Source organism: Methylobacterium sp. 22177 (assembly GCF_052045615.1).
Taxonomy (GTDB): Bacteria; Pseudomonadota; Alphaproteobacteria; order Rhizobiales; family Beijerinckiaceae; genus Methylobacterium; species Methylobacterium radiotolerans.
The window spans coordinates 1-47,284 of the sequence record NZ_JBQEPK010000041.1; the positions used below are offsets into that span (position 1 = coordinate 1).

At 72.7% G+C, this 47,284-nt stretch carries 49 protein-coding genes, 1 tRNA gene and 1 pseudogene; 23 read left to right on the forward strand and 28 right to left on the reverse strand.

Annotation, left to right across the window (positions count from 1 at the left end):
- A partial coding sequence (gene ruvB, locus ACTJK8_RS26020) for a Holliday junction branch migration DNA helicase RuvB (RefSeq protein WP_440762755.1) occupies positions 1–986 on the reverse strand: 986 nt, incomplete at its 3' end.
- A gap of 292 nt (positions 987–1,278) precedes the next feature.
- Here ruvB and ACTJK8_RS26025 point away from each other — a divergent pair.
- Positions 1,279–1,509 (forward strand): hypothetical protein, encoded by a 231-nt coding sequence (locus ACTJK8_RS26025; protein ID WP_029360603.1) that lies wholly within the window; start codon positions 1,279–1,281, stop codon positions 1,507–1,509.
- Between the two features lie 146 nt (positions 1,510–1,655).
- Positions 1,656–2,045, forward strand: a complete 390-nt coding sequence (locus tag ACTJK8_RS26030) for a hypothetical protein (RefSeq protein WP_440762756.1) — start codon at positions 1,656–1,658, stop codon at positions 2,043–2,045.
- On the opposite strand, the gene ACTJK8_RS26035 is transcribed toward ACTJK8_RS26030, so the two are convergent.
- A complete protein-coding gene (locus ACTJK8_RS26035) occupies positions 2,017–2,373 on the reverse strand; it encodes a hypothetical protein (protein ID WP_012317758.1) in 357 nt (118 codons plus the stop codon). The genes ACTJK8_RS26030 and ACTJK8_RS26035 overlap by 29 nt on opposite strands.
- A gap of 74 nt (positions 2,374–2,447) precedes the next feature.
- On the opposite strand from ACTJK8_RS26035, the gene ACTJK8_RS26040 reads away from it, so the two are divergent.
- Both ACTJK8_RS26040 and ACTJK8_RS26045 read left to right on the forward strand, forming a co-directional pair.
- Positions 2,448–3,344 (forward strand): GGDEF domain-containing protein, encoded by an 897-nt coding sequence (locus tag ACTJK8_RS26040; RefSeq protein ID WP_012317759.1) that lies wholly within the window; start codon positions 2,448–2,450, stop codon positions 3,342–3,344.
- Between the two features lie 212 nt (positions 3,345–3,556).
- Positions 3,557–4,243, forward strand: a complete 687-nt coding sequence (locus ACTJK8_RS26045) for a LuxR C-terminal-related transcriptional regulator (protein ID WP_012317760.1) — start codon at positions 3,557–3,559, stop codon at positions 4,241–4,243.
- Positions 4,244–4,278: 35 nt separating this feature from the next.
- Here ACTJK8_RS26045 and ACTJK8_RS26050 read toward each other — a convergent pair whose 3' ends face one another.
- Positions 4,279–5,493, reverse strand: a complete 1,215-nt coding sequence (locus ACTJK8_RS26050) for a DNA topoisomerase IB (RefSeq protein WP_024830978.1) — start codon at positions 5,491–5,493, stop codon at positions 4,279–4,281.
- Positions 5,494–5,629: 136 nt separating this feature from the next.
- On the opposite strand from ACTJK8_RS26050, the gene ACTJK8_RS26055 reads away from it, so the two are divergent.
- From ACTJK8_RS26055 to ACTJK8_RS26070, 4 genes are all read left to right on the forward strand, one after another.
- A complete protein-coding gene (locus ACTJK8_RS26055) occupies positions 5,630–6,793 on the forward strand; it encodes a glycosyltransferase (protein WP_440762757.1) in 1,164 nt (387 codons plus the stop codon).
- Positions 6,794–6,795: 2 nt separating this feature from the next.
- Positions 6,796–7,455: a class I SAM-dependent methyltransferase gene (locus ACTJK8_RS26060; protein WP_012317763.1), complete on the forward strand. Its 660-nt coding sequence runs from the start codon at positions 6,796–6,798 to the stop codon at positions 7,453–7,455.
- 184 nt (positions 7,456–7,639) lie between these two features.
- Positions 7,640–8,206, forward strand: a complete 567-nt coding sequence (locus ACTJK8_RS26065) for an NAD(P)H-dependent oxidoreductase (RefSeq protein ID WP_024830975.1) — start codon at positions 7,640–7,642, stop codon at positions 8,204–8,206.
- Positions 8,207–8,273: 67 nt separating this feature from the next.
- Positions 8,274–8,888 (forward strand): cytochrome b, encoded by a 615-nt coding sequence (locus tag ACTJK8_RS26070; protein ID WP_024830974.1) that lies wholly within the window; start codon positions 8,274–8,276, stop codon positions 8,886–8,888.
- 28 nt (positions 8,889–8,916) lie between these two features.
- Here ACTJK8_RS26070 and ACTJK8_RS26075 read toward each other — a convergent pair whose 3' ends face one another.
- Positions 8,917–9,807, reverse strand: a complete 891-nt coding sequence (locus tag ACTJK8_RS26075; protein WP_012317766.1) for an AprI/Inh family metalloprotease inhibitor — start codon at positions 9,805–9,807, stop codon at positions 8,917–8,919.
- A complete protein-coding gene (locus ACTJK8_RS26080) occupies positions 9,804–10,769 on the reverse strand; it encodes a 2-hydroxyacid dehydrogenase (protein ID WP_012317767.1) in 966 nt (321 codons plus the stop codon). Before ACTJK8_RS26080 ends, ACTJK8_RS26075 begins: the two co-directional genes overlap by 4 nt.
- Positions 10,770–11,012: 243 nt before the next feature.
- Between ACTJK8_RS26080 and leuC the strand changes: the two genes are divergently transcribed.
- Positions 11,013–12,425 (forward strand): 3-isopropylmalate dehydratase large subunit, encoded by a 1,413-nt coding sequence (gene leuC, locus ACTJK8_RS26085; protein ID WP_440762758.1) that lies wholly within the window; start codon positions 11,013–11,015, stop codon positions 12,423–12,425.
- Between the two features lie 67 nt (positions 12,426–12,492).
- Positions 12,493–12,577: transfer RNA gene (locus ACTJK8_RS26090), tRNA-Leu, on the forward strand.
- Positions 12,578–13,137: 560 nt separating this feature from the next.
- Here ACTJK8_RS26090 and ACTJK8_RS26095 read toward each other — a convergent pair.
- From ACTJK8_RS26095 to ACTJK8_RS26110, 4 genes are all read right to left on the reverse strand, one after another.
- Complete coding sequence (locus ACTJK8_RS26095) at positions 13,138–13,272, reverse strand: hypothetical protein (RefSeq protein ID WP_012317769.1); 135 nt, start codon at positions 13,270–13,272, stop codon at positions 13,138–13,140.
- Between the two features lie 415 nt (positions 13,273–13,687).
- Entirely contained in the window at positions 13,688–13,903 is a 216-nt protein-coding gene (locus ACTJK8_RS26100; protein WP_012317770.1) for a hypothetical protein, read from the reverse strand.
- A gap of 4 nt (positions 13,904–13,907) precedes the next feature.
- Positions 13,908–14,327, reverse strand: coding sequence for a thiol-disulfide oxidoreductase DCC family protein (locus tag ACTJK8_RS26105; protein WP_116656942.1), 420 nt, complete (start codon positions 14,325–14,327; stop codon positions 13,908–13,910).
- A gap of 4 nt (positions 14,328–14,331) precedes the next feature.
- A complete protein-coding gene (locus ACTJK8_RS26110) occupies positions 14,332–14,784 on the reverse strand; it encodes a hypothetical protein (RefSeq protein WP_024830970.1) in 453 nt (150 codons plus the stop codon).
- A 268-nt stretch (positions 14,785–15,052) separates the two neighbouring features.
- Here ACTJK8_RS26110 and ACTJK8_RS26115 point away from each other — a divergent pair, with 268 nt between their 5' ends.
- Positions 15,053–16,108 carry a zinc ribbon domain-containing protein gene (locus ACTJK8_RS26115; RefSeq protein ID WP_058608166.1) on the forward strand — a complete coding sequence of 352 codons (1,056 nt, stop codon included), beginning with the start codon at positions 15,053–15,055 and terminating at the stop codon, positions 16,106–16,108.
- A gap of 25 nt (positions 16,109–16,133) precedes the next feature.
- On the opposite strand, the gene ACTJK8_RS26120 is transcribed toward ACTJK8_RS26115, so the two are convergent.
- Entirely contained in the window at positions 16,134–17,213 is a 1,080-nt protein-coding gene (locus ACTJK8_RS26120; protein ID WP_053621945.1) for a tartrate dehydrogenase, read from the reverse strand.
- Positions 17,214–17,362: 149 nt separating this feature from the next.
- On the opposite strand from ACTJK8_RS26120, the gene ACTJK8_RS26125 reads away from it, so the two are divergent.
- The 4 genes from ACTJK8_RS26125 to ACTJK8_RS26140 all read left to right on the forward strand — a co-directional run bounded on the left by ACTJK8_RS26125 (position 17,363) and on the right by ACTJK8_RS26140 (position 20,302).
- The gene (locus ACTJK8_RS26125) at positions 17,363–18,097 is read left to right on the forward strand and encodes a response regulator (RefSeq protein ID WP_012317775.1); all 735 of its coding nucleotides are present in this window, start codon (positions 17,363–17,365) and stop codon (positions 18,095–18,097) included.
- Complete coding sequence (locus ACTJK8_RS26130; protein ID WP_053621944.1) at positions 18,097–19,470, forward strand: sensor histidine kinase; 1,374 nt, start codon at positions 18,097–18,099, stop codon at positions 19,468–19,470. Before ACTJK8_RS26125 ends, ACTJK8_RS26130 begins: the two co-directional genes overlap by 1 nt.
- Positions 19,471–19,651: 181 nt before the next feature.
- Entirely contained in the window at positions 19,652–19,915 is a 264-nt protein-coding gene (locus ACTJK8_RS26135; protein ID WP_012317777.1) for a GCG_CRPN prefix-to-repeats domain-containing protein, read from the forward strand.
- Positions 19,916–19,981: 66 nt separating this feature from the next.
- Complete coding sequence (locus ACTJK8_RS26140; RefSeq protein ID WP_024830966.1) at positions 19,982–20,302, forward strand: GCG_CRPN prefix-to-repeats domain-containing protein; 321 nt, start codon at positions 19,982–19,984, stop codon at positions 20,300–20,302.
- A gap of 30 nt (positions 20,303–20,332) precedes the next feature.
- Here the strand turns inward: ACTJK8_RS26140 and ACTJK8_RS26145 are convergent, their stop codons facing one another.
- From ACTJK8_RS26145 to ACTJK8_RS26160, 4 genes are all read right to left on the reverse strand, one after another.
- Entirely contained in the window at positions 20,333–21,319 is a 987-nt protein-coding gene (locus ACTJK8_RS26145) for an inorganic phosphate transporter (RefSeq protein WP_012317779.1), read from the reverse strand.
- A gap of 15 nt (positions 21,320–21,334) precedes the next feature.
- The gene (locus tag ACTJK8_RS26150; protein WP_012317780.1) at positions 21,335–21,976 is read right to left on the reverse strand and encodes a DUF47 domain-containing protein; all 642 of its coding nucleotides are present in this window, start codon (positions 21,974–21,976) and stop codon (positions 21,335–21,337) included.
- Between the two features lie 138 nt (positions 21,977–22,114).
- Positions 22,115–22,372 carry a hypothetical protein gene (locus ACTJK8_RS26155; protein ID WP_012317781.1) on the reverse strand — a complete coding sequence of 86 codons (258 nt, stop codon included), beginning with the start codon at positions 22,370–22,372 and terminating at the stop codon, positions 22,115–22,117.
- A 106-nt stretch (positions 22,373–22,478) separates the two neighbouring features.
- Positions 22,479–22,691: a hypothetical protein gene (locus tag ACTJK8_RS26160; RefSeq protein ID WP_012317782.1), complete on the reverse strand. Its 213-nt coding sequence runs from the start codon at positions 22,689–22,691 to the stop codon at positions 22,479–22,481.
- A gap of 258 nt (positions 22,692–22,949) precedes the next feature.
- Here ACTJK8_RS26160 and ACTJK8_RS26165 point away from each other — a divergent pair, with 258 nt between their 5' ends.
- Together ACTJK8_RS26165 and ACTJK8_RS26170 are read left to right on the forward strand one after the other, a co-directional pair.
- Positions 22,950–23,162, forward strand: coding sequence for a hypothetical protein (locus ACTJK8_RS26165; protein WP_012317783.1), 213 nt, complete (start codon positions 22,950–22,952; stop codon positions 23,160–23,162).
- Between the two features lie 422 nt (positions 23,163–23,584).
- Positions 23,585–23,782, forward strand: coding sequence for a hypothetical protein (locus ACTJK8_RS26170; protein ID WP_012317784.1), 198 nt, complete (start codon positions 23,585–23,587; stop codon positions 23,780–23,782).
- 152 nt (positions 23,783–23,934) lie between these two features.
- Here the strand turns inward: ACTJK8_RS26170 and murI are convergent, their stop codons facing one another.
- Positions 23,935–24,810 (reverse strand): glutamate racemase, encoded by an 876-nt coding sequence (murI, locus tag ACTJK8_RS26175; RefSeq protein ID WP_012317785.1) that lies wholly within the window; start codon positions 24,808–24,810, stop codon positions 23,935–23,937.
- A gap of 298 nt (positions 24,811–25,108) precedes the next feature.
- Between murI and egtB the strand changes: the two genes are divergently transcribed.
- The 3 genes from egtB to ACTJK8_RS26190 are packed head-to-tail and all read left to right on the forward strand — an operon-like array spanning position 25,109 to position 28,462.
- Positions 25,109–26,377, forward strand: coding sequence for an ergothioneine biosynthesis protein EgtB (egtB, locus tag ACTJK8_RS26180; RefSeq protein WP_116656945.1), 1,269 nt, complete (start codon positions 25,109–25,111; stop codon positions 26,375–26,377).
- Between the two features lie 18 nt (positions 26,378–26,395).
- Positions 26,396–27,370, forward strand: coding sequence for an L-histidine N(alpha)-methyltransferase (gene egtD, locus ACTJK8_RS26185; protein WP_012317787.1), 975 nt, complete (start codon positions 26,396–26,398; stop codon positions 27,368–27,370).
- A 27-nt stretch (positions 27,371–27,397) separates the two neighbouring features.
- On the forward strand, positions 27,398–28,462 hold the full coding sequence (locus ACTJK8_RS26190; protein WP_012317788.1) for an adenylate/guanylate cyclase domain-containing protein: 1,065 nt from the start codon (positions 27,398–27,400) through the stop codon (positions 28,460–28,462).
- Between the two features lie 22 nt (positions 28,463–28,484).
- Here ACTJK8_RS26190 and ACTJK8_RS26195 read toward each other — a convergent pair whose 3' ends face one another.
- The 5 genes and pseudogenes from ACTJK8_RS26195 to ACTJK8_RS26215 all read right to left on the reverse strand — a co-directional run bounded on the left by ACTJK8_RS26195 (position 28,485) and on the right by ACTJK8_RS26215 (position 33,687).
- Positions 28,485–29,783 carry a flavin monoamine oxidase family protein gene (locus ACTJK8_RS26195; RefSeq protein WP_024830962.1) on the reverse strand — a complete coding sequence of 433 codons (1,299 nt, stop codon included), beginning with the start codon at positions 29,781–29,783 and terminating at the stop codon, positions 28,485–28,487.
- Positions 29,784–29,844: 61 nt separating this feature from the next.
- Positions 29,845–30,129 (reverse strand): hypothetical protein, encoded by a 285-nt coding sequence (locus ACTJK8_RS26200; protein ID WP_012317790.1) that lies wholly within the window; start codon positions 30,127–30,129, stop codon positions 29,845–29,847.
- Positions 30,130–30,221: 92 nt separating this feature from the next.
- Positions 30,222–32,709 (reverse strand): annotated as a pseudogene (clpA, locus tag ACTJK8_RS26205) (ATP-dependent Clp protease ATP-binding subunit ClpA).
- A gap of 38 nt (positions 32,710–32,747) precedes the next feature.
- Positions 32,748–33,134: an ATP-dependent Clp protease adapter ClpS gene (gene clpS, locus ACTJK8_RS26210; RefSeq protein ID WP_043073192.1), complete on the reverse strand. Its 387-nt coding sequence runs from the start codon at positions 33,132–33,134 to the stop codon at positions 32,748–32,750.
- 205 nt (positions 33,135–33,339) lie between these two features.
- A complete protein-coding gene (locus ACTJK8_RS26215; RefSeq protein WP_012317793.1) occupies positions 33,340–33,687 on the reverse strand; it encodes a phasin family protein in 348 nt (115 codons plus the stop codon).
- Between the two features lie 336 nt (positions 33,688–34,023).
- On the opposite strand from ACTJK8_RS26215, the gene ACTJK8_RS26220 reads away from it, so the two are divergent.
- Positions 34,024–35,493, forward strand: a complete 1,470-nt coding sequence (locus ACTJK8_RS26220; protein ID WP_029361563.1) for a D-alanyl-D-alanine carboxypeptidase — start codon at positions 34,024–34,026, stop codon at positions 35,491–35,493.
- Positions 35,494–35,598: 105 nt separating this feature from the next.
- On the opposite strand, the gene ACTJK8_RS26225 is transcribed toward ACTJK8_RS26220, so the two are convergent.
- From ACTJK8_RS26225 to ACTJK8_RS26235, 3 genes are read right to left on the reverse strand one after another with little or no spacing between them, the layout of a single operon-like run.
- A complete protein-coding gene (locus tag ACTJK8_RS26225; protein ID WP_012317795.1) occupies positions 35,599–36,360 on the reverse strand; it encodes a DnaJ domain-containing protein in 762 nt (253 codons plus the stop codon).
- A gap of 3 nt (positions 36,361–36,363) precedes the next feature.
- Positions 36,364–36,630 carry a hypothetical protein gene (locus ACTJK8_RS26230; RefSeq protein ID WP_012317796.1) on the reverse strand — a complete coding sequence of 89 codons (267 nt, stop codon included), beginning with the start codon at positions 36,628–36,630 and terminating at the stop codon, positions 36,364–36,366.
- The gene (locus tag ACTJK8_RS26235; protein ID WP_012317797.1) at positions 36,627–37,757 is read right to left on the reverse strand and encodes a S1C family serine protease; all 1,131 of its coding nucleotides are present in this window, start codon (positions 37,755–37,757) and stop codon (positions 36,627–36,629) included. The genes ACTJK8_RS26230 and ACTJK8_RS26235 overlap by 4 nt, the downstream gene beginning before the upstream one ends.
- 428 nt (positions 37,758–38,185) lie before the next feature.
- On the opposite strand from ACTJK8_RS26235, the gene ACTJK8_RS26240 reads away from it, so the two are divergent.
- The gene (locus tag ACTJK8_RS26240) at positions 38,186–38,401 is read left to right on the forward strand and encodes a hypothetical protein (RefSeq protein WP_012317798.1); all 216 of its coding nucleotides are present in this window, start codon (positions 38,186–38,188) and stop codon (positions 38,399–38,401) included.
- Between the two features lie 70 nt (positions 38,402–38,471).
- Here the strand turns inward: ACTJK8_RS26240 and ACTJK8_RS26245 are convergent, their stop codons facing one another.
- A complete protein-coding gene (locus ACTJK8_RS26245) occupies positions 38,472–41,909 on the reverse strand; it encodes an SbcC/MukB-like Walker B domain-containing protein (RefSeq protein ID WP_440762759.1) in 3,438 nt (1,145 codons plus the stop codon).
- A gap of 176 nt (positions 41,910–42,085) precedes the next feature.
- Here ACTJK8_RS26245 and ACTJK8_RS26250 point away from each other — a divergent pair, with 176 nt between their 5' ends.
- Entirely contained in the window at positions 42,086–43,762 is a 1,677-nt protein-coding gene (locus ACTJK8_RS26250) for a methyl-accepting chemotaxis protein (RefSeq protein WP_440762760.1), read from the forward strand.
- A 60-nt stretch (positions 43,763–43,822) separates the two neighbouring features.
- Here ACTJK8_RS26250 and ACTJK8_RS26255 read toward each other — a convergent pair whose 3' ends face one another.
- From ACTJK8_RS26255 to ACTJK8_RS26270, 4 genes are all read right to left on the reverse strand, one after another.
- Positions 43,823–44,449, reverse strand: a complete 627-nt coding sequence (locus tag ACTJK8_RS26255) for a DUF4194 domain-containing protein (protein ID WP_012317801.1) — start codon at positions 44,447–44,449, stop codon at positions 43,823–43,825.
- On the reverse strand, positions 44,442–45,812 hold the full coding sequence (locus tag ACTJK8_RS26260; protein ID WP_440762761.1) for a Wadjet anti-phage system protein JetA family protein: 1,371 nt from the start codon (positions 45,810–45,812) through the stop codon (positions 44,442–44,444). The genes ACTJK8_RS26255 and ACTJK8_RS26260 overlap by 8 nt, the downstream gene beginning before the upstream one ends.
- A gap of 48 nt (positions 45,813–45,860) precedes the next feature.
- Entirely contained in the window at positions 45,861–46,277 is a 417-nt protein-coding gene (locus ACTJK8_RS26265; protein WP_012317803.1) for an FKBP-type peptidyl-prolyl cis-trans isomerase, read from the reverse strand.
- A gap of 107 nt (positions 46,278–46,384) precedes the next feature.
- Positions 46,385–47,284: methyl-accepting chemotaxis protein (locus tag ACTJK8_RS26270; protein ID WP_440762762.1), on the reverse strand; the 900-nt coding region annotated here is incomplete at its 5' end.

Consider the following 47,284-nt stretch of genomic DNA (forward strand, 5'->3'; position numbering starts at 1 on the left):
TGCCGGTACGCGTGTCGTGTGAGGACGCGGCCGCGGGGCGTGCGCTGCACGAAGCCGCGCTGGATCAGGTAGGGCTCGATGATGTCCTCGATGGCGTCGCGCGGCTCCGACAAGGCCGCGCCGATGGTCTCGATCCCCACCGGGCCGCCCCCGAACGCGCGCGCGATCAGGCTCAGGTACTTGCGGTCCATCACGTCCAGACCCGCCCCGTCCACGTCCAGGAGCTGCAGCGCCCGGTCGGCGATCGCCCGCGTCACCGTCTCGGCCTCCGCCACGACCGCGAAATCCCGCACCCGCCGCAACAGCCGCCCCGCGATCCGCGGCGTGCCCCGCGCCCGCCGGGCGATCTCGTTGGCGCCCTCCGCCGACATGCCCAAGCCCAGGACCCGCGCGCCGCGCGCCACGATCTGCTCCAGCTCGTCGATCTCGTAGAACTCCAGCCGGATCGGGATCCCGAACCGGTCGCGCAGCGGCGTCGTCAGCAGCCCCGCCCGCGTCGTGGCGCCGACCAGGGTGAACTTCGGCAGCTCGATCTTGACCGAGCGCGCCGCCGGGCCCTCGCCGATGATCAGGTCGAGCTGGTAGTCTTCCATGGCCGGGTAGAGGATCTCCTCGACCGCCGGGTTGAGCCGGTGGATCTCGTCGATGAACAGGACGTCGCGCTCCTCCAGGTTGGTGAGCTGCGCGGCCAGGTCGCCGGCCTTGGCGATCACCGGCCCGGAGGTCGAGCGGAAGTTCACACCCAGCTCGCGCGCCACGATCTGGGCCAGCGTCGTCTTGCCCAGCCCCGGCGGACCGACGAACAGCACGTGGTCGAGCGCCTGACCGGTCTTCTTCGCAGCCTCGATGAACACCTGCATGTTCGCACGCGCCGCACGCTGACCGATGAACTCCGACAGGCTCAGAGGGCGGATCGTCTGATCCACGTCGTCGGTGCGCTTCTCCGGCGTCAGGAGCGCGTTGGTCGGAGGCTTCGGCTTGCTCATGAACCCTGCTTCGTGGACCGTGTCGCGCGGCCCGCGATGGGCGGCCACGCAGGACGGCTGGGCACCGGCGCGTCCGGTTTTGTTCTTCCTTACCCGTGAAAGCCGCGAAGTCTAAGCGCCGTCGCCGGGCGGCATGCCCCGGCGACATGACCCGGCGCTGGCCGGGTACCGTCACCGGCGATGTGAGCGAGCGCACCGGCCGCGCCGTCGGTGCAACCGCGATGCAACCGAACCGTCGGCCCGCGCATTCCTGGACCGAACCTCCAAGCACGGCCGCAGGGCGCATTTCCCCATGAGACTCCGTACGATCGCTGCCGCCGCAGCCGGCACCGTCATGCTCGCCGGGCCGCTCGCGGCCCAGGCCGCCAACGGCCCGGCCGAGACCAAGGTCGCCGAGGCCAATCCGCAGGTTCATCCCGTCTCGGCGGAGCGGGACGACGACGTCACCTGCAGTCGGGCCCGCCGTCGCCTGTGGATCGAGGGCGAGGGCTGGGTGGTCCGGCGGATCACCACCTGCCGCTGACCGGGCCCACCTCTGGGGGCCATCGGCCGGGGATGACGGGGCCTTACGCACTCTGCGCGACTGGAGACGCGGAACGGCCGATGATCCGGTCTGTTGGCCCTGCATCCGGCGCGGACCGCGCGCCGACAACCATCGGAGCCGGCCCCATGGCGAACCGGATGATCCTGACGGTGCTCGCCGTAGCGGCCGCGACGACCGCCTCGGCGCAGACTGTCCGGAGCCCCGATCCCTATGCACCGGTGGCCTACGCGCCCGGCTACGCCGCCGATCCGAGTTTCGCCGGCGAGTTCGTGCGCGGGACCTATATCGGCGCCCCGCTGACGCGGGTGCCGCGCCCGACCCAGATCGTGCCCAGTCCCTGGAGCTACGGCACCTACGGCGTCCCGACGGTGACCGGCATCCCGGCCGCTCCGGCGGCCCAGCCGACCCTGACGGTGATCGACGCCGTCCCCCGCGGCCGCCGCGACGAGCGCGCCGCCGGCGCCGCCCCGGTCGCGGGCGCCCGGGTCATCGCGGTTCAGGTTCCCCGGCGCTGAGCGCCGCGAACCACGCCGCGTAGGGCGTGTTGCGGACGAGGTGCCGGTTGAGGTCCGGGGCACCGTCCGTCCACCAGACCGGCCCGCGCTCGCCGAGCGCGATCTTGGCCGCGTCGACCTCGGCCCTGGCGGAAGCCAGCGCGCCCGCCGCGGCCGCCGCGCCTGCCCGCTCGGCCCGCTTGGCCTCCTTCACACCCCGCCGCGCCGCCATGAGGCGCTTCACCAGCGCCGCGCGGCAGGCGTCCGACAGATCGGGATTGGCGCGGCGCCACAGACGGCCCCGGACAACGATGTAGCGCCGATCCGGAGTGGTAATGGCCAGGCTCATGCCGGGGTTCAGCTCCGTTGGGGGGAGGTTAAGCCTTCCAGCTTACACGGCGGATATCAGTTGCGGGTCACGCCATGCAGATCGTCATCGTCGACTCGAGCCGCGTTGTGCTGCAGATCATCGCGTCCCTCATCGAGCCGCGCGGCCACGCGGTGCACCCCTTCACGGATTCGGAGCGGGCGCTGGAATTCCTGGCGGCGACGCCGGCGGTCCGTGTCCTCATCACCAGCCTGGAGGTGCGGCCGCTCTGCGGACTCGAACTCTGCTGGTCGGCACGGCTGCTCGCGGAATCCCGCGGGCCGCTGCACGTCATCACCATGTCGTCGGCGCGCAACGTCCGCAGCCTCGCCGAGGCCCTCGACAGCGGCGCGGACGACTTCATCGAGAAGCCGCCGAGCGCCGAGGAGCTGAACGCGCGCCTGCGCGCGGCCGAGCGCCTGACCACCATGCAGGAGGAACTGATCCGCCTCGCCGAGACGGATCCGCTGACCGGCTCCTACAACCGGCGCGCCTTCTTCAACCGCGCGCGCGCCGCCGTGGCGCAGGACCCGCGGCCGGACGCCGTCTCGGCCATCCTCCTCGACATCGATCACTTCAAGCGCATCAACGACGAGCACGGGCACGATGTCGGCGACGTGGCGATCAAGGCCGTGGCCGACTTGATCTCCGGCTCCGGGATCGCCGGACGCCTCGGCGGCGAGGAATTCGCCGTCATCCTCCCGGGGCGCGACCTCGGGGAGGCCGTGGCGCATGCCGAGCGCCTGCGCGGCGACGTCCAGGCCCTGCGGATCCGCGGGGCCAAGGGTCCGATCGCGCTGAGCTGCAGCTTCGGCGTCAGCACGTGGCGTGACGGCGACAGCGTCGAGGCCCTGGTCAAGCGGGCGGACGTCGCGCTCTACGCGGCCAAGGGCGGCGGCCGGAACCGGGTGGTCCCGGATCAGGGCGCGGGCGTCCACGCCGTCGCGGGCTGACACGGACCGCCCGTACCAGATCGGCACAGTCGGTCGGGCGGTGTCCCACGGTCGTCCCAGATCGGCGCATTGATCCGCCGAGTATCCGTTCTCGGGCAGCGATTCTGCCAATATAAAGCTTAATATTCGCGAGCTGTTGCTGGAACGGATCTTGGAACTTCGCCTTCGATCCCGGCCGCCTGTATCAAGCCGGGAGAGAGAGGTGCGAGGTCATGAGTACGGCCGTTGGCGTCCTGATCCTGGATGAGCCGGAGGACCTGAGCGCGACGGTTCGCGCCACCCTCGAGCACATGCCCGAATTCCACACCATCGGCGAGGCCGATCTCGACCGCGCCGACGCCGGCAGCAGCGTCGCCCTGGTCTTCCTCGACGAGATCCGGCTGGCCGACGGGATCGCCCGCATCGTCGCCCTGAAGGAGCGTCAACCGGCGCTCCGCACGCTGGTCGCCTTCGGTGCCCTCACGGCGGACGACCTCCGCGCCCTGCTGGCTGCGGGCGCCGACGCCTTCGTGGCGCGCTCCAAGTCGCCGCGCGAACTCGGCGCGGCACTGCTCGCCCTCGCGGAGGGCTCCGACGTCCTGGTCCCGTCGGAGCAGCCGGTGGCGATGCCGCCGGAGGCGGGCGAGAGCCTCGGGCTGACGCCCCGCGAGGCGGAGGTCCTGCGCTTCCTCAGCTCCGGGTTCAGCAACAAGGAGGTCGCGCGGCGGCTGGCGCTCAGCGTGCGCACGGTGGAGACCCACCGGCTCAACCTGCGGCGCAAGACCCAGACCGGCCGGCTGAAGGACCTGGTCTCGCTGGCCCGCCAGCTGGGCCTGGCCCCCGTGGTCGACTCCGGCGACCAGGTCCGGCGCGGCACCGACAGCCGCTCCTCGGGCAACGACAACCAATCCCGGCACTGAGAGGGGGATCGGGCGGTCTCGTGGAGACCGCCCCCCTAGGCGGCCGCGGCCGCCTTCCGGGCTCCGGACGCGCGCTTGGCCGCTGCCGTCCCGCTCTTGGACCGCTCGGGTGCCTTCGCCCCCCGCCCGCGCGCGCCCGCTGGCTTGACCCGTCCCTTGGCCTTGACGGCGTCCTCCGCGGCTGAGAGGCGCGCCTGCAGCAGTCCCAGCACCGCCGCCTCCTCGGGCCGGAGGCTGGAGAGGTCCTCGCTGAGTTCCGATTCGACCGCGTCCTTCACCTGCAGGAGCAGACCGCCCTCCAGATAGCAGTCGAGGATCTGCGGGTGGATGTAGCACTTGCGGCAGATCGTCGGCGTGTTGCCGAGGCGGCCCGCGACGTTCTCGATGGCCGCGCGGATGTTGCGCTTGGCCCCCGCCTCGCTGTCGAAGGTCTCGAACTCCCGCAGCGCCAGCGCCGCCAGCACGGTGCCGGCCCAGGTGCGGAAATCCTTCGCGGTGAAGTCCTCGCCGGTGATCTCGCGCAGGTACGCGTTCACGTCCGAGGAGGTGACGTCGCGCTGGGTGCCGTCCGGATCCAGATACTGGAACAGCTCCTGCCCCGGCAGATCCTGGCAGGCCTTGACGATCCGGGCGACCCGCCGGTCCTTCAGCGACACGTCCCAGGTCTTGCCGCTCTTGCCCTTGAAGCGGAACGACAGGGCCGCCCCCTCGATCCGGACGTGGGGGTCGCGCAGGGTCGTGAGGCCGTAGCTCTTGTTGGTCCGCGCGTAGTCGTCGTTGCCGACGCGGATCAGCGTGGTCTCGAGCAGGTGGACCACGGTGGCCAGCACCTTGTCGCGGGAGAGGCCCGGCCGCTTCATGTCGGCGTCGACGCGTCGGCGGATCCCGGGCAGCGCGTCCGCGAAGGCCATGATTCGCGAGAACTTGTTGGCCTCCCGCGCCTGCCGGAAGTCTGGGTGGTAGCGGTACTGCTTGCGCCCCTTGGCGTCGCGGCCCGTCGCCTGGATGTGGCCGTTGCGGCGGGGACAGATCCAGACATCCGTGTAGGCCGGCGGGATCGCGAGGCTGCGGATGCGGGCCAGCACCGCCTTGTCGCGCACCGGCGCGCCCTTCGCGTCGAGGTAGCGGAAGCCGGTGCCGCTGCGGCGGCGGGTCAGCCCGGGCCGGCCGTCGTCGACGTAGACGAGTCCGGCCTCCTCGGCCGCGGCGCGGAGGTCTCCGCCGCTCTCCGCCGTCTCGACACACGCCATGACCTGCCCCTCCCATCGACGCCGCCCGGCTGCCTCGCCCGGCGAGAAGGCCTTGGACAACCGGCGGCACGCGATCGCCGTTCCGGGCCTGCACATCCGCCGCAGGACGGGCCGCGGCGCCGTGCTAGAGGGGGGGATGCACGCCGATGCCGCCCCCGGGAATCTGCCCGTTCCGATGCGCCGCCTGGTCTTCGTGGTGACCGAGGACTGGTTCTTCGCCTCCCATTTCCTGCCGATGGCCCGCGCCGCCATCGGCATGGGTCTCTCGGTCGCGGTGGTGACGCGGATCCGCGCGCACCGGGCCGCCATCGAGGCGACCGGGGCGCAGGTCGTCCCCCTGGAGGCCGAGCGAGCGAGCCTCAACCCCATGGCCGCGGGCTACGCGGCCGGGCAGCTCGCGGCGATCCTGAAGGCGCTGAAGGCCGACGTCGTCCACTGCATCGCCCTGCGCGGCATCCTGGTCGGCGGCACGGCCGCCGCCATGGCGGGCATCCCGGCCCGCGTCTTCGCCCTGACCGGCCTCGGCCTCGTCGGCGCCCGCAGCGACCGGCTCGGGCGGGCGGCGCGCCTCGCCCTGCGCGCGCTGATCCGGGGACCGCTGGCCTCGTCCCGCACGCGCTTCCTGTTCGAGAACCCCGACGACGCCCTGGCCCTGGGCCTGGACCCGCTCGACCGGTCGGTGACCGTCGTGGGCGGCGCCGGCGTCGATCCGACGATCTTCGTCCCGCATACGCTGCCGCCGATGCCGCCGCTGCGGGTGGCACTCGTCGCCCGGATGCTCTGGTCGAAGGGGATCGACGTCGCCGTCGAGGCGGTCCGCCTCGCCCGGGCCGAGGGCGCGCCGGTGGAGCTGGCGCTGTACGGCGCGCCGGACCCGTCGAACCGGCGGGCGATCGACGCCGCCACCCTGCGCGCCTGGAGCCGCGACGGCATCGTCTGGCACGGGCCGACGACCGACGTGGCGGCGGTCTGGGCCGGCCACCACGTCGCCTGCCTGCCGTCCCGCGGCGGCGAGGGCCTGCCGCGGACGCTGCTGGAGGCCGCCGCCTGCGGCCGGGCGCTGGTCGCGTCCGACGTCCCGGGCTGCCGCAGCCTCGTGCGCGACGGTGTCGAGGGCCTGCTGGTCCCCCCCGACGACGCGCCGGCCCTGGCCGCCGCCCTGGCGCGCCTGAGCGGCGATGCCGGTCTCGTCGCCGGCCTGGGCGCGGCCGCGCGGGCCCGGATCGAGACCGGTGGCTTCACCGAGGACGCGGTGACCGACCGGGTCCGCGCCGTGTGGCGCGACCTGCTGGAGGCCTGACCGTGCGCGCACCGGACGATCCCGCCGGCTTCATCCGCAGCAACACCCGCCTGCTGCCCGTCCCCCACGCGCCCGAGATCCGCCTGCACGTCGCCGATGAGGCGACGGATCTCTGGCAGCGGACCGAGGAGGAATTGCAGGCGATCGGGCTGCCGCCACCGTTCTGGGCATTCGCCTGGGCGGGCGGCCAGGCGCTCGCCCGCTACGTCCTCGACAACCCGGACGTCGCGGACGGGGCGCGCGTGGTGGATTTTGCCTCGGGGTCCGGCCTGGTGGCGATCGCGGCGGCCCGCGCCGGGGCGCGCCACGTCGTCGCCAGCGACCTCGACCCCTTCGCCGTCGCGGCGATCGGGCTGAACGCCGCGGCCAACGGCGTCGGCGACCGCGTCGCCGCAACCTCCGACGATCTCCTCGCCACGGATCCCCAGGCCGATCTCGTCCTGGCGGCCGACGTGTTCTACGAGCGCGACCTGGCCGAGGCCGTGACCGCCTGGCTCGTCGGCCTGCAGGCGCGGGGCGTCACCGTGCTGATCGGCGACCCGGGCCGCACCTACCTGCCACGGGACCGCCTCGACTGCCTCGCGACCTACGCGGTGCCGGTCTCGCGCACGCTGGAGGATTCCGAGATCAAGCGCAGCCATGTCTGGCGGCTCCGGGGATGACGGTTCCGTCGAGACCGTCCCGCCGGACCGCCACCCGCGCGGCCGCGCCGAGGCTTTATCCGGCGCGGGAATGCGTTACCGTCGAATCGACTCGTGTCGCGTGCCGCGCATGCGCCAGAGTGTTGGAAGGCCCGGATCGGGGCGTGCTGCGGCGGAAGGTTTCGTGGTGAGTGTCGAGTCGAGTGTGAAGCCCAGCCGTGCCCGCGTCGTCGCCTTCTCGGGTAGCGCCAAGCGGCCCTCGCGCACCCGCATCCTGGTCGAGGCCCTCGGCGCCGAGCTCGGGCGCCTGCGCGGGATCGACCTCGCCGTCTACGACCTGATCGATGCCGGTCCGGGCCTCGGCGCGACGCAGCGGGACGACCTGTCGGCGCCGGCCGCGCGCCTCATCGAGGCGATCGAGGCGGCGGACGCCCTGATCGTCGGGACGCCCGTCTACCAGGGCGGCTACGCCGGGCTGTTCAAGCACGTCTTCGACTTCGTCGACCCGGCCCGGATGATCGGCATGCCGGTGGCGCTGACCGCGACGGGCGGGGGCCTGCGCCACGCCCTGGTGGTCGAGCACGGGCTCCGGCCGCTGTTCGGCTTCTTCGCGGCCCATGTCGCGCCGACCTCGGTCTATGCCGGCTCCGACGACCTCGTGGACGGCCGCATCGTCGACGAGACCGTGTCGGTCCGGCTGCGCGCCGCGGCCGCGGAACTATCCGCCCTGCTCGACGTGTCGCGGACGGCCGCCTCCGGCCCATCAGCCTGACGGGAGACTCCCCCGACCTGAGGCGGGCCCTAGATCGATGCGGGACCACGCTCATCCGCGAGGGATCATGTCAGGCTCTCCGCTCACGGCCGGCAAGGCGCCGACCGCGCTGCCCGCCACCTACGTCACGGCGTCCGGACTGCCGCGCTACCACCCGGTGTCGCAGGCGCTGCACTGGCTGAACGCCGCCCTGGTCCTGGCGGTGCTGCCGCTCGCCTGGGTCGCGATCAGCCTGCCGCCGACCCCCGCCAAGGGCAGCATGTTCGTGCTGCACAAGTCGGTCGGCCTGACGATCCTGGCGATCGTGGTCCTGCGGATCGTCTGGCGGATGGTCCGGCCCGCGCCGCCGGACCCGCAGGCGCCCCGGCTCCTGACGCTGATCGGGCGCGTCAACCACTACCTGCTGTACGCGATCTTCCTGATCATGCCGATCAGCGGCTACCTGCTGAGCGCGCTGTCGGGACGCGACACGCCGTATTTCTGGCTGTTCACGATTCCGGGACTGCCGAAGGATGACGCGACCCAGAAGGTCTTCGAGTCGATCCACGTCTTCGGCCAGTGGCTCGTCTACGCCCTGGTCCTGCTGCATATCGCCGGCACGGCGTGGCACCTGGTCATCCGGCGCGACGGGCTGCTGGAGCGGATGCTCCCGGTCCAGGACGGGCGCGGCTCGTCTCGCTGACCCGACCGACATCGGGCCGCGCGGGCGGTCAATCGACGCGGCGCAGGACGAAGGTGGTGCCGACCTCGGGATCGCGCCGCCAGCGACCGTCGCCGCTCGGCACGAGGTCGATGCTGTGGCCGCGCTTGGCGGTCAGCGTCATCCGGCCGTTCGTGTAGCGCCAGCGCACCGGGTCGAACACCTCCAGGCCACTGTCGTGGCAGCCGGGAACGATGTGGACGCCGCCGCCGCTCCCATCGAGGTTGATCCGGCAGGTGTCGCGCTGCTGGAAGCGGTCGAGGGCGTAGAGGCCCGGCGCCGGCCCCGCCGAGGCGGTCGCCGCCGGCTGCAGCTCGGCCGGGACCCGGGCCGCCGTTCGGAGCGGGGAGGGGGCCGGGTTTGCCGGATCCGCCGGCGCGATCTCGGGCGCGGCCGCCGCGTCGGCCGGCCGCATCGCGACGATGTCGAGGGGAACGAGACTGTAGCGCTCGCCGCCCTCGGCCTGGGCGACGAGGCTGCGCTGGTCCGGCCGCCTGGCGAATTCGAGGACGGGGCGGACGTTGCGGTCGACGAGGCGGAGGGCGCCGTCGACGAAGAGCCAGCCGGCGACCCCGTTCAGGACCGGCAGGGCCCGCCGGCAACCGGCCGGGAAGCGCAGCCGCTGCCCCGCCTCGCCGCTGTCGAGCACCAGGGTCATGACGCAGCGGCGGTTGGTGCCGTCGCGGGACAGGTCCCAGGTGCCCGGCACCTGTCCGAGCTTCTCGGGCAGGCTCGGCGGCGCGGTCGGAGCCGGAGGCGCCGCGAGCGTCTCCGCGGCCGGGGGCGGGGGCGCGGCCAGGTCGGTCGCGTCGGGCACGTCCTGGGCGGCGGCCGGCCGGACGATCGCGGCGGTCGCGATCAGTGCCGACGCGGTCAGCAGGGCGGCCTGAGCCTGTCTCACGCGGTGGGTCTCCAGGGGGTCTCGGCCACGGGCGTCAGCGGACCCCGCCCCTCGAACCACGAGACGACGTTGTCGACGACGAGCTGGGCCATCGCCGCGCGGGTGTGCTCGGAGGCCGACCCGACATGCGGCAGCAGCACCGTGTTGTCGAGGGCGGCGAGATCCGCGGGCACGTGCGGCTCGTTCTCGAACACGTCGAGGCCGGCGCCGAGGATCGTACCGGCCCGCAGCGCCGCGGTCAGCGCCGCCTCGTCGACGAGGGTGCCGCGGGCGACGTTGATCAGGATGCCCTCGGGACCGAGCGCCTCCAGCACGGCCGCGTTCACGAGGTTGCGCGTGTCGGCGCCGCCGGGCGCCACCACGATCAGGATGTGGACCGCGCGGGCGAGGCCGAGCAGCGTGTCGTGATACGTGTAGGGCACGTCCGCCTGCCGGCTGCGGCCGTGATAGTCGATCTCGACGCCGAAGCTCTCCAGCCGGCGGGCGATCGCCCGCCCGATCCGGCCGAGCCCGAGGATGCCGACCCGCCGCCCGCGCAGGGACGCCGTGAGCGGGAAGGGCGCCTTGGGCCAGTGGCCGTCGCGCAGGTAGCGGTCGGCCTGCGGGATCCGCCGCAGGGTGGCGAGGACGAGGCCGAGGGCGAGGTCGGCGACCTCGTCGGTGAGCACGTCCGGCGTGTTGGTGACGACGATGCCGCGCTGCCGCGCTCCGGCGGCGTCGACGGCATCGTAGCCCACACCGAAATTCGCGATCAGCTCGAGGTTCGGCAGCCGGTCCATCAGCGCCCCGTCCACCGCGCCGCCGACGCAGAGCGCGCGGATCCGCGGGCCGATCTCGGCGAGCAGAGCCTCCGGGTCCGCGGCCTCCGCCAGCCGGTGGACCCCGTACCGTCCGTCGAAGGCTTTCTCCACGAGCGGGTGCATCTTCCGGAGCAACAGGATCTCTGCCGGGGCCTCAGCCATCGTTCACTCCCACGTTCGGCCGTTCGTCGGTGCCGGCCGCCTCCCCCGTCCCGGCATAGAGCCTGTGCGGGGTGGCGCGCCAGCGCGTCGGAGCCGCCGCGGTGACAACCGCGCGGATCAGCCGGGCGGCCAATCGACCGGCACAGGGCTCGCCTCTTTCGAAAACCGCGCGCGATGCCTACTAAGGACCACGCATCATCGCGAGAGTTCTGCACCGACCCCATTCGCCGAAGACGAAGACCGATGACCAGCCCGCGCACCCTCTACGACAAGATTTGGGACGACCACGTCGTCGATGTCCAGCCGGACGGCTCCAGCCTCCTCTACATCGACCGGCACCTCGTTCACGAAGTGACGAGCCCGCAGGCGTTCGAGGGTCTCCGCGTGGCGGGCCGCAAGGTGCGCCATCCGGAGAAGACGCTGGCCGTCGTGGACCACAACGTCCAGACCTCCGACCGGTCGCAGGGCATCGACGATCCCGAGAGCCGCACGCAGCTTGAGGCGCTCGCCGAGAACGTGCGCGACTTCGGCATCGAGTTCTACGACGCCCTCGACCGCCGCCAGGGCATCGTCCACATCATCGGCCCCGAGCAGGGCTTCACACTGCCCGGCCAGACGATCGTGTGCGGCGATTCGCACACCTCGACGCACGGCGCCTTCGGGGCGCTGGCCCACGGCATCGGCACCTCGGAGGTCGAGCACGTGCTCGCCACCCAGACGCTGGTGCAGCGCAAGGCCAGGAACATGCGCGTCTCCGTCGACGGCACGCTGCCGCCCGGCGTGACCGCGAAGGACATCATCCTGGCGATCATCGGCGAGATCGGGACCGCCGGCGGCACCGGCCACGTCATCGAGTACGCCGGCGAGGCGATCCGCGCCCTCTCGATGGAGGGCCGGATGACGATCTGCAACATGTCGATCGAGGGAGGGGCCCGCGCCGGCATGGTCGCCCCCGACGCGACGACCTTCGCCTACGTGAAGGACCGCCCCAAGGCGCCGAAGGGCGCGGCCTTCGACGCGGCCCGCCGCTACTGGGAGAGCCTCGTCACCGACGCGGGCGCGCATTTCGACCGCGAGGTGCGCCTCGACGCGGCCAACCTGCCGCCGATCGTCAGCTGGGGCACGAGCCCCGAGGACGTGATCTCGGTGCAGGGCCGCATCCCGGACCCGTCCGAGATCGCCGACGAGAACAAGCGGCAGTCGAAGGAGAAGGCGCTGGCCTACATGGGCCTGACGCCGGGGACCCGGATCACCGACATCACCCTGGACCGGATCTTCATCGGCTCCTGCACCAACGGCCGCATCGAGGATCTGCGCGAGGTCGCGCGGGTCGTCGGCGACCGGAAGGTGCACGAGGGTGTTTCGGCGATGATCGTGCCGGGCTCCGGCCTCGTGAAGGCGCAGGCGGAGGCCGAAGGTCTCGACAAGATCCTGAAGGCGGCGGGTTTCGACTGGCGCGAGCCGGGCTGCTCGATGTGCCTCGGCATGAACCCGGACAAGCTGCGTCCGGGCGAGCGCTGCGCCTCGACGTCGAACCGCAACTTCGAGGGCCGGCAGGGTCCGCGCGGGCGCACACACCTCGTGTCTCCCGCCATGGCGGCGGCCGCGGCGGTGGCCGGACGCTTCGTCGACGTCCGGGAGTGGCCGCAGGGCTGAAATCCCGATTGACGCCGGCGGCTCCGTTGCCTAAACGGAGCCGTCGCCGGCCGATGGCCGACGGCGAGCCCAGGTGGCGGAATTGGTAGACGCGCTGGTTTCAGGTACCAGTCTCGCGAGAGGTGAAGGTTCGAGTCCTTTCCTGGGCACCAAATGCCTGACAGCAGCCCGCCAAAGCCTTGGCGGGCTTTGTTGTTTCTAGAGGCCGAGAACTCCGGACCGGTCTCCGGGACCCCGCCGCGAGCCGTCGAGGTTCGGTTGACGGCCCGGATACCGGTCGCGCCTCCCTCGTTCGGGGATCGGCGGCGCGCATCCGGGTGTCGGGTCTTCGCCGACGCGGACCTGCCGAGGATCGGGCGCGCGGAGGCAGCGGTCTGCAGAACGAGGCGCTCGATGGCGTGGCCTGCCGGCCCTCACGCGAATCGTGCTGGCGGCCGTCGGACAGGCTGGGGGGCGAGGGGCCTGGCCGATTCGACGGAAGATCCCTGGCCCGGGCCAGCCACCGTGCGCCGCGGTCTCGGAACCGCACCACCGTCCCGCGCGTAGACCGGGCCTCGACATTCCCCAGCGAGACCACCTCGAACCGCCCGGCTCCGGCCGCGGCGGTTTTTTCGCGCCGGGCGTTCCGCTGGCGCGGTGCTCGCGACGGCGCGACATCCCTCCGGGGATCGTCGCTCGGCCCCGCCGGCACCGCCGCGCGGCGCGTCCTCGATCAGGCTGCGGTGACGCGACGGTAGCTCGCGGCGAACGCCTCGGCTTCCTCGTGCGTCAGATCGGTGACCACGAGCCCCGGCGCGTAGACCGTCCAGCGGCCGTCGTTGTCCTCCGACATACGGATCTCGACCACCGCGGACCTCCTCGATCTCGGGTAGAACCTTGCTGTCAGACTGACGATTTCTTGTGCGGGATCAATACCTCTTAAGATACTGGACGGCGCCCGACGCGGACGCGCGGGGCGCCATCCGCGGAAGCGCCCGGTCCACCGGCGCCGGTCCTGTTTCCGGAATCCCCGCGCGGGACCGCCGTTCCGCGGCACGCGGCACGTATCGGTAACCCCGGTCGGTCAATCTATCCTCGAGCCAAGTTGCGTATCGGCTCGGCTCACTCGCTGGTGAGATCAGGCGCTCCCCCGCCCCGTGAGCAGATCGGGGCGGGGCCGAGAGCGCGGGCGGCCTGGCAAGCCTTCTGCCGCGTCCCGATCCTATGTCCGACCTGCCGCCCGCGCCGCGTCGCGACAGGAGTGCGCAGGCCGGGCTGGACCGCTACAGCCAGCGCTCGTCGAGGTCGGTCGCGTTCCGGTCGGCGACGGGCTGCGTCTCGTCACCCTCGGCGAAGACCACCACGTCGTCCGGTCCGACATCGCGGGTCGCGTAGAAATCCCAGCGCCGGTGGATCACGCGCGGGCCGCCGAAGATCCGGTAGGCGTTCCAGTACCGGTCATCACGGAAGCCGACGTAGTGGACGCAGCGGGTGGCCATCGGCTCACCGCAGGCGGGCGATCAGCCGGGCCAAGCGCGGCCGCAGCGGCAGGGACAGCCGGTAGGCCAATTCGGCGAGCGGGAGCACCGGGCGCGCGCCCAGGACGCGCAGGTCGACCACGCGGCCGAGCCAGCGCCAGCCGGGCAGGGTCCGCCAGAGGCGCGCGAACGCGGCCGCACCGGAGATCAGCTGCCCGTCCGCGGTCCGGACGTGGAAGCGCCGCAGGGCCCGATCCCGGTCGAGATCCGGGCCGAGCACCGGCTCGGTCGCTCCGCGGCCGACATCGACGAAGGCGATCTGGCCCGCGCCGGCGCATCGGCGATACTGGTCGATCTCGGCGCGGCACAGCGGGCAGCCGCCGTCGTAGTAGACGCTGAGCGGCCCGTCGGAGCGTTCGTCGGCCGTGGCCGCGCCGGTGCCCACGGTCTCAGTTCGCCGCCGGGCTCAGGACCAGCTTGCCCTTGAAGGGCGCGTCGGCGTTGCGCGTGCTGGTGCAGGCGTACTCTTCCTGCCCGGCCTTCATCGTCCGCAGGCGCAGCGTGCCCTTCCCGTTCTGCTTGACCGTGTAGCCCTTCTCGCTGGCGACATGCACCAGGTCGCCGTCGGCGTGCAGCACGAGGCCGTTCTCGAACTGCCCGGGCGCGGTGATCGTGACCGGCGCGTCGGCGCTGCTCACGATGTTCAGCGCGACGTTGGTGTCGGCCGGAAGCTTGAGCTCGGCCGGGGCGCAGACCGGCTTGCCGTCCTTCAGGCTGATCGTCAGTTCCACGGGCGGCATCGCGTCGGTGGCAGGCTGCGGCAGGGGCTTGCCCTGAGCGAGAGCCGGCCCTGCGGCCAGGAGAACCAGGAGCGTCGCCGATCCGCGCACGAGTGTCAGCATGTGGAGTCAGTCCCGGTTGGAGGGTCGGCGCGGCCCGCGAGCGCACCGCCGGAAAAGGCGGTGCGCTCGGCGACGTTCCCGGGCGCAACGCCGCACCCGTCCGGGTACGGAGGGGTCCGATTGTCGGGATGCCGCCGATCGCGCTCGCGGCCCCGGTGGAGCCGCCCGTCCGCGGTGGCGGCACTCTCCCCTCAGGTTCGGCCCGCGTATCCCGGAACGCGACGCGGGATATAAGGACCCGCTACGGTTTTCGGCGAGGTCGATTCGCGTGCGGTCCGGTTCAAGGCTCTCCGAACGCTGGTTCACGCTGGCGCTCTGGCTCGTCGCGCTCGTCTTCGCGTGGTTCCTGATCGGGCTGGGATCGCTGGTCGTCGGCGATCTGCCGCAGGTGGAGCACCGCTACACCCTCGACCAGTTCCTCGACACCGACCAGGGCACGGCGTCGGCCGAGGCCCTCAAGCAGATCCGCCGGGAGCAGGACGACAACCGACGGAAGGTCGAGCAGGATCAGCTCGCCCTCGAGGCTGCGCAGTCCGCCTCCGAGGGCGCGCGCGAGACCTTCGCCAACTGGCTGAAGACTCGGGACGCCACCCAGCGGGTCGACCAGGATCCCGGGCTCGTCGCGCGCACCCAGCAGCTCGACGCGCTGAAGGCCGCCGAGCGCAGCGTCGAGGAGCGGCTCGCGGCCCTGGCGCGGACGGGGCTCGACCTGTCGGAGCGCGAGGCGGCGCAGCTGCGCGTGGACAGCGATCTGCGGGCGGCGGCGCAGGCGCGGCTCGACGCGGCCGAGCGCGGCCAGGAACTGCGCGTCTTCGGCTATCGCCTCGCCCTGACGCTGCCGCTGCTGGCCCTCGCCGGATGGCTCCTGCTCAAACGCCGCCGCACCCGCAACTGGCCGTTCGTGTGGGGCTTCGCCTTCGCGGCGGCCTTCGCGTTCTTCGTCGAGCTCGTCCCCTACATGCCGAGCTACGGCGGCTACGTGCAGTACGGCGTCGGCGTGATCGTCACGCTGGTCGCGGGTCGCGCGGCGATCAACGCGCTGCACGCCTACCGCGCCCGGCAGGCGGTGGTGGAGGCGCGCCCGGACGCCGAGCGGCGGACCGAGATCGCCACCGACCAGGCCCTGGCGCGCCTCGCCAAGAAGGCGTGCCCCGGCTGCGAGCGGCCGATCGCCCTCGACGACGCGAGCACGAACTTCTGCCCCCATTGCGGCCTCGGCATCTTCGCGCACTGCCCGTCCTGCGCGCAGCGCAAGAGCACCTTCGAGCGCTTCTGCCGCGCCTGCGGCACCCGGAGCCCGGATCTCGCGAGCGCGGTGACCTGAGGCCGCCCGGACACCCGGTTGCGCCTCAGGCGTTGTCGCCCCGGATCGCCGCGATGACCGCGTCGGTGACCTGACGGGTCGTCGCCGTGCCGCCGAGGTCCGGCGTGTGCAACTCTGGATCCGCCGTGACCCGCTCGACCGCGCGCATCAGCCGGTCGGCCGCCGGCTTCTTGCCGAGGTGCTCGAGCATCTGACACGCCGTCCAGAAGGTCGCGATCGGGTTGGCGATGCCCTTGCCGGCGATGTCGAAGGCCGAGCCGTGGATCGGCTCGAACATCGACGGAAAGGTCCGCTCCGGGTTGATGTTGGCGGTCGGTGCGATGCCGAGCGACCCGGCGAGCGCCGCCGCGAGGTCCGACAGGATGTCGGCGTGCAGGTTCGTCGCCACGATCGTGTCGAGGGTCTCGGGCTTCGTCACCATCCGCATCGTCATGGCGTCGACCAGCATCTTGTCCCAGGTCACGTCCGGGAAGTCCTTCGCGACCTCGGCGGCGATCTCGTCCCACATCACCATGGCGTGGCGCTGGGCGTTGGACTTGGTGACGACGGTGAGCAACTTGCGCGGGCGGGTGCGGGCGAGCTCGAAGGCGTAGCGGATGATCCGGTCCACGCCCGAGCGGGTCATCATCGAGACGTCGGTGGCGACCTCGTTGGGATGGCCCTGGTGGACCCGGCCGCCGACGCCCGCATACTCGCCCTCCGAGTTCTCGCGCACGATCACCCAGTCGAGTTCCGGACCCGAGACGTTGCGCAGCGGGCTGGTGATGCCCGGCAGGATCCGGGTCGGGCGGACATTGGCGTATTGGTCGAAGGGCTGGCAGATCGCGAGCCGCAGGCCCCAGAGGGTGATGTGATCGGGCACGTCCGGCGCCCCCACGGCGCCGAAGAAGATCGCGTCGTGGTTCCGGATCTGCTCGCGGCCGTCGGCCGGCATCATCACGCCGTGCTTCTTGTAGTAGTCCGAGCCCCAGTCGAAATGGTCGAACCGGAAGGCGAAGGAGCCGGCCTTCTCGGCCAGCGCGTCGAGCACCTCGATGCCGGCGGCGATGACCTCGACGCCGATGCCGTCCGCGGGAATGGCCGCGATGGTGTAGGTCTTCGTCATGGGTGTCTTCTCGAGCGTCTTCGGGGGCGAGGCGAGTAAGCGAACCCTGACGGTGGCGCGGGCTCGGCGTCCGGATCGGGACGTGTAACGTTTTGTGACACCGCGCAGTTTCGCGTTGCCGTGCCGTCCGCCGCCCCTATGCTCGCCCGATGCACGAGGGCACCACCATCGCCATCGTCGAGGACGATCCCGACATCCGGGCCCTGCTCGCCGGCTACCTGGAGGGCGAGGGGTTCCGCACCGTCGCCCTCGACGGTGGCGCGGCCCTCGACCGCCTGCTCGCGTCGGGCGTCGCGCCGCACCTCGTCGTCCTCGACTGGATGCTGCCCGGCGAGGACGGCCTGTCCATCTGCCGCCGCCTGCGTGAATCGGGCGGGCCACCCATCGTGATGCTGACCGCCAAGGATGAGGACATCGACCGGGTCCTGGGACTGGAGATGGGCGCCGACGACTACGTCTCGAAGCCGTTCAACCCGCGGGTCCTGCTGGCCCGGATCCGCGCGGTCCTGCGACGGGCCCACGGCGCCGGCGTCCAGGCCGCCGAGGCCGCGAGCGAGCGGCTGAGCGTCGCCGACCTCGTGGTCGATCTCGCGGCCCGCACGGTGCTCACCGGTGAGCCCGCCGCCGAGGTCCCGCTGACCAGCGCCGAGTACGACCTGCTCCACTGCTTCGTCACCCGGCCGCAGCGTGTGCTCTCGCGCGACCAGCTCCTCGACTGGACCCGCGGCCGTACCGCCGACGCCTTCGATCGCACCATCGACGTCCAGGTGAGCCGACTGCGGCACAAGCTCGACGCCTCGGGCAGCCAGGCCGCGTCCCTGCTCAAGACCGTGCGCAACGCCGGCTACATCCTCGCCGCCCCGGTCCGCTCCGGAGCCCCGTGATGGGCCGCATCGGGCTCCTCGGGCGCATCATGCTGCTCCTGCTGGGCGCCCTCTCACTCCTCGTCCTCGCCACGGTGGCCCTGGATCACTGGCAGCGCCGGGAGGAGCGGTGGCCCACCGGCTCGCGCTTCCCGCGGGTCGATCAGGCCGCCGGCATCATGACGCTGCTGCGCGACGCGGATCCCGCCCAGCGACCGGCCATCCTGAGGGCGGTGAGCGGCGAGGTGCTGCGGGCGGAGATCGTCGACGCGTCGCCCGAGACGACCGACCTGATCCGCGAGCCCCACCTCGAAGCCCGGCTTCGCCGGATGACGGCGGAGCCGGCCGGCCGCGTCCAGGCCTACACCGACGCCGCCCTGCTGCGCCGCGGCGTCGATCCGGCCAACATCGACCCAGCGGAGCGCACCGGACCGGTCGGGCGCCTCGCGCTGGCGACCTACCGGCTGCCCGACGGCCGGTACGCGGTGATCACCGCGGCCCAGCACCATCGCTCGCTCATGCCGTGGCTGTTCGGCCAGCCGCTGAGCCTCTGGGTGGCGGTGCTGGGCGCCGCGGCGGCGGGACTCGTCCTGGTCGGCACGCGCCACGAACTCGCGCCGCTGCGGCGCCTGACCGACGCGGTCACCCGGTTCGACGGCCGCGCCCCGGAGCGGGTGAGCGCGCCCCGGGGCGCGCCGGAGATCCGGCGCCTCGCCCAGGCGGTGCAGGGCATGCAGGAGCGGATCGCGGGCCTCATGGCCGAGCGCTCGCTGCTGATCGGCGCCATCTCGCACGACCTCAAGACCTACCTGACCCGGCTGCGCCTGCGCGCGGAGGCGGTGGCGGAGCCGACGCTCCGGGACAAGCTGGTGGCGGATCTCGACGCCATGACCGAGCTGATCGACGCGTCGCTGGGATTCGCCCGCGGCACCGCGGTCGAGGCGACGCGGGCGCCTGTGGACCTCGCCGATCTCGTCGCCGTCGAGGTGGCCGAGCACGCCGCGCAGGGCGCCACGATCAGCCTGACCGGCGAGGAGGTGCGGGACGCCACGGTGGCCGGCGACGCGGTCGCCCTGCGCCGGGTCGTCGCCAACCTGATCGGGAACGCCGTCAAGTTCGGGCGCTCCTCGGTGGCGGTGGCGGTGAGCCGGGCCGGGACGGTCTGCCGGATCGTGGTCGAGGATGACGGGCCGGGCATTCCCGAGGCCGAGCGGACGGCGGTGTTCAGCCCGTACTACCGGGTCGAGCGCTCGCGCAGCCGGCAGACCGGCGGGACCGGCCTCGGCCTCGCCATCAGCCGGCAGATCGCCGAGGCCCACGGCGGCACGGTGGTGGCGGAGGCCGGTGCGGAAGGCGGCGCGCGGCTCGTCGTGACCCTGCCGAGCCTGTCCTGAACGCGGGCGGCAACGAGCAGGCAACCGGCCGTTACACATCGTTACAGGACGGCGCGGCCCGGTCACATCCGGGAAGCGCGCGCGGACGAACCTTCGCTCACACGCCGCGGCGGATCCTCCGCCCCGGCGGCGGCGGTCGGCTCAAGGCCGGACTGCCCGATCGAGCGGAAGGAGATCATCGATGTTGAAGGTTCTCGTCCCGGCCGCGCTCCTCGTCGGCCTCGCGGTCCCCGCCTCGGCGCTGCCGCTGGTTCAGGACGCGGTCTCCGACGGGGCCGACGGCGCCCGGATCATCCAGGTCTACGGCGGCTGCGGTCCCTACGGGCATCGCGGCCCCTACGGCGGCTGCCGCACCGGCGGCCAGTGGGGCGGCTACGTTCGCGGCCGCTCGTGCCCGGCGGGCTTCCACATCGGTCCCTATGGGCGCCGTTGCTGGCCGAACTGAGCCGCCCCCCGTTCCTCGCCCGGCCCCGCGGCCGGACTCCCGTCGAGACTTCGCTGGAGTTGAGTCATGATCCGCACCCTCGTCATGCCCGTGGCGCTCGCCGCTGGGGTTCTGATGGCCGGTTCGAGCGCCGAGGCGCGCGACGGCTGCGGTCCCGGCTTTCACCGCAATCCCTACGGCTGGTGCCGCCCGAATCTCGGTTATCGGCCGTTCGTCTACGTCCCGGTCTATCCGCGGGTCGGCTATCGGTGGCACTACGGCTACCGCTACCCTTGGCACCGGCGGTTCGCGTGGGGCGGCTATCGCTGGGGCGGGTTCCGCCATGCCGGCTGGCATGGGGGATGGCACGGCGGCTGGCATCATGGCGGCTGGCGCCATCGCTGGTGAACCGGTGCCGGATCCGGCCGCGCCCGTCCCCTATGGCAGGACGAGCCCCGACGCCGCGTAGGTCAGGGCCGCGACCAGGGCCGCGGCCGGCATCGTGATCACCCAGGCGATCACGATGCCCTGCGCGACGTTCCAGCGGACCGCCGAGACCCGCCGCGCCGCGCCGACGCCGACGATGGCGCCCGTGATCGTGTGGGTGGTCGAGACCGGGATGCCGAAGGCGGTCGCGGCGAACAGCGTCGCGGCGCCGCCGGTCTCGGCGCAGAAGCCCTGCATGGGCGACAGCCGCGTGATCTTCGAGCCCATCGTGTGGACGATGCGCCAGCCGCCCAGAAGGGTGCCGAGGGCCATGGCGGTCTGGCAGGACAGCACCACCCAGAGCGGCACGTGGAAGGCCCCGCTCTCGCCGTGAGCGTAGAGCAGGGCCGCGATGATGCCCATGGTCTTCTGGGCGTCGTTGCCGCCGTGGCCGAGCGAGTAGAGCGAGGCCGAGACGAATTGCAGGCCCCGGAACAGGCGGTCGACGGCGTGCGGCGTCGCGCGGACGAAGATCCACGAGACGGCCAGCATCAGCAGCAGCCCCAGGGCGAAGCCGAGGGCCGGCGAGAGGACGATGGCGGCGCTGGTGGCGATGACGCCGGGCCAGACGATCACGCCGACTCCCGCCTTGGCGATGCCGGCGCCCAGCAGGCCGCCGATCAGGGCGTGGGAGCTGGAGGACGGGATCCCGGCGTACCACGTGACGAGGTTCCACGTGATGGCGCCGCCGAGGGCGCCCATGATGACCCGGTCGTCCACCGTGGCGACGTCGATGATGCCCGAGCCCACCGTGCCGGCGACGTGCAGGCCGAAGACCAGGAAGGCGACGAAGTTGAAGAACGCCGCCCAGAACACGGCGTAGCGGGGCGCCAGCACCCGCGTCGACACGATGGTGGCGATGGAGTTGGCGGCGTCGTGCAGCCCGTTCAGGAAGTCGAAGACCAGGGCGAGGACGATGAGGACGACGAGGAGCGTCACGCGGCGACCTGCGGCTCAGACATGTTCGACGACGATGCTGCTGATCTGGTTCGCCACGTCCTCGAACCGGTCCATGACCTTCTCCAGATGGCCGTACAGTTCGGACCCGACGAGGAAGGCCATGGGGTCCCGCCCCGAGGCCTTGAACAGGGCCTTCAGGCCGTCATTGTGCAGGTCGTCGGCCCGCCCCTCCAGCTCGATGACGCGCTCGGTCAGGCTGTTTAGCGCGGCGGCGTTCTCGCCGAGGGCCCGCAGCTTCGGCAGCGCCTCGGCGGTGACCTGTGCGGCTTCCTGGATGACCGCGCCCATCTCACGCATCGCCGGCTCGAAGGTGCTGACCTCGAAGAGCTGGACCGCCTTGGCGGTCTTGAGCATCTGGTCGATGGCGTCGTCGAGGGAGCCGACCAGGGCCTGGATGTCGCCGCGGTCGAACGGCGTGATGAAGGTCCGGCGGACCGCCAGCAGCGCCTCCCGGGTGATCTCATCCGCCGCGTCCTCGTGGGCCGCGATCGCCGCGTAGGCCGCCGGCACGGCCTGAGTCCCGTCGAGAAGGGAACGCAGCGCGGCCGCGCCATCCTCGAGCGTTCGCGCGTGGCGCTCGAAGAGGTCGAAGAACCGGTCCTCCCGCGGCATCAGGGCGCGAAACCAAGCCAGCATGTCGTGTCCGGATCGAGAGGTCGGCGCGTCGGCCGGGTGCGACAACACCCGGCAGGCACAACGGGCGAAAGCGCCGACCCGATCCGGAAGCCGGCAAACAATCCGTCGGGAGCATCGCCGGCCGGCGGCCGGCCCCGCTCAGCGGGCCGGGCTGGCGGCGGCGTGAAGCCAGCCGAAATCGACCGGGTAGCCGAGCCCGTGCAGCATCTTCACCCGCTTCCACGAGGCCGACCGCGCCGAGGCCGCGTCCTGACCGGCGTCGATCTCGGCGCTCTCCATCTCCTGCAGCTCGCGGGTCAGCGCCTCGCGCAGGCCTGTGGCCTTCATGTTGCCGAGCGCGGCGGTGAACGCCTGCTCGGCGATCCGAACCTGATCACAAATCTGACGCACGCTCATCAGTACCGATCCCTCCAGCCCGGCGTGAACACTGCATTTCCGCAGTCGATCGGAGGCTATCACGCGGGCCGTCGGCGGGAGATGTACGTCTTTGGTGCAGCGCCCGTCACCGCAGGGGGAGCAGGCGGAGGCGCCGCGTTGTCCGCGGCGGGCGCGCCCAGCGCCGCTTGCGCCCGAAGGTCCGGCGGGAATCGGAGAGGCGCGCGTCCACGTCCATCTTGCGACCCAACCGCGGCTGGACGCTGGCGCCGATCGCCACCAGCGCGGCTGACCCGATCAGCGCGACGAGTACCGCGCCCCAGAACACACTCTCGAACATCAGGCACTCCCGGACCGGAGCCCCGCCGCGGACCACTCGGGGACGCGCACGATCGTGGAGGAAGCTAGAACATTCCCGGTAGTGCAATCAACGCTCTGTATCGAGCGGTATTCAACTGTCGACAACTGATTGCGTCACCTCGACCGCCCAGGGTCGACGCGGGCGCCGTGTCCTTGCGCAGGATCTGTCCTTGCGCGGGATCAATGCGCGCGCCGCCCAGGTCTCCGACGATCCCCGCGCCAGACCGGAGCCCGAACCATGCGCCTCTATCGCGTCACCTTCTACAAGACCGTCGCGGACGATACTGGCCACGAGCACCGGGTGCGGCAGCGCTCGATCCTGGTCCGGGCGTCGTCGGAGGTGTCGGCCGTCTGGCAGGCCAAGGCGCTTCTCTGCGCCGACGCCCGGGTGGTCGACTGGCGCCTGCGCGCCGACAGCTGCGAGGTCGCGGCCCTGCCGGTCGCCGCGTAGGCCCGCCGGAGCGGCCCCGCGGGCGAGAAGATCGATCCGGCAGACAGGCATCTCCGGCCCGGACGACCGGGACAATCCGGCGGATCCGGCGCCCGGGCTCCGCGACGCGGCCCCGGGATGACGGGGTGCTGCCTCCGCTCGGCCTCGAGACAGAGACCGCACCCCGACCGCAGCGTCGCCCGGTGCGGCACCGCACGCCGCGGAACCGAGCCCGTCCTGCTGTGGCCCCATTCCGCTGCGACAGCGCCCGGATCGGCGTGGCGATCGCCAGCGTCCGCTCCCGGTGCCTCGCGGTGGCGGCGACGATCCCGACGCCGCGCCCAGCGCCGTCGTCGCGGGCCGGCCCGATCGGGGCGGGTTTTACGAAGCGTTCATCCTCCGGGTGTCCGATCCGGGTTGTCAGAGGCGGGAAAGCGGAAGCGATGCCGAGCGAGACGAACCGAGTGACTCAGGATGCCCCGGCGCAGGAGCCGATCCTGGAGCTGTGGCGCATCCTCGCCCTCGCGCTGATCGTCGCGGCCGGCATGCTGTTCGTCCATCTCGTCGTCCCCGCCGAGGCAGACGCGGCCGCGGCCCCGGTCGCGACGGCGCAGACCGCGGGTGAGCACACCACTCGGTAGGCAGCGCCCTCTCGGAGGACGCCCTACGCGGCACCCGAGCGACCTGTCCGGCCGAAGCGGCGCAGCGAGAGACCTGCCGGGCTGAGCCGGTCACGCCCCGATCGAGTCCTGATCGATCGAGTTCCTGGCAGGACGCGAGGCGCCGCGGCGCCTCACTGCATCGGCAGCGGGACCGCCTCGACGGCGACGTCGCCGATGCCCCGGTCGGCGAGGGCCGCGCGCAGGGCATCGGTCAGGCAGGTGCCGGCCGTGAAGGCGCCGAGCGCCGAGCCGTGCCGGTCCGCCTCGCGGGGGCGGGGGCCGATCAGCTGCACCACGCGCCGGGCAATGGCGGGCGCCGGGTCGATCCAGGTGACCGGCCAGGGCGCCACCGCCTGGAGGCGCGGTAGCAGCAGCGGGTAATGGGTGCAGGCGAGGCAGACCACGTCGGTGCGCCGCCCGTCGGCCTCGGCGACGAAGCAGGGGGCGATCTCGGCGGCGAGGGCGGCGTCGTCCACCGGCGCGCCCGCGAGCTCGGCCTCCGCGAAGCCGGCGAGGTTCTGCGAGCCGACCAGCGTCACCGCGCAGGTGCCGGCATAGGTCGCGATCAGGTCGTGGGTATAGGAGCGCGCCACCGTGCCGGGCGTCGCCAGCAGCGTGACGAGCCGCGAGCGCGTCGCCTCGGCGGCCGGTTTGATCGGCGGCACGACCCCCACGAAGGGCGTGGTGAAGCGCTGGCGCAGAGCCGGGAGGACCAGCGTCGAGGCGGTGTTGCAGGCGATCACCACGAGGTCGGGCCGGTGGGTCGCGACCAGCCGTTCCATCACCGTGAGGACGCGCGCGACGAGGGTCGCCTCCGAGAGCCGGCCGTACGGGAAGGCCGCGTCGTCGCCCACGTAGACGTAGCGGGCGTCCGGGCGGGCGCGGCGCACGGCGTCGAGAACGGTCAGGCCGCCGAGGCCGGAATCGAACACCAGGATGGTCGGCTCGGCGGCGCAGCGCAGCGCGGCGGCGGACAGGCTGGCCCCGGCCATCAGATCGATCCGCATGAGAACCCCGGACTCCTCGAAGAGCGTCCCAAAATCTCGGCAGCGAGGGTTAAGGCAGTCTCACTGCGGCGAGAGAAAGACCCGTGATCCCCAACCCGTTCCGTTAACCGCCGCGCGGCCGCGGCGAAGAAGCCGGGGACGCGCAGGTGGCCGCCCGACCTCGACGTCGAGCGAGCCCCCTGTCGCGGAAGAGCGCTGTCGCAGAGGTTGTCGGAGCACGGCCGGAACATATCTTCTGCGCGCCGGCCAAGGTCGAGAAGACGGTTCTCGGTCAGGCCCGAAACAAGGGACCATCGTCATGGCAGCGACAGCCGCACTGCGCCCGGACGAGACACGCGACCCTGCGGCACCGGCCTTCCCGCCGCCGCCGGTCACCGCCCGGCCGATCGACCGGGCCGCCTGGATCGCCGCCTACCGGCAGGTCCGGAGCGAGACCGAGCGCCGCGCCGCGCCGCTCTCCCCGGAGGATCAGCAGGTCCAGTCCATGGCCGACGCCAGCCCGACCAAGTGGCACCGGGCGCACGTCACGTGGTTCTTCGAGCAGTTCCTGCTCCGGGAGCACCTGCCGGGCTACGCGATCTACGACGCGCGGCTGCACTATCTGTTCAATTCGTACTACGTGGCGGCGGGTCCCCGTCAGCCGCGCATCCAGCGCGGCATGATCACCCGCCCGACCATGGCGGAGGTCGCCGCCTACCGGGCCCATATCGACCGCGCCGTCGAGGCCCTGCTGGGCCAGGCCTCCGAGCGCGCCCTGGAGGCGGTGCTGCCGATCCTGGAGATCGGCCTCTACCACGAGCAGCAGCACCAAGAGCTCCTCCTCACCGACATCCTGCACGCCTTCGCGCAGAACCCGCTCAACCCGGCCTACGACCCGGACTGGCGGTTCCCGAAGGCGGCGGCGCAGGACGGCCAAGTCACGCTCGACCGCGCGATCGCCTGGATCGGGCACGCGGGGGAGGGCTTCTCGTTCGACAACGAATCCCCGAGGCACGAGACGCTGATCCCGGCCGGCCGGATCGATCGGGCGCTCGTGACCAACCGCCAGTGGCTCGCCTTCATGGAGGATGGCGGCTACGCCAAGCCGGAGCTGTGGCTCTCGGACGGCTGGTACGCCGGGCCGGCGGAGGGCTGGGAGGCTCCCGGATACTGGCGCCGCATCGGAGAGGGGTGGGCGACCATGACGCTGGGCGGCGAGCGCCCCGTGGACCTCGACGCGCCCGTCACCCATGTCAGCTACTACGAGGCTGACGCCTACGCCCGCTGGGCCGGCCGCTTCCTGCCGACCGAGTTCGAGTGGGAGGTCGCGGCCCGCGACGGCGGCCTGCCGGACGCCTTCGGCCTCGTCTGGCAATGGACCCGCAGCGCCTACGTCCCGTATCCGGGCTACCGGCCACTCCCGGGCGCGCTCGGCGAGTACAACGGCAAGTTCATGGCCAACCAGTTCGTGCTGCGGGGCTCGTCGGTGGCGACTCCCGAGGGCCATGCCCGGCTGCCGTACCGCAACTTTTTCTATCCGCACCAGCGCTGGCAGTTCACGGGCCTGCGCCTCGCCGATGCCGCCTGACGCGCCCCGGAGCCGCCCTTGACCATCAAGCCCACCTTCACCGACGCGACGCCGGTCACGCTGGACGCGCCGCCGCTGAGCTTCCTCGACGACGTCCGCGCGGGCCTCTCGAAGCCCCAGAAGGCCCTGTCGCCGAAATACTTCTACGACGCGGCCGGCTCCGCGCTGTTCGAGGCGATCACGCAGTTGCCGGAATACTACCCGACCCGCACGGAGATCGGCATCCTCGAGGCCTGCGGCCCCGAGATCGCCGCGCTGCTGCCGGCCCACGCGGCGCTGGTGGAGTTCGGCAGCGGCTCGACCGTGAAGCTGCGCCGGCTCCTGCACCATCTCGACACGCTGGCCGCCTACGTGCCGGTGGACGTCTCGGGCGAGTTCCTGCGCGGGCAGGCGGAGGCCCTGCGGGGCGACTTCCCCGACCTGCGGGTCGAGCCGGTCGTCGCCGACTTCACCCGCGACTTCGACCTGCCGGAGAGCCTGAACGGCCTGCCGCGCGCCGGGTTCTTCCCGGGCTCGACCATCGGCAATTTCGACCCGCACGAGGCCGAGGCGCTGCTGCGCCGGTTCGGCCGGATCCTGGGGCCGGGCGCCCACATGATCGTGGGCGTCGACCTCGTGAAGGACGCCGCGGTGCTGGAGACCGCCTACGACGACGCGCAGGGCGTCACGGCGGCCTTCAACCTCAACCTGCTGACCCGGATCAACCGGGAGCTCGCCGGCCGCTTCGAGCCCGGCGCCTTCAGCCACCGGGCGGTGTTCAACACCGACGCGTCGCGGATCGAGATGCATCTCGTGGCCCGCGACGCGCAGGCCGTGCGGGTCGGCGCCGACACCTTCCGCTTCGCGGCGGGCGAGACGATCCACACTGAGAGCAGCTACAAGTACACGCCGGCCACGTTCCGGGCGCTCACCGAGCGCGCCGGCTGGACGTGGCTGACGGTCTGGACGGACCCGGAGCAGCTGTTCTCGGTCCACGCGCTCCGGCTGGACTGAGGGTCGGCCGGGCAGGGGACGCGACCCATGCGTTTCAGCCCGCGCTGGTTCCTGCTGGTGGCGCCGGGTCTCGGCGCCCTGGCGGGACTGCTCTACGGGGCGATCTTCGGGATCGCCCCGCTGACCGGCACGGCGATCCGCGGCGCGATCATCGGCACGCCGATCCTGCTCTACGAGCGCCGGCTGCTGGCGCCGGGCCTGCGCGACCGCGTCCGCGGCCTCGCGACGCCGCTGTTCCTGCTCGCGACGGTCGCGCTCTACATCGCGCTCATCGTCGTCGGGAACGCCGTGGCCAGCACGGTGCTGAACCAGCTGTTCCGGTTCATGTACAGCGAGCGGAACGCGATGCTGATGTCGCAGTCCGGCCTGCTCTACGCGCTCGGCATCTCGGCCCTGGTGGTGTTCGTGTTCCGGGTCCGCGACCTGATCGGCCCCGGCGTCTTCGCCAACCTGCTGATCGGGCGTTACCACCGGCCGATCAGCGAGGAGCGGATCTTCCTCTTCCTCGACGTGACGGGGTCGACGCGCTTCGCCGACCGGTACGGCGACCGGGCCGCGCAGGCCTATCTCGGGCAGGTCTTCAACGCCCTGGCCCTGCCGGTGGCGCGCGCCCGCGGCTCCATCGATGACTACGTCGGCGACCTGGCGCTGGTGACCTGGACGATGGAGCGGGGCCTGCGCGACGCCGCCTGCCTGCGCTGCGTCTTCGCGTTCCAGGAGCGGCTCGCCGCCGAGGCGGAGAACTGGCGCGGCCGCTTCGGACAGGTGCCACAGTTCCGCGCGGCGCTGCATTGCGGGCCGGTGGTCACCGCCGAGATCGGGCTGGAGCGGCACAAGATCGCGTATTTCGGCGACGTCGTGAACACGACGGCCCGGCTGGAGGCGCTGTCGAAGACCCTGGGGGTCGACGTCCTCGTCTCGGCCGACCTCCTCGCCCGGATGGGGCCGCTGCCGGACGACCTCGTGGCGGAGGATCTCGGCAGCCACGCCCTGCGCGGCCGCGCCGAGCCCCTGGCCGTGGCGGCGGTCCGGCGCCGGGTCGCCGTCGCGGCGCCGGTGCGGCCGCTGCCGGGCCGCGCCGCGACGGCCTGATCCGGCCGCGGCGGACGGCCGCTCAGGCGCCCAGCGCCTTCAGCACCGCCCGCGCGGCGCGCTCGCCGTCGAGCGTCGCCCCGCCGACCGTCATGGCGCCGCCGCCAGCCAACGCCTCGCCGGCGAAGAACAAGCGCCCGCCCACCGGCGCGCGCAGGCGGTCGCGGGCCTCCGCGTGGCCGGGGGCGGCGATCGAGTAGGAGCCCCGCGCGTGCGGGTCCGTCCACCAGCCGGCGAGGCGGCCCGCCTCGACGGCGCTCCGGGCGCCGCCGCCGAGCACCGCGACGAGTCGCTCGGTGGCGAGCGCCACCGCCTCCGCCTCGCCGGCCCGGCACAGGTCCCGCGCCAAGTCGCCCCCGAGATTGGCCACCGCCAGGGACCGGCCGAAGGGCTGCATCTCGAAGTACATGGTCGGTCCGCCCGTCGCGGCCGAGACCGCGTCGCCGAGGGCGGCTCCGTCGAGGCGTGCCGGGTCGAGGCGCAGGCCGATCTTGGTGTAGGCGCCCATCGACAGGCCGTCGAGCGCCGTCCGGGCGGCCTCCGGCAGGGCCGGCGTGAACGCCACGGCCCCGGCCTTGAGCACGCCGACCGGCACCGTGACGATCGCGGCGGCGGCCGCGATCGTGCCCCGCGCCGTCTCGACCCGGACCCCTCGGCCCGACCAGTCGATCGCCCGCACGGGGCAGCCGAGGCTGACCGGGAGGTCGGCGAAGTGCCGCGCCACGAGGTCGCCGTAGCCGTCGATCCACAGGTCGGAGCCGGACCAGAGCCGGTCGTAGTCGACGGCCGAGACCCGCTCGGGATCCTCGCCGAGGGAGAGCCGGCTCAGACCGGCCGCGGCCGTGGCGGCGTCCGGACCGCCGGCCCGGGCCGCCTCCGCCAGGGACGGGTCGCCGGCCTTCGGGGCGAGCAGCGCGTCGAGGCCGGAGAAGCCGGCGCGCCGCTGCGCCGCCTCGGCGGCGGTGGCGGGACGGCCGTCGATCACGAGCTTGCGCGCCCAGCCGTCCTCGCGGGCGACGGGCGCCTGCGCCGCCCGGGCGATCGGGGCCCAGGGGTTGCGCTCGGCCCAGTGGATGTACTCGGCGCCGGCGTCGAACCGGCACGCGGCGCCGAGCGCCCGGTCGGTGAAGGCGCGGCCGCCGATCCGCTCCCGCGCCTCGACGAGGATGAAACTCTGCCCGGCGGCCCGCAGGAGGGCGGCCGCGGCAAGCCCGGCGGCTCCGGCGCCGACGACGACCACGGGTCCGCCGCTGGCCCGGCCGCGGAGGGCCGGCATCGCCAGGAGGGGAGCAGCGAGAAGCGATCGTCGAGTCGGTGTCATGAACGCGCCCGCGCGGATCCGTCCGGAGGCGTCGGCCTCCGCGCGCGGGCTGCGCGGCGCGCTACCCGCGCGCGCCCTGGCTGCCCGAGCGCTTCTCCATCATGGCCTTGACCTGCATCAGCTGGTCCCAGACCTGGCCCGGCGAGGTGCCGAAGAAGTCGAAGCCGGCGGCGATGCCCCAGTAGATGCCGAAGCAGATGAACGGCACGAGCACCCAGGCGAGCACCTCCTCGCCGCGGCGGCGCCGCTGGCGACGCCGGCGCCGCTCCTCGCGCCGGGTGAGCTTCTTGGGGGGCGCCGGCTGCGCGACGGGGGACAGAGGTCCCTCGTGCAGGTTGTCAGTCATCGGGCGCCTCCTCGCCGCGGCGCATGCGCGTCGCGGCGGTCATAGACCGGCGGCCCCCGAGTCCGGAAGGCCGCCGGCCGGCACGCACAGCATTAGGCGCGCACGAGTGGCACCTTCGGCACGGTCCGGACGCCGCCGCCCGAGCTGCCGCCGCCACCCTTGTTGTCCTTCGGCGTCTTCTTCCGGGACGCGGTGCGGGGCTTGGCGCGCTTGTGACGCTTGGCGGCGTTGGTTACGTCCTTCTCGGGCTTGGGCGTGACCGGGCCGGCCGGGAACTCGAAGGTCAGGCCGTCCTTCGCGCCGGTCTTGGCCTCGCCGTCCTCCGGCTTGCGGACGACCACGCGCACCGCGCCGCCGTCCTTCAGCCGGCCGAACAGGACCTCGTCGGCGAGCGGCGTCTTGATGGTCGACTGGATCAGCCGGGCCATGGGCCGGGCGCCCATCGCGTCGTCGTAGCCGTGCTCCACCAGCCAGTCCCGAGCCTCGTCGGAGAGCTCGATCGTGACGTTGCGGTCGGCGAGCTGCGCCTCGAGCTGGAGGACGAACTTGTCCACCACCTTCGCCACCACCTCCTTCGGCAGGTGGCCGAACGAGATGATCGCGTCGAGCCGGTTGCGGAATTCCGGCGCGAACAGGCGGTTGATCGCCTCGACGTCGTCGCCGGAGCGCTTCGACTGCGTGAAGCCGTAGGCGGCCTTGGCCAGATCGGACGCGCCCGCATTCGACGTCATGATGATGATGACGTTGCGGAAATCGACCTGCTTGCCGTTGTGGTCGGTCAGCTTCCCGTGGTCCATCACCTGCAGCAGGATGTTGAACAGGTCCGGATGCGCCTTCTCGATCTCGTCGAGGAGGAGCACGCAGTGCGGGTGCTGATCGATCCCGTCGGTGAGCAGGCCGCCCTGGTCGAAGCCCACGTAGCCGGGGGGCGCGCCGATCAGGCGGCTCACCGTGTGGCGCTCCATGTACTCCGACATGTCGAAGCGCAGCATCTCGACGCCGAGCGAAGCGGCGAGCTGCTTGGCGGCCTCGGTCTTGCCGACGCCGGTCGGGCCCGCGAACAGGTACGAGCCGATCGGCTTGTCCGGGTCGCGCAGGCCGGCCCGGGCCAGCTTGATCGCCGAGGTCAGGGCCTCGATGGCGTTCGGCTGGCCGTAGACCACCCGCTTCAGGTTCTCGGTCAGGTGCTGGAGCACCACCGCGTCGTCCTTGGAGACGGTCTTCGGCGGGATCCGGGCCATCGTGGCGATGGTCGCTTCGATCTCCTTGATGCCGATGGTGCGCTTGCGGCGCGCCTCCGGCACCAGCATCTGCGAGGCACCGGTCTCGTCGATCACGTCGATCGCCTTGTCGGGCAGCTTGCGGTCGTTGATGTAGCGGGCCGACAGCTCCACCGCGGCCTTCACGGCCTCGGTGGTGTACTTGAGCTTGTGGAACTCCTCGAAGTACGGCCGCAGGCCCTTCACGATCTCGATCGTGTCGGGGATCGACGGCTCGTTGACGTCGATCTTCTGGAACCGGCGCACCAGGGCGCGGTCCTTCTCGAAGTACTGGCGGTACTCCTTGTAGGTGGTCGAGCCGATGCAGCGCAGCGTGCCGGAGGCCAGGGCAGGCTTCAGCAGGTTCGACGCGTCCATGGCCCCGCCCGAGGTCGCCCCGGCGCCGATCACCGTGTGGATCTCGTCGATGAACATGATGGCGTTCGGGTGCGCCTCGATCTCCTTCATCACCTGCTTGAGGCGCTCCTCGAAGTCGCCGCGATAGCGGGTGCCGGCGAGCAGCGTGCCCATGTCGAGGGAGAAGACGGTCGCGTCGGCCAGAACCTCCGGCACTTCGTGCTGGATGATCTTGCGCGCCAGCCCCTCGGCGATCGCGGTCTTGCCGACGCCGGGATCGCCCACGAGCAGCGGGTTGTTCTTCTGCCGCCGGCAGAGCACCTGGATGGTGCGCTGGACCTCGCTCTCGCGGCCGATCAGCGGGTCGATCTTGCCGTCGCGCGCCTTCTTGTTGAGGTTGACGCAGTAGGCGTCGAGCGCGTCGCCCTTCTTCTTGGCGCCGCGGGGATCGCCGTCGTCGCTCGGCCGCTCGGAGGCGCCCTCCTCGTCGGCGCCGCGCACCGGCTTCGCCTCGGAGGCGCCGGGCCGCTTGGCGATGCCGTGGCTGATGTAGTTGACCGCGTCGTAGCGGGTCATGTCCTGCTCCTGCAGGAAGTAGGCGGCGTGGCTCTCGCGCTCGGCGAAGATCGCCACCAGCACGTTGGCGCCGGTCACCTCCTCGCGGCCCGAGGACTGGACGTGGATCACCGCGCGCTGGATGACGCGCTGGAATCCGGCCGTGGGCTTGGCGTCCTGACGGCCGTCGCCGGTGAGGTTGGAGAGCTCGGTGTCGACGTAGTCGACCAGGCTGCGCTTGAGCGTGTCGATCTCGACGTTGCAGGCGCGCATGACCGCGGCCGCATCTTGGTCATCCACCAGGGCGAGCAGGAGATGCTCCAGCGTCGCGTATTCGTGCCGGCGCTCGCCNGGCGAGCGCCAGGGCGCGGTGGAGGGCTTGTTCTAGGCTGCGTGAGAAGCTTGGCAAAGCTGGCCTCTGTCCTTCGTGCCTACCGCGAGCGGCGCCTATTTCTTTTCCATAACGCACTGGAGAGGATGTTGGTGTTTGCGCGCGAAGTCCATGACCTGCGTCACCTTGGTCTCCGCCACCTCGTAGGTGAAGACCCCGCACTCGCCGACCCCGTTCTGATGCACGTGCATCATGATGTGGTAGGCGTCCTCGTGGCTCTTGTTGAAGAACCGCTCGACCACCAGGACCACGAACTCCATCGGCGTATAGTCGTCGTTCAGAAGGAGTACCCGGTACAGGCTGGGCCGCTTTGTCCGCGGCTTGGTCCGCGTGATGATCGCGGTGTTGGACCGGTCGTCGCCCCCGGGGGCGCGCGAACCGGATGCCGTGATCGCGATGCGCGCCGGCCGGTGGTCCCTCGTCGAAGTCGCGGTGCCCTGCATGGGGACCTGTGTCATGTGCGTCGAACCGATCCCTCGCTCGGAGCGGGCGCCGCCGGCCCTGACGGCCGATCCTGATCCTGGCCTGCCGGGAGCAGCGCTCAGCTCCGCGCCGATCAATCTACAGACGGTGAGCCGACTTCGCCAGACGCCTGTGCGCACTTGTCCGCCCCGCACGGCGCGTCTTCGGCGCATGACCGCCGACCCGCTAGCGTGTCGGGCCAGGACGGGCCGCGGGCGCCGGCGACCCCGCTCTCGGCCGCAGGAGTTCGCCGCTCAGGCCCAGCAGCGCGTCGCCGGCGGCGGCGGAGCGGGCCGCGGCGCGCTCTCCGGCCCGGTGCAGGTACGCGGTCTGCACCGCCAGGATCTCGGTCGGGCTGCGGGCCGCCGCCAGCGCCCCCCAGGTGGCGCCGAGGTCGTCGAGAGCCTTCTTGAACGAGTCGAGATACTCGATGCCGAGGGACTGGGCCGCCCGGCTCGCGATCCCGAACCGCCGCAGCGGCGTGCCGAACCCGAGGACGGCCGGGCCCAGAGGAAGGGCAGGGGGTCTCTGCATCGCCGATCTCCGGACCGCAGCCGAGCCGGCTGGCCATGGGCGACCGGCCGTTTCGGACCGCCGCGAGAGTGTGCGGCACGACAGCCAGCGTCAAGCTCGGGCCGGTAAGCCCCCTGCCAGGAGCCGGCTGGCGATGGCCGCGCGGCGACAGCGGGTCGGGGACGACCGGTAAGCGATGGCAGGGACGACACGATCCGGCATTCGCCGCGACCGCATTAACGGGCCTGTAACTGCACTTGCCTAACTCTCCACTGATGCAGCGGGGCCACGCGATCGGCGGGAGGCTCCGCAGGGGATACGACCGGCCGGACCGGTCTCGCGAGGCAATCAGGCGTGATGCGTAGCGTAGTAGGCCGCTCTCGATCGATTCCAGCGCTCCCGGCCGCGATCCTGGCGGCCGCGGTCCTGACGGCACTGGCCTCGCCGGCGGAGGCCCGGCGCGGCCGGCACCACCACCACGCCCGCGCGGCCGGCGGCTACAACCCGCCCTACGCCGCCATGGTCGTGGACGTGAAGAGCGGCAAGACGCTGCACGCGGTCAACGAGGACGCGCTGCGGCACCCGGCCTCCATCACCAAGGTGATGACGCTCTACCTGCTGTTCGAGCAGATGGAGCGGGGCAAGTTCGCCCTCGATTCCGATCTGACCATCTCGGCCCACGCCGCCGCCCAGGCACCGTCGAAGCTCGGCCTGCGCCCCGGCCAGACCATCTCGGTCGAGGACGCCATCAAGGCGATCGTGACGAAGTCGGCGAACGACGTGGCCTGCGCGATCGGCGAGAACATCGCCGGCTCCGAGGAGCGCTTCGCCCAGATGATGACCGCGAAGGCCCACGCCCTCGGCATGAGCCGGACCCACTACGCCAACGCCTCGGGCCTGCCCGATCCGGAGCAGCTCACCACCGCCCGCGACCTGACCGTGCTGGCCCGGGCGATCCAGGACCGCTTCCCCCACTATTACCGCTACTTCCAGACCCGGTCCTTCGCGTTCCGCGGGCGCGTGATCGGCAACCACAACCACCTGCTGGGCAATGTCCAGGGCGTCGACGGGATCAAGACCGGATACACCCGCGATTCCGGCTTCAACCTGATGACCGCGGCGAAGTCCGAGGGCCGCCAGATCGTGGCGATCGTGCTGGGCGGCAAGTCCGGAGCGGGCCGCGACCGGATCATGGCCGACCTCGTCCGATCCAGCCTGCCGCGCGCCTATGCCGGTGCCCGGATCTCGGCGCCGGTCACCGAGGTCGCGGAGCGCGCCCGCCCGGCGGTCGTCGCCGACGCGGTCTCGCGGACCCGCACGCAGGTCGCCTCCGCGGACGACGAGGACGTCGAGACCACCGGCACCACCGGCGAGCCCCTCGACCTGTCTCCCTCCAAGACGACGACGCCGGGCGGCACCTGGAAGCCGGGCCCGCAGGCGATCCCGAAGGCGGCCCAGGCCTATGCCGGCGGCGGCAACGCCCAGCCGCCCTTCCCGGGCGCGTCCAAGTCCACGGCCCGGGTGGCCTCCCTCGAGCGCGACGAGCCGCCGAAGGCGGTCTCCGGCGCCCGCGTCGTGCCGACCGCCTGGGTGATCCAGCTCGGCGCCATGGACGACGAGGGCAAGGCCCGCTCGATGCTCTCGGAGGCGCGCGCCAAGGTCGGCGGCAGCCTGTCGAAGGCGGCGCCGTACACGGTCAAGGTCGAGCACGGCGGCACCACGCTGTTCCGCGCCCGCTTCTCGGGCTTCGCCGAGCAGGATTCCGCCCAGGAGGCCTGCTCGGCCCTGAAGCGCAGCGGCTTCAGCTGCTTCGCCACCCGGAGCTGAGGCCCGCGAGACCCGACGGCGCGCCCGCGCGCCGGATACGGAACGGCCGCGACCGAGTTCGCCCGCGGCCGACGATCGGTATCTCTCTGACAACGCGCGTGGAGTTCAGCGATGTCGGTTCAGAAGCCTGTCCCGGGCCGCGTTGACGCGCGCCGCTCCCTCGGCGCTGCCGCCCTGGTCGGGGTGGGCGCGCTTCATGAGAGACCTGTGGGCCGACCGGATCTGCTCAGCGGTCGCCCCGCGCTGAAGCCCCAGGATCTCGTACGCCTCCTCCTGCGTCATCGTCCCTGGGTGCGGCGGGCGGCGCGGCCGCGGGTCGCGATCGCCCTCAGCGTCTACACGCCATCCGGGCGCCCGGCGGTCGAGATACGGCTCTAGCAGGGCGGCGCCCGCGGCGTCGCGGATCCGGCAGTGCCGCAGCAGCTCGACCACGGCCCCGGTGGGCATGCTGTCGAGCCACGCGCCGGCGCCCGGCCCCGCGATGACGCGGCCGGTGCGCAGGCTGCCGTCCGGGCGCAGGAGGGCGTCGATCAGGACCGTGCGGAAGCGGCGGTCCTGCGGGTCGCGGGGGCGGTCGCCGGATCGCGGCTGGATCAGGCGGCGGAGCCGCGCGGTCATGGCCGCCTGACCCTCGATCATCCAGACGCCGCTGAGCCCGAGCAGCGCCGCGAGGACGATGTTCCCGCGCAGGAGCAGGAACCCCGCGGCGAGCAGCGCGAAGGCGCCGAAGGTCGGCAGACGCGCCCGCCCGCGGGCGGCGTCGAGGCCCGCCCGGAGACCGCGGCGCAGCCGACGGCCGAGGCCGCCCGAGTTCTTCGAGAGCCACCACAGGGTCAGGCAGGCGAGCAGGCCGGCGAACAGCGCCATCGCTCAGCGCCGCACGCCGTAGATGGCCGACGCGCTCCCGCCGATCCGGATACTCGTGCCGTCGCCGAGATCGAAGTGCCCCGGCCGGGACGGCCTCGGCGGGCGGGTCGCGGTGTCGCAGCCGGGCTGCGGCGGCAGGCGCACGCCCTCGGGGAGGTTCTCCGGGCAGAGGCGCGCGCGGGTGGGGACCTCGCCGGCCTGCGCGGCGCCGGCGACGAGGATCAGCAGCAGGGGCAGGGGCAGGGTCAGGCGGCGGTTCGGGTGCGTCATCGCCGGTTCTCCGCGACCTCGGCGGTGGTGACGCGGACCTGCCGGATCCGGCCATCGCGCTCGACCTTGAGGGTCACGCCGGCGCCGAGGCCGGCCTCCTCGATGGCCGCCGTCAGGTCGGCGAGGCGGTGGACGGGGCGGTCATTGGCCTCGACGATCACGTCGCCGATGTCGCCGGTCTGCGGATCGACGCCGCGCAGGCCGGCCTGCGCGGCCGGGGAGCCGGGCAGCACCCGCACGATCACCACGCCGTCGATGCCGAGCCGCGCGGTGGCCGCCTCCTGGGCGGCGATGATGCCGATGCCGGGATTGCGCACCCGTCCGGCCTTGATCAGCTCCGGCACGATCCGGTTCACCACGTCGACGGGGATCGCGAACCCGATCCCGGCGCTGGCGCCGGACGGCGACACGATGGCGGTGTTGACCCCGATCAGCCGGCCCGCTGAATCGAGGAGCGGGCCGCCGGAATTGCCGGGGTTGATCGCCGCGTCCGTCTGGATCACGCCGGACAATTCGCGGCCCTCGCTCGTCGGCATCCGCCGCCGCACGGCGCTGATGACGCCGGTCGTCAGCGTGTGGTCGAGGCCGAACGGGTTGCCGATGGCGAAGGCCGACTGCCCGACCTTGAGATCCGCCGAGGTGCCGATCGCCAGCGGCGGCGGCATGTTCCGCACCCGCCCGAGCTGCAGGACCGCGAGGTCGTAGGACGGCGCCATCCCGACGAGGGTGGCGGGCACGACCTCGCCGTCGCTCATCCGGACCGAGACCGAGCCGCCGCTCCGCGCGGCGTTCTGCACGACATGGGTGTTGGTGACGATGTGGCCGGCGCCGTCCCAGACGAAGCCGGTGCCGGTCTGGGTCCCGCCCTGCTCGCCGCCCTGGTCGTCGAGGTCGAGTAAGTCGCGGTTCTGGGCGGCGCTCTGCGCGAAAACGTGAACGACGGACGGGCTCGCGCGCTCGAACAGCGCCACCGTCGAGGCCTCGGCCGGCGCCAGATCGCCGCGGGCCGTCACGGCCCGGGGGGTGTCGGCCGCGTAGAGCAGCGGCTGCAGGTAGGGCTGGGCGACGTAGAGCGCCAGCAGGACCACGACCGCGGCGAACAGGATGCGCACGGTACGATCCGGCACGGGTGTCTCCGATGCATGGGCGCGCGGGAACGCGCGCGGGCGGGCCCGCGACGGGCGGAGCCTTAAGTGCGCGTTCAGGATCGGGGCGTCAACACAGAGGGGCACCGCCGCCGACAGGCCCCTGACGTGTTCTGGCGCACGTCGGCGACCGGCGCAGACTGGCTAACGGAATGGTCATCATTCAGGAGCCACAATTCTCGCAAGTCCAGGGCAGCTCAGTTGCGCTCAATACGGACATGGAACACCGAGCCGCGCCCGGACTCCTGCCTCGGCACCGGATGCTGGTTTCGAAAACCGCCCGAATTGATCGCAAAGCTGCCGCAGAGATGCTTGCATTGACGCTCAGACCATCGATCGCCGCGGCCCCTCGGCAGAGCCCGGCGGCGGCGGTCTGAACGGTCCAAAACGGTTCGGAAGGACGAGTACAGATGGAAACCGAAGCTCTGGAACGGCCCGCGGATCTGACGATCTGGCGCACGGCCCCGGCGAGCGCCCCGCTCGCGCAGCCCGAGCGCTACCAGACCCTGCGGGAGGCGATCGCCGCCGCGGCCGGCGCCCTGGCCGACCCGGCCAAGCAGCCCTGGATCATCACCGAAGAGGGCGAGATCCTCTCGCCGAACTGGATCCGCACCTATCTGAACTGACGATCCGTCGCCCGAAGAACGGGGATACCGGGGACGGCGGCGCGAAGCCCCGCCCCGGTACCCCGCGGGTTCACTCGGCGGCGTCCGACCGGCGGAAGCCCTCGATCCCGATCTGGTCGGGATTGATCGCGTGCAGCGCCCGCCGGGCCGCCTCGAGGGGGTGCTCGGCCTCGATCCGCACCGAGGTGAGATCCGGGCTCTTGTAGACCGTCACGATCGTGTCCATCACCTCGGTCAGCGTGGTGCGCTTGTCCTCGGGGGCGGCGATGAGGAGCTGCAGCCCCCAGGCGCGGTAGAGATCGACCAGCGCCTGGCTGTTGCGCACGTCGAGCTTCGAGAACGCCTCGTCGAGCAGGCACAGGCCGAGCCCCGGATTCTCGTCGCCCGGCCGGTCGCCCGGATAGTAGGCGCTGGCCAGCGACGCGGCGATCGCCACGTAGAACGGCGCCTGCGCCTCGCCGCCGGAGCCGCGCAGCGCCCGGGCCGACATGGTGGTGCGGTTGCCCGCCCGGTCGCGCATGCCGATCTCGTAGACGAAGTAGTTGCGGTAATCGGCGAGCCGCGCCGCGTCCTCCTCGCCGGCGATCAGCGCGGTGATCTCCTCGAGCGCGGCCGCCATCGGCCCCTCGGCCTCACCGGCGAGCAGCGCCTGCGCGGCCTCGGGCGAGCGGGCGGTCTCGGTGGCCAGCGCGTGGACGGCGGCGTAGCGGCGGTCGACCGCCGCCTCGAACGCGTAGGTCTGGCCGGTGAAGCTGCGCGCCGAGAGCCGCTCGTTCAGGGCCGCGAGGCGGGCGTGGACCCGCTCGAACCGGTCGGCGAGGCGCGTCAGCAGGTCCTCGGTCATCAGGCGGCGCATCTCGGCCTCGGCCCGCTCGGCCTGCGCCCGGTAGCGGCGCAGCTCGTGCCCCTCGACCGCCTCGTATTCCCGCCGCACCCAGGCGAAACCGTCGATCGCCGGGGCGTCCCCGGAGGCGAGCGGGTTCTCCACCCGCCAGGCGGCGCAGGCCTCCGCCAGCTCGCGCTCGGCGATCCGCCCGTGCGAGCGGGCGGCCTCGGCGGAATCGCGGGCGAGGCCGCGCTCGGCACTCACCCGGGCCCCGGCCGCCTTGGCGTCGAGTCCGGCGAGCGACCGCCGCGCCTCGGCGACCGCACCGAGGTCGAACGGCTCGGCGCGGGCGAGGCGCACCCGCGCCGCGTCGCCCCCGCTCAGCTGGCGCAGGGCCGCGCGGCGGGCCGACAGGGCGGCGCGGACGGCCTCGCGCACAGGCCCCATCCGGGCGCGCAGGGCCGCCTCGTCGGCGAGCAGACGGTCGAGCTTCGGCTCCAGCTCCTCCGACAGTTCCCGCAGGTAGCCGACCCGCTCGGTGGTCAGCGCGGCGATCTCGGCGGTGAGCCCCGCCGTGTCGCGCTTCTCGATGCCCTCCCGCTCGGTCTGGAGCGTGCGCCGCCGTCCCTCGAGCCCGTCGAGCTCGGCCCGCAAGGCCTCCACGTCGTCGAGGCCCCGGGCGACGCGGGCCCGGATCGCGGCGGCCGTCCTGGCGGCCTCGCGCAGGACCGCGGCCTCGCCGCGCAGGCGCCGCGCCTCCGTGACGGCGATCTCGTGCGCGCGGCGGCTGTCGGCGGTCGGCCCGCGATGACCGCGAGTCATCAGCAGGTCGACGTTGCGGGTCACCGTGTAGGCCATGCCGGCCGTGGTCCGACCGCTCGGCGCCACGGCGCGGGACAGGCGCGCCAGTTCGGCATCGTCCCGGGCGAGGTCGTAGCCGCCGAGCCGCACGCCGAGGAAGGCCTCCGCGTGGGGGTCGCTGGTCTCGATCACGGTGAGCGGCCCGTCGTCGTAGCGGCGGGACCGCTGCTTTGCGGTGTCGGTGGTCTTCACCAGGATGCAGCGGCTGAAGCGGTCGCGGCCCGATTGCAGCACGCCGAGCGCCTCGCTCAGCCGGTCGGGGGCGACCACCAGCGCCTCGCGGGCGCGCCCGAGCAGGCCTTCGAGGGCCGGCCCCCAGGTCGGATCGACGATCTCCGCCAGCTCGCAGATCGGCAGCGCGTCGATGCCGCGCCGCTCCAGCTCGCCGCGAAACGCCACCGTGTCGGAGGACAGGCGCGCCGCCGGGCCGCCGCCGGTGCGCGGGGCCGTGCGCTCGGCCTCGCTCTCCTGGGCCCGGGCTTTGAGCGCCGCGTCCTCGGCGGCCCGCTCCAGGGCCTCGTCGAAATCGGGCAGGCGCGCCAGTCCGTCTGCCAGCTCGGCCAGCGGGCCCTCGGGGCGCAGGATCTCCTCGGGCGAGGATTCCCGGCGCAGGCCCGCCCGGGCGCAGGCCTCGGCGAGGCGGGCCGCCTGCGGGCAGCTCTGGCGCAGGAGCGGGGCGACGGGCTGGAGCTTGGCCATCTGCCCGACGAGCCCCACGAGGTCGCCGATCCGGCCGATCAGCTCCTTCCGGTCCCGCTCCAGCATGGACAGGCCAAGCGTCGAGGCCGCGAGCCGGCCCTCGGCGGCGCTCGCGGCGGCCAGCGCCTTCTTCTCGGCGATCTCGCCGTCGATCTCGCGGACGTAGCCTCGGCTCGCGGTGACGCGTTCGCGCGCGATGCGCAGGGTGTCGGCGCCCTCGCGGAGGCGGCTCCGGACGGCGATGAGGTCGAGGCTGCGGCGGCGCAGCTCGGCGCTCGCCGCCCGCAGCTCGTGGGTCGCGGCGGCCAGGACCGCCTCGCCCCAGGCCTCGTAGCGGTCGCGCAGGCGCCGCAGGCGCCCGAGCCGGCTCTCCAGTTCGGCGATGGTCTCCAGGAGGCGCCGCCAGTTGGCGATCGAGTGGCGCACGCGCTCGACGTCGAGGGGCTCCGGGTCGAGCACGAAGGCGCGCACGAACGCGCTGGTGTCGAAGATCGGCTTGAACGCCACCGCGTTGGCGAAGCTGCGCAGGAAGTGGCGCGGCTCCGGCGCCGGCGCCCCCTCGCGCAGGGTCGCGAGCACGTCGGCCGTGAAGCGCTCGCCGGAGGTGCGGTACTCGGTGAAGCTCGACGCGCGGGCGCGCAGGTCGGCGGCGATCTCGCTCCAGGGCGCCGTGTAGGTGCCGCCGGGAGCGGTGCGCGCGTAGTCGGCGACCTCGAACCGGTGCCCGACCGCGATGAAGCGCGACAGCACGGTCTCCTTCGGCTCCACGGCCCGGGCCGCCAGGGCGAGGCCGACCGAGACCACGCGGCCGGAATCGGGGTTCTCGAAGACCAGGACCAGCACGGTCTCGCAGGATTCCCGCGTCGGGCGGCCGCCCTCCGCCGGGTCGCTGATCCAGCCGAGGCAGTAGTCGCGCACCGTGCGGGCGCTGCGGCCGGAGGCCGAGGCGTTGAGGGCGAGGCGGCTGGCGTTGTTGCCGGCCAGCACGGTGCCGACCGCGTCGAAGATCGTCGACTTCCCGGCCCCGGTCGGCCCGACCAGCGCCGCGGCGCCGCGCAGGCGGATCTGCTCGCGGCGGATCAGGTACCAGTTCGAGATGGCGATGTCGGTGAGGACGTACACGGTGTCGGTGGGTCGGGCCGGTGATGAGGGATGTGCGGCCCAGTTGGCCGGACTCGGCCGCGTATGCAAGCCGACACGCGCGAACCCATGATGCCTGATCCTACCTCAGGTTATGACACTGTTAGCACAAGCCGTTCATGTCCTGCGGGTGCCGTTCGCACGACCGGAACCGACCGATGCGTCTCAGTCTCAAAGCAAAACTCAGCGGCCTCTTCGCCCTCCTGCTCCTGGCGGCGATGGTTCAGGGCGGCGTGACCCTCTACAAGATGCAGGCGGTCGACCAGCGGCTCGCGGAGCTGATCGACAACGCCGTGCCGTCCATCAACGAGGCCCAGGCGGTCAACGCCCTCGTAATGCGCTCGCGACTGTGGCAGTTCCGCTACGTGACGGCGGATACCGACGCCGAGCGCGAGACCAGCCTGAAGAACGCCGACGAGATGATGCGGAACCGCCAGGCGAAGGCCGAGGCCTACCGCGGCCTGGTGGCGTCGAAGGAGGAGCAGACCATCTACGACGACCTGCTCGCCAAGCTGGCGGTGCAGCAGGCCGACTGGACCCGTCTGCGCGCCTTCCCGGCCGATCAGCACGATCAGGCGCTCGCCTATTTCCGCGGACCGATGAACGCCAATTACCTCGCGGCCTCCAGCGCGACCCGCGCCCTCGCCGACCTGAACATCCGGAACGGTGAGGCGGCCGGGCGCGCGGCCCGCGACAGCCAGGCGGACGCGGTCCGGACGACCGTCGTGAGCCTGCTCGTCAGCCTCGTCATCGCGCTCGGCGCCATGCTGTACGCCTTCACGGGCGTCTCGCGGCCGCTCGCCGGGATGACGCTGTCGATGCGGCGGCTCGCCGACGGCGACACGCAGGCCGAGATCCCCTACGCGGCGCGGCGGGACGAGATCGGCGCCATGTCGGCGACCGTCGCGGTCTTCCGCGAGAACCTGCTGCACGCCCGCGCCCTGGAGGCCGAGACGACGCAGGCCCGGGCCGGCGCCGAGGCGCAGCGCCGGCAGGCGACGCGCGAGCTCGCCGACCGGTTCGAATCCGCCATCGGCGGCATCGTCGGCTCGGTGACGTCGGCGGCGACGCAGCTCCAGTCTACCGCCCAGAGCCTCACCGCGACGGCGACGCAGACGGCCGGCCAGTCGACCAGCGCCGCGGCCGCCGCCGAGGAGGCCTCCTCCAACGTCACCACGGTCGCGGCGGCGGCCGAGGAGCTGGGCTCTTCGGTCAATGAGATCGGCCGCCAGGTCGGCTCCTCCGCGGACCTGGCGCAGGCCGCCGTCCGCGAGGCGGCCGCCACGGCCGACCTCGTCCAGGCCCTGAGCACCGGCGCGCGCCGGGTCGGCGAGGTGGTGGACCTGATCTCGGCGATCGCCAGCCAGACCAACCTGCTGGCGCTGAACGCCACGATCGAGGCGGCCCGGGCCGGCGTCGCCGGCCGCGGCTTCGCGGTCGTCGCCACCGAGGTGAAGGCGCTGGCCGACCAGACCGCCAAGGCCACGGCCGAGATCTCGGCCCAGATCGCCCAGATCCAGGGCTCGACCGGCCAGGCCGTCCAGGCCATCGACGGCATCGCCGGCCGCATCCGCGAGATCAGCGGCATGGCCAACTCCATCGCGGCGGCGGTGGAGGAGCAGGGCGCGGCCACCCAGGAGATCGTCCGCAACGTCGCCGAGGCGGCGACCGGGACCGAGTCGGTGACCGCCAACGTCAGCGGCGTCGCGGGCGCCGCCGAGGAGACCGGCGCGGCCGCCGCGCAGGTTCTGGCCTCGGCGTCCGAGATGGCCCGCCAAGCGGCCCATCTCGGCAGCGAGGTCGAGCACTTCCTGGCGACGGTCCGGGCGGCCTGAACCGGGAACCGGCGGGCGCGGTGGTCCGGGTCGCTCCCTCGGGAGCGATCGGCGGTGAGCTCAGGCCTCGCCGGCCTCGGACCACGCCCGCAGGCGCTCCATCCAGGCGTCGGAGGCCAGCACCGTCACGCCCGGCAGGAGCGACAGCGGCGTGACCCGCTCGACCCGGTCGCGCTCGCCGAGGCGCAGGCCGCCGCGCTTGGCGTAGAGGCGCAGGATGTCGGCGAGCCGGCCCTCCTCGGGGGGCTCGTTGCGGGCCACGGCGCGGATCTTCTCGACGATCTCGTCGGTGGTGCAGTCGACGATCCCGTCCGTGCCGGCCCGGTGGTCGCGCAGGCCCTCCTCGTAGAGGAGCCGGAGCGCCAGCAGCACCAGGGTCTCGTCCTTGCGCAGGCGCTCCGAGACGATGTCGTGCCGCGGGGCGTCGGCGGCCGGGCTCAGCGAGACCATCTGGTCGCGGTGTGAGACGGTCAGCGCGTAGCCGAGGCAGGCGAAGTAGTCGGTGAAGAACGGCGCGTAGTGCCGGGCGAGCTCGTAGGACCGTCCGATCCCCTGCGTCTCGGCGTAGATCACCTGCCCCTTCAGCAGAACCTGGAGAGCGCGGCACAGCTCCTCGGCGTCCGGCGCCCGGGCGCCGGGGGGCGGCGGCTCGTCGCCGTCGATGATCGCGCGGAAGCCCTCAAGCACGGGGACGGCGCTCCAGCAGGAAGTCCGGGCAGTCCAGCCAGCCGTTGACAACCCGCTCGGGCAGCCGGGTCAGGGCGTAGCGCGCGCCGAGCTTGGCGTCGAACAGCACGTCGATCTCGCGCAGGCGCTGGAACACGATGAAGTCGTCGACGCCCGCGATCACGATCTGCGACCCGCGCAGGCGCACGGCCTTGCCGAGGCGGGCCTCCACGAAGGCGCTCATGCTCTCCGGGGTCACGGTGGTGCGGCGCCGGAACTCCGCCTTGGCGGCCGCGAAGGCGTCGACCACGGGGTCGTCCTCGATGTCGGGCAGGGGCTCCATGTCGATGGCCGACTTGCGGGCCCGCGGCGCCTGGAGATGCGCGTGGCCGATCGGCGGCCGCAGCAGCGAGACGTCGCCCGGCACCTCGGGGGCGATCTCGGACCCGCCGACGGCGCGCAGCATCGCCGCCACGCGCTCGACGCCGCTCGGGTCCGGGCGGTCCATCACGTGCAGGGCGGAAGCGATCCGGCGCTCCAGCCGCGCCACCACGGCGTCGACGGCGTCGAGGTGGTTGTCGAGGCCCTCGAACACCGCGAGGATCTGGGCGAGATCCGCCCGGACGGCCTTCTGCGCCGCGTCGAGCTCGGCGCTCCGCCCCTCGCGGATCAGGCCCTCGGCCAGCGCCCGGACCGTGAGGGCGTCGCGCAGCGCCCGACCGGCCTCGCGCACCACGCTGGCGCGGAAGCGGAACGGGTTAAAGCGGGTGTGCAGCGTCCGGTAGTCGCTGATCAGGTGGCGCTCGACGAAATCCTCGAAGAACAGCCGGAAGGTCTTGGCGCGGTCGGGCTCGCGCAGGATGCGCTCCTCGACCTTGCGCATGCCGGCCGCGAGGCCGCGCACGTGCGACAGGAAGGCGGCAGCGGCCCGGGCGGCGTTGGACAGCGCCTCGGAGCGGTTCGCCGGGTCCGACAGGGCGCTCTCGAGCCCGCCCAGCACCTCCAGCACGGCGCCGCCGTAGGAGCGCGTCTCGCCCCTTTCGAGCCGGGACAGCTCCTCCAGCAGGAGGCGGGCCTCGGGGTCGAACTCCGCGACCGGGACGTAGCGCTCGCGGCGCTCGATCAGCCAGCCGGTGTCGAGGAGGCGCCGGTAGAGCGCCGTGCGGCGCTCGGCCGGGTCGGCCGAGATCGGCTCGTCGCCGCTGACCTCGGGGTCGCTCCAGCCGGCGGCGAAGTCGCCGATCTCCGCCAGGAGCTCGGCCTTGCGCACCGGCTCGGCCCCGAGGACGCGCCGGTGCAGGTGCAGGAGCAGGGCGGCGTTGAAGCCGCGGCTCGGCGAGGCCAGCGGCTTGAACAGCTCGTCGGACAGCTGCGCGAACAGCATGGTACTGTGAACTCTCGCCGTCGCGCAGCCCGAGCCCCGATCGTTGCCTTACTTCGCGCCGAGGAGCTCGACGTCGAAGATCAGCGTGGCGTTCGGCGGGATCACGCCGCCGGCGCCCCGGGCGCCGTAGCCGAGCTGCGGCGGGATGATCAGGGTGCGCTTGCCGCCGGCCTTCATGGTGGCGACGCCCTCGTCCCAGCCCTTGATCACCTGGCCGGCGCCCAGGGGGAAGCTGAAGGGCTGGTTGCGGTCGCGGGACGAGTCGAACTTCTTGCCCTTCTTGCCGCCCTCGTCGAGCCAGCCGGTGTACTGGACGGTGACCGTCTGGCCGGCCTTCGGCTCAGGCCCGGTGCCGACGACCTCGTCCTGATACTTGAGGCCCGACGGGGTGGTCACGGTCTCGGCATTGGCGGCAGTGGTCATGGCGATCAACGCGGCTCCGAAGAGGGGGGACAGGCGAGGCATGGTTTCTCCCTGGAGCCGGCGCCGTGCGCGCCGGCCGTCGGGAGGCCTTCTATCGCCTCGGACCCGTCCAGGCCAGGGAGAGACGGTTGGTGCCCCCCGGGGCGCTCTCAGGCGGCCCGGACGCCGTCGAGGAAGCGGCCGACCTCGGCGGTCAGCTGCACGGCCTGGGTCGACAGGGCGGCGGCCGCGCCCAGGACCTCGCCCGCGGCCGCCTCGGTCGCGCCGGAGGCCGCGGCGACGCCGGCGACGTGGCCGGTGACCGCGGCCGCGCCCTGCGCCGCCTGCCCGACGTTGCGGACGATCTCGTGGGTGGCCGCGCCCTGCTGCTCGACCGCCGCCGCGATGGAGGTCGCGACGCCGTCGATGTCGCGGATCCGCGCCGTGATCGTCCCGATCGCCGCCACGGCCTGACCGGTCGAGGCCTGGACCCGCCCGATCTGGCCGGCGATCTCCTCGGTCGCCCGGGCGGTCTGCTCGGCCAGCGCCTTCACCTCGGTGGCCACGACGGCGAAACCGCGACCGGCCGCACCGGCACGCGCGGCCTCGATCGTGGCGTTGAGCGCCAGCAGGTTGGTCTGGCCCGCGATGGTCGAGATCAGCCCGACCACGTCGCCGATCCGCGTCACCGCCTCGCTCAGCTCCTGGACCAGCGCGCCGGTCTGATCGGCCTCGGCGACGGCCGCGCGCGCGAGGCTGGCCGAGCCGTCGACCTGCCGGCCGATCTCCTGGACCGAGGTGCCGAGCTCCTCGGCCGCCGCCGCCACGGTGCCGACATTGCTGGCCGCCTGCTCGGCCGCGGCCGCGACGGTGCTCGACTGCTCGGCGGTCTGCGCGGCGGTCTCGGTCATGCTCCGGGCCGTCGCCTGCAGGCCGGTCGCCGCGGCCGAGACCTGCGCGACGATCCCGCCGACGGTGTCGGCGAACCGATCGGCGATCTGCCGCATGACGAGGCTGCGCTGGCGCTCCGCGTCCTGCCGGGCCGCCTCGGCCTCGGCCTCGAGCTGCCG

Coding starts and splice junctions, on each gene's coding strand:
- ACTJK8_RS26025 (WP_029360603.1), top strand. CDS start 1,279: ATGAGACTCCGTACGATCGCTGCCGCCGCAGCCGGCACCGTCATGCTC.
- ACTJK8_RS26030 (WP_440762756.1), top strand. CDS start 1,656: ATGGCGAACCGGATGATCCTGACGGTGCTCGCCGTAGCGGCCGCGACG.
- ACTJK8_RS26035 (WP_012317758.1), bottom strand. CDS start 2,373: ATGAGCCTGGCCATTACCACTCCGGATCGGCGCTACATCGTTGTCCGG.
- ACTJK8_RS26040 (WP_012317759.1), top strand. CDS start 2,448: ATGCAGATCGTCATCGTCGACTCGAGCCGCGTTGTGCTGCAGATCATC.
- ACTJK8_RS26045 (WP_012317760.1), top strand. CDS start 3,557: ATGAGTACGGCCGTTGGCGTCCTGATCCTGGATGAGCCGGAGGACCTG.
- ACTJK8_RS26050 (WP_024830978.1), bottom strand. CDS start 5,493: ATGGCGTGTGTCGAGACGGCGGAGAGCGGCGGAGACCTCCGCGCCGCG.
- ACTJK8_RS26055 (WP_440762757.1), top strand. CDS start 5,630: ATGCACGCCGATGCCGCCCCCGGGAATCTGCCCGTTCCGATGCGCCGC.
- ACTJK8_RS26070 (WP_024830974.1), top strand. CDS start 8,274: ATGTCAGGCTCTCCGCTCACGGCCGGCAAGGCGCCGACCGCGCTGCCC.
- ACTJK8_RS26080 (WP_012317767.1), bottom strand. CDS start 10,769: ATGGCTGAGGCCCCGGCAGAGATCCTGTTGCTCCGGAAGATGCACCCG.
- leuC (WP_440762758.1), top strand. CDS start 11,013: ATGACCAGCCCGCGCACCCTCTACGACAAGATTTGGGACGACCACGTC.
- ACTJK8_RS26100 (WP_012317770.1), bottom strand. CDS start 13,903: ATGGCCACCCGCTGCGTCCACTACGTCGGCTTCCGTGATGACCGGTAC.
- ACTJK8_RS26110 (WP_024830970.1), bottom strand. CDS start 14,784: ATGCTGACACTCGTGCGCGGATCGGCGACGCTCCTGGTTCTCCTGGCC.
- ACTJK8_RS26120 (WP_053621945.1), bottom strand. CDS start 17,213: ATGACGAAGACCTACACCATCGCGGCCATTCCCGCGGACGGCATCGGC.
- ACTJK8_RS26125 (WP_012317775.1), top strand. CDS start 17,363: ATGCACGAGGGCACCACCATCGCCATCGTCGAGGACGATCCCGACATC.
- ACTJK8_RS26130 (WP_053621944.1), top strand. CDS start 18,097: ATGGGCCGCATCGGGCTCCTCGGGCGCATCATGCTGCTCCTGCTGGGC.
- ACTJK8_RS26135 (WP_012317777.1), top strand. CDS start 19,652: ATGTTGAAGGTTCTCGTCCCGGCCGCGCTCCTCGTCGGCCTCGCGGTC.
- ACTJK8_RS26140 (WP_024830966.1), top strand. CDS start 19,982: ATGATCCGCACCCTCGTCATGCCCGTGGCGCTCGCCGCTGGGGTTCTG.
- ACTJK8_RS26150 (WP_012317780.1), bottom strand. CDS start 21,976: ATGCTGGCTTGGTTTCGCGCCCTGATGCCGCGGGAGGACCGGTTCTTC.
- ACTJK8_RS26155 (WP_012317781.1), bottom strand. CDS start 22,372: ATGAGCGTGCGTCAGATTTGTGATCAGGTTCGGATCGCCGAGCAGGCG.
- ACTJK8_RS26160 (WP_012317782.1), bottom strand. CDS start 22,691: ATGTTCGAGAGTGTGTTCTGGGGCGCGGTACTCGTCGCGCTGATCGGG.
- ACTJK8_RS26165 (WP_012317783.1), top strand. CDS start 22,950: ATGCGCCTCTATCGCGTCACCTTCTACAAGACCGTCGCGGACGATACT.
- ACTJK8_RS26170 (WP_012317784.1), top strand. CDS start 23,585: ATGCCGAGCGAGACGAACCGAGTGACTCAGGATGCCCCGGCGCAGGAG.
- murI (WP_012317785.1), bottom strand. CDS start 24,810: ATGCGGATCGATCTGATGGCCGGGGCCAGCCTGTCCGCCGCCGCGCTG.
- egtB (WP_116656945.1), top strand. CDS start 25,109: ATGGCAGCGACAGCCGCACTGCGCCCGGACGAGACACGCGACCCTGCG.
- ACTJK8_RS26190 (WP_012317788.1), top strand. CDS start 27,398: ATGCGTTTCAGCCCGCGCTGGTTCCTGCTGGTGGCGCCGGGTCTCGGC.
- ACTJK8_RS26195 (WP_024830962.1), bottom strand. CDS start 29,783: ATGACACCGACTCGACGATCGCTTCTCGCTGCTCCCCTCCTGGCGATG.
- ACTJK8_RS26200 (WP_012317790.1), bottom strand. CDS start 30,129: ATGACTGACAACCTGCACGAGGGACCTCTGTCCCCCGTCGCGCAGCCG.
- clpS (WP_043073192.1), bottom strand. CDS start 33,134: ATGCAGGGCACCGCGACTTCGACGAGGGACCACCGGCCGGCGCGCATC.
- ACTJK8_RS26215 (WP_012317793.1), bottom strand. CDS start 33,687: ATGCAGAGACCCCCTGCCCTTCCTCTGGGCCCGGCCGTCCTCGGGTTC.
- ACTJK8_RS26220 (WP_029361563.1), top strand. CDS start 34,024: ATGCGTAGCGTAGTAGGCCGCTCTCGATCGATTCCAGCGCTCCCGGCC.
- ACTJK8_RS26225 (WP_012317795.1), bottom strand. CDS start 36,360: ATGGCGCTGTTCGCCGGCCTGCTCGCCTGCCTGACCCTGTGGTGGCTC.
- ACTJK8_RS26230 (WP_012317796.1), bottom strand. CDS start 36,630: ATGACGCACCCGAACCGCCGCCTGACCCTGCCCCTGCCCCTGCTGCTG.
- ACTJK8_RS26240 (WP_012317798.1), top strand. CDS start 38,186: ATGGAAACCGAAGCTCTGGAACGGCCCGCGGATCTGACGATCTGGCGC.
- ACTJK8_RS26250 (WP_440762760.1), top strand. CDS start 42,086: ATGCGTCTCAGTCTCAAAGCAAAACTCAGCGGCCTCTTCGCCCTCCTG.
- ACTJK8_RS26260 (WP_440762761.1), bottom strand. CDS start 45,812: ATGCTGTTCGCGCAGCTGTCCGACGAGCTGTTCAAGCCGCTGGCCTCG.
- ACTJK8_RS26265 (WP_012317803.1), bottom strand. CDS start 46,277: ATGCCTCGCCTGTCCCCCCTCTTCGGAGCCGCGTTGATCGCCATGACC.